Annotated in this window: 52 protein-coding genes; 30 read left to right on the forward strand and 22 right to left on the reverse strand. The window is 72.3% G+C overall.

What is annotated here, in order from left to right; translation table 11 throughout:
* The first annotated feature begins 297 nt into the window (after window positions 1-297).
* Entirely contained in the window at window positions 298-795 is a 498-nt protein-coding gene (locus QEZ54_RS06560; RefSeq protein ID WP_281303565.1) for a hypothetical protein, read from the forward strand.
* Here the strand turns inward: QEZ54_RS06560 and QEZ54_RS06565 are convergent.
* Window positions 774-1,997, reverse strand: coding sequence for an erythromycin esterase family protein (locus QEZ54_RS06565; RefSeq protein ID WP_281303566.1), 1,224 nt, complete (start codon window positions 1,995-1,997; stop codon window positions 774-776). The genes QEZ54_RS06560 and QEZ54_RS06565 overlap by 22 nt on opposite strands.
* 59 nt (window positions 1,998-2,056) lie before the next feature.
* On the opposite strand from QEZ54_RS06565, the gene QEZ54_RS06570 reads away from it, so the two are divergent.
* Window positions 2,057-2,815 (forward strand): TioE family transcriptional regulator, encoded by a 759-nt coding sequence (locus QEZ54_RS06570; RefSeq protein WP_281303567.1) that lies wholly within the window; start codon window positions 2,057-2,059, stop codon window positions 2,813-2,815.
* A gap of 97 nt (window positions 2,816-2,912) precedes the next feature.
* Here the strand turns inward: QEZ54_RS06570 and QEZ54_RS06575 are convergent, their stop codons facing one another.
* From QEZ54_RS06575 to QEZ54_RS06595, 5 genes are all read right to left on the reverse strand, one after another.
* Entirely contained in the window at window positions 2,913-3,761 is an 849-nt protein-coding gene (locus tag QEZ54_RS06575) for a biotin-dependent carboxyltransferase family protein (RefSeq protein WP_281303568.1), read from the reverse strand.
* Entirely contained in the window at window positions 3,758-4,381 is a 624-nt protein-coding gene (locus QEZ54_RS06580) for an allophanate hydrolase subunit 1 (protein WP_281303569.1), read from the reverse strand. Before QEZ54_RS06580 ends, QEZ54_RS06575 begins: the two co-directional genes overlap by 4 nt.
* A gap of 75 nt (window positions 4,382-4,456) precedes the next feature.
* Entirely contained in the window at window positions 4,457-5,035 is a 579-nt protein-coding gene (locus QEZ54_RS06585) for a transcriptional regulator (RefSeq protein WP_281303570.1), read from the reverse strand.
* Window positions 5,032-6,165: a PEP/pyruvate-binding domain-containing protein gene (locus QEZ54_RS06590; protein WP_281303571.1), complete on the reverse strand. Its 1,134-nt coding sequence runs from the start codon at window positions 6,163-6,165 to the stop codon at window positions 5,032-5,034. Before QEZ54_RS06590 ends, QEZ54_RS06585 begins: the two co-directional genes overlap by 4 nt.
* On the reverse strand, window positions 6,162-6,551 hold the full coding sequence (locus QEZ54_RS06595) for a DNA-binding protein (protein ID WP_281303572.1): 390 nt from the start codon (window positions 6,549-6,551) through the stop codon (window positions 6,162-6,164). Before QEZ54_RS06595 ends, QEZ54_RS06590 begins: the two co-directional genes overlap by 4 nt.
* Window positions 6,552-6,643: 92 nt before the next feature.
* On the opposite strand from QEZ54_RS06595, the gene QEZ54_RS06600 reads away from it, so the two are divergent.
* Entirely contained in the window at window positions 6,644-7,852 is a 1,209-nt protein-coding gene (locus QEZ54_RS06600; protein WP_281303573.1) for a HEAT repeat domain-containing protein, read from the forward strand.
* A 19-nt stretch (window positions 7,853-7,871) separates the two neighbouring features.
* Here QEZ54_RS06600 and QEZ54_RS06605 read toward each other — a convergent pair whose 3' ends face one another.
* Window positions 7,872-8,378: a GNAT family protein gene (locus QEZ54_RS06605; protein WP_281303574.1), complete on the reverse strand. Its 507-nt coding sequence runs from the start codon at window positions 8,376-8,378 to the stop codon at window positions 7,872-7,874.
* 122 nt (window positions 8,379-8,500) lie between these two features.
* Here QEZ54_RS06605 and QEZ54_RS06610 point away from each other — a divergent pair, with 122 nt between their 5' ends.
* The 10 genes from QEZ54_RS06610 to QEZ54_RS06655 all read left to right on the forward strand — a co-directional run bounded on the left by QEZ54_RS06610 (window position 8,501) and on the right by QEZ54_RS06655 (window position 17,946).
* The gene (locus QEZ54_RS06610; RefSeq protein WP_281303575.1) at window positions 8,501-9,343 is read left to right on the forward strand and encodes a hypothetical protein; all 843 of its coding nucleotides are present in this window, start codon (window positions 8,501-8,503) and stop codon (window positions 9,341-9,343) included.
* Window positions 9,344-9,503: 160 nt separating this feature from the next.
* Window positions 9,504-9,866: a DUF2089 domain-containing protein gene (locus QEZ54_RS06615; RefSeq protein ID WP_281303576.1), complete on the forward strand. Its 363-nt coding sequence runs from the start codon at window positions 9,504-9,506 to the stop codon at window positions 9,864-9,866.
* On the forward strand, window positions 9,863-10,123 hold the full coding sequence (locus tag QEZ54_RS06620; protein ID WP_281303577.1) for a hypothetical protein: 261 nt from the start codon (window positions 9,863-9,865) through the stop codon (window positions 10,121-10,123). The genes QEZ54_RS06615 and QEZ54_RS06620 overlap by 4 nt, the downstream gene beginning before the upstream one ends.
* Before the next feature lie 11 nt (window positions 10,124-10,134).
* The gene (locus QEZ54_RS06625) at window positions 10,135-10,557 is read left to right on the forward strand and encodes a hypothetical protein (RefSeq protein WP_281303578.1); all 423 of its coding nucleotides are present in this window, start codon (window positions 10,135-10,137) and stop codon (window positions 10,555-10,557) included.
* 369 nt (window positions 10,558-10,926) lie between these two features.
* Complete coding sequence (locus tag QEZ54_RS06630; protein ID WP_281303579.1) at window positions 10,927-11,697, forward strand: ATP-binding cassette domain-containing protein; 771 nt, start codon at window positions 10,927-10,929, stop codon at window positions 11,695-11,697.
* On the forward strand, window positions 11,694-12,455 hold the full coding sequence (locus QEZ54_RS06635; RefSeq protein ID WP_281303580.1) for an ABC transporter permease: 762 nt from the start codon (window positions 11,694-11,696) through the stop codon (window positions 12,453-12,455). The genes QEZ54_RS06630 and QEZ54_RS06635 overlap by 4 nt, the downstream gene beginning before the upstream one ends.
* 282 nt (window positions 12,456-12,737) lie before the next feature.
* Window positions 12,738-13,817 carry a glycoside hydrolase family 19 protein gene (locus tag QEZ54_RS06640; RefSeq protein WP_281303581.1) on the forward strand — a complete coding sequence of 360 codons (1,080 nt, stop codon included), beginning with the start codon at window positions 12,738-12,740 and terminating at the stop codon, window positions 13,815-13,817.
* 182 nt (window positions 13,818-13,999) lie between these two features.
* Window positions 14,000-14,971, forward strand: a complete 972-nt coding sequence (locus tag QEZ54_RS06645; RefSeq protein WP_281303582.1) for a cellulose binding domain-containing protein — start codon at window positions 14,000-14,002, stop codon at window positions 14,969-14,971.
* Window positions 14,972-15,282: 311 nt separating this feature from the next.
* Window positions 15,283-15,726, forward strand: a complete 444-nt coding sequence (locus tag QEZ54_RS06650; RefSeq protein WP_281303583.1) for a hypothetical protein — start codon at window positions 15,283-15,285, stop codon at window positions 15,724-15,726.
* Between the two features lie 129 nt (window positions 15,727-15,855).
* Window positions 15,856-17,946, forward strand: coding sequence for a protein kinase (locus QEZ54_RS06655; protein WP_281303584.1), 2,091 nt, complete (start codon window positions 15,856-15,858; stop codon window positions 17,944-17,946).
* 32 nt (window positions 17,947-17,978) lie between these two features.
* Here QEZ54_RS06655 and QEZ54_RS06660 read toward each other — a convergent pair whose 3' ends face one another.
* Complete coding sequence (locus tag QEZ54_RS06660; RefSeq protein WP_281303585.1) at window positions 17,979-19,622, reverse strand: serine/threonine-protein kinase; 1,644 nt, start codon at window positions 19,620-19,622, stop codon at window positions 17,979-17,981.
* A gap of 209 nt (window positions 19,623-19,831) precedes the next feature.
* On the opposite strand from QEZ54_RS06660, the gene QEZ54_RS06665 reads away from it, so the two are divergent.
* Window positions 19,832-24,250, forward strand: a complete 4,419-nt coding sequence (locus QEZ54_RS06665; RefSeq protein ID WP_281303586.1) for an FtsK/SpoIIIE domain-containing protein — start codon at window positions 19,832-19,834, stop codon at window positions 24,248-24,250.
* On the opposite strand, the gene QEZ54_RS06670 is transcribed toward QEZ54_RS06665, so the two are convergent.
* Genes QEZ54_RS06670 through QEZ54_RS06685 form a run of 4 tightly spaced genes read right to left on the reverse strand, consistent with a single transcriptional unit; the run spans window position 24,243 to window position 26,670 of the window.
* The gene (locus QEZ54_RS06670; RefSeq protein ID WP_281303587.1) at window positions 24,243-24,839 is read right to left on the reverse strand and encodes a hypothetical protein; all 597 of its coding nucleotides are present in this window, start codon (window positions 24,837-24,839) and stop codon (window positions 24,243-24,245) included. The two genes, QEZ54_RS06665 and QEZ54_RS06670, sit on opposite strands and share 8 nt — an antisense overlap.
* Window positions 24,836-26,092, reverse strand: coding sequence for a hypothetical protein (locus QEZ54_RS06675; protein ID WP_281303588.1), 1,257 nt, complete (start codon window positions 26,090-26,092; stop codon window positions 24,836-24,838). Before QEZ54_RS06675 ends, QEZ54_RS06670 begins: the two co-directional genes overlap by 4 nt.
* Window positions 26,089-26,373, reverse strand: a complete 285-nt coding sequence (locus QEZ54_RS06680; protein WP_281303589.1) for a hypothetical protein — start codon at window positions 26,371-26,373, stop codon at window positions 26,089-26,091. Before QEZ54_RS06680 ends, QEZ54_RS06675 begins: the two co-directional genes overlap by 4 nt.
* 6 nt (window positions 26,374-26,379) lie before the next feature.
* Window positions 26,380-26,670 (reverse strand): WXG100 family type VII secretion target, encoded by a 291-nt coding sequence (locus tag QEZ54_RS06685; RefSeq protein ID WP_281303590.1) that lies wholly within the window; start codon window positions 26,668-26,670, stop codon window positions 26,380-26,382.
* 288 nt (window positions 26,671-26,958) lie between these two features.
* On the opposite strand from QEZ54_RS06685, the gene QEZ54_RS06690 reads away from it, so the two are divergent.
* The 7 genes from QEZ54_RS06690 (at window position 26,959) to QEZ54_RS06720 (ending at window position 35,696) form a co-directional block, all read left to right on the forward strand.
* Window positions 26,959-28,650, forward strand: coding sequence for a protein kinase (locus QEZ54_RS06690; RefSeq protein WP_281303591.1), 1,692 nt, complete (start codon window positions 26,959-26,961; stop codon window positions 28,648-28,650).
* An 82-nt stretch (window positions 28,651-28,732) separates the two neighbouring features.
* On the forward strand, window positions 28,733-29,677 hold the full coding sequence (locus QEZ54_RS06695; RefSeq protein WP_281303592.1) for an inositol-3-phosphate synthase: 945 nt from the start codon (window positions 28,733-28,735) through the stop codon (window positions 29,675-29,677).
* Window positions 29,678-29,798: 121 nt separating this feature from the next.
* Window positions 29,799-31,307, forward strand: a complete 1,509-nt coding sequence (locus tag QEZ54_RS06700) for a ricin-type beta-trefoil lectin domain protein (protein WP_281303593.1) — start codon at window positions 29,799-29,801, stop codon at window positions 31,305-31,307.
* Window positions 31,308-31,462: 155 nt separating this feature from the next.
* Window positions 31,463-32,128: a hypothetical protein gene (locus tag QEZ54_RS06705; RefSeq protein ID WP_281303594.1), complete on the forward strand. Its 666-nt coding sequence runs from the start codon at window positions 31,463-31,465 to the stop codon at window positions 32,126-32,128.
* 151 nt (window positions 32,129-32,279) lie between these two features.
* Window positions 32,280-32,600, forward strand: coding sequence for a DUF3040 domain-containing protein (locus QEZ54_RS06710; protein ID WP_281303595.1), 321 nt, complete (start codon window positions 32,280-32,282; stop codon window positions 32,598-32,600).
* 59 nt (window positions 32,601-32,659) lie between these two features.
* Window positions 32,660-35,158: a DUF4132 domain-containing protein gene (locus tag QEZ54_RS06715; RefSeq protein ID WP_281303596.1), complete on the forward strand. Its 2,499-nt coding sequence runs from the start codon at window positions 32,660-32,662 to the stop codon at window positions 35,156-35,158.
* 55 nt (window positions 35,159-35,213) lie between these two features.
* Window positions 35,214-35,696, forward strand: a complete 483-nt coding sequence (locus QEZ54_RS06720) for a nucleoside deaminase (protein WP_281303597.1) — start codon at window positions 35,214-35,216, stop codon at window positions 35,694-35,696.
* Window positions 35,697-35,703: 7 nt separating this feature from the next.
* Here QEZ54_RS06720 and QEZ54_RS06725 read toward each other — a convergent pair whose 3' ends face one another.
* The 3 genes from QEZ54_RS06725 to QEZ54_RS06735 form a co-directional block, all read right to left on the reverse strand.
* Window positions 35,704-37,758 (reverse strand): diguanylate cyclase, encoded by a 2,055-nt coding sequence (locus QEZ54_RS06725; RefSeq protein WP_281303598.1) that lies wholly within the window; start codon window positions 37,756-37,758, stop codon window positions 35,704-35,706.
* 137 nt (window positions 37,759-37,895) lie between these two features.
* Window positions 37,896-38,561 carry a response regulator transcription factor gene (locus QEZ54_RS06730; RefSeq protein ID WP_281303599.1) on the reverse strand — a complete coding sequence of 222 codons (666 nt, stop codon included), beginning with the start codon at window positions 38,559-38,561 and terminating at the stop codon, window positions 37,896-37,898.
* Entirely contained in the window at window positions 38,558-39,850 is a 1,293-nt protein-coding gene (locus QEZ54_RS06735; protein ID WP_281303600.1) for a sensor histidine kinase, read from the reverse strand. Before QEZ54_RS06735 ends, QEZ54_RS06730 begins: the two co-directional genes overlap by 4 nt.
* Window positions 39,851-40,007: 157 nt before the next feature.
* On the opposite strand from QEZ54_RS06735, the gene QEZ54_RS06740 reads away from it, so the two are divergent.
* Both QEZ54_RS06740 and QEZ54_RS06745 read left to right on the forward strand, forming a co-directional pair.
* Complete coding sequence (locus QEZ54_RS06740) at window positions 40,008-40,802, forward strand: ABC transporter ATP-binding protein (protein WP_281303601.1); 795 nt, start codon at window positions 40,008-40,010, stop codon at window positions 40,800-40,802.
* Complete coding sequence (locus tag QEZ54_RS06745) at window positions 40,802-43,336, forward strand: ABC transporter permease (protein WP_281303602.1); 2,535 nt, start codon at window positions 40,802-40,804, stop codon at window positions 43,334-43,336. Before QEZ54_RS06740 ends, QEZ54_RS06745 begins: the two co-directional genes overlap by 1 nt.
* Window positions 43,337-43,364: 28 nt before the next feature.
* Here QEZ54_RS06745 and QEZ54_RS06750 read toward each other — a convergent pair whose 3' ends face one another.
* The 7 genes from QEZ54_RS06750 to QEZ54_RS06780 form a co-directional block, all read right to left on the reverse strand.
* The gene (locus tag QEZ54_RS06750; RefSeq protein ID WP_281303603.1) at window positions 43,365-43,559 is read right to left on the reverse strand and encodes a hypothetical protein; all 195 of its coding nucleotides are present in this window, start codon (window positions 43,557-43,559) and stop codon (window positions 43,365-43,367) included.
* Between the two features lie 54 nt (window positions 43,560-43,613).
* Window positions 43,614-44,378, reverse strand: a complete 765-nt coding sequence (locus QEZ54_RS06755) for an alpha/beta hydrolase (protein WP_281303604.1) — start codon at window positions 44,376-44,378, stop codon at window positions 43,614-43,616.
* 125 nt (window positions 44,379-44,503) lie between these two features.
* The gene (locus QEZ54_RS06760) at window positions 44,504-45,247 is read right to left on the reverse strand and encodes a class I SAM-dependent methyltransferase (RefSeq protein ID WP_281303605.1); all 744 of its coding nucleotides are present in this window, start codon (window positions 45,245-45,247) and stop codon (window positions 44,504-44,506) included.
* 70 nt (window positions 45,248-45,317) lie between these two features.
* Window positions 45,318-46,904 carry an NAD(P)/FAD-dependent oxidoreductase gene (locus QEZ54_RS06765; protein ID WP_281303606.1) on the reverse strand — a complete coding sequence of 529 codons (1,587 nt, stop codon included), beginning with the start codon at window positions 46,902-46,904 and terminating at the stop codon, window positions 45,318-45,320.
* Window positions 46,901-47,338 carry an SRPBCC family protein gene (locus QEZ54_RS06770; RefSeq protein WP_281303607.1) on the reverse strand — a complete coding sequence of 146 codons (438 nt, stop codon included), beginning with the start codon at window positions 47,336-47,338 and terminating at the stop codon, window positions 46,901-46,903. The genes QEZ54_RS06765 and QEZ54_RS06770 overlap by 4 nt, the downstream gene beginning before the upstream one ends.
* A 3-nt stretch (window positions 47,339-47,341) precedes the next feature.
* Window positions 47,342-48,301, reverse strand: coding sequence for an SDR family oxidoreductase (locus tag QEZ54_RS06775; protein WP_348650518.1), 960 nt, complete (start codon window positions 48,299-48,301; stop codon window positions 47,342-47,344).
* A gap of 30 nt (window positions 48,302-48,331) precedes the next feature.
* On the reverse strand, window positions 48,332-48,823 hold the full coding sequence (locus QEZ54_RS06780; RefSeq protein ID WP_281303609.1) for a DUF4383 domain-containing protein: 492 nt from the start codon (window positions 48,821-48,823) through the stop codon (window positions 48,332-48,334).
* Window positions 48,824-48,996: 173 nt separating this feature from the next.
* On the opposite strand from QEZ54_RS06780, the gene QEZ54_RS06785 reads away from it, so the two are divergent.
* From QEZ54_RS06785 to QEZ54_RS06815, 7 genes are all read left to right on the forward strand, one after another.
* On the forward strand, window positions 48,997-49,158 hold the full coding sequence (locus QEZ54_RS06785) for a hypothetical protein (RefSeq protein WP_281303610.1): 162 nt from the start codon (window positions 48,997-48,999) through the stop codon (window positions 49,156-49,158).
* A gap of 120 nt (window positions 49,159-49,278) precedes the next feature.
* On the forward strand, window positions 49,279-51,459 hold the full coding sequence (locus QEZ54_RS06790; RefSeq protein ID WP_281303611.1) for a catalase: 2,181 nt from the start codon (window positions 49,279-49,281) through the stop codon (window positions 51,457-51,459).
* Between the two features lie 79 nt (window positions 51,460-51,538).
* Window positions 51,539-52,387, forward strand: a complete 849-nt coding sequence (locus tag QEZ54_RS06795; RefSeq protein ID WP_281303612.1) for a WecB/TagA/CpsF family glycosyltransferase — start codon at window positions 51,539-51,541, stop codon at window positions 52,385-52,387.
* 69 nt (window positions 52,388-52,456) lie between these two features.
* Window positions 52,457-54,340 (forward strand): asparagine synthase (glutamine-hydrolyzing), encoded by a 1,884-nt coding sequence (gene asnB / locus QEZ54_RS06800; protein WP_281303613.1) that lies wholly within the window; start codon window positions 52,457-52,459, stop codon window positions 54,338-54,340.
* A gap of 11 nt (window positions 54,341-54,351) precedes the next feature.
* Complete coding sequence (locus QEZ54_RS06805; protein WP_281303614.1) at window positions 54,352-55,359, forward strand: sugar transferase; 1,008 nt, start codon at window positions 54,352-54,354, stop codon at window positions 55,357-55,359.
* 91 nt (window positions 55,360-55,450) lie between these two features.
* The gene (locus QEZ54_RS06810; RefSeq protein ID WP_281303615.1) at window positions 55,451-56,107 is read left to right on the forward strand and encodes an HAD family hydrolase; all 657 of its coding nucleotides are present in this window, start codon (window positions 55,451-55,453) and stop codon (window positions 56,105-56,107) included.
* A 67-nt stretch (window positions 56,108-56,174) separates the two neighbouring features.
* A complete protein-coding gene (locus tag QEZ54_RS06815; RefSeq protein ID WP_281303616.1) occupies window positions 56,175-56,834 on the forward strand; it encodes a hypothetical protein in 660 nt (219 codons plus the stop codon).
* Window positions 56,835-57,232 lie beyond the last annotated feature (398 nt).

A 57,232-nucleotide genomic window follows, 5' to 3' on the forward strand; every position in this document is an offset into this window, starting at 1 on the left:
ACAGCCACCCCGGCCGGTCGATCATGAACTTATGGGCGTGTTCGACGGCGTGTCCCCACCCCACCACCGTGATCGAAACCCGAGGCCACGCGTCCACCGGCGTGGCCCGGCCGACCGTCGGGGGCGATGATCGCCGTCTGCGGTCATAGGAGGCCGACTCAGCGCACCGAATGACCGGCGACAGCGATCAACCCGGCCAGAGCCCGTCAAGATCTGCTCGCGTGGTCATTCTCTGGCACGACATCGCCGTTGCCAGAGCCCGATCGAGCTGTCGGTCGGTGGTCCTATGATGCGGCGGTGTCGCGAAAGAGCTATTACGAACTCGCCTTCGGGGTGAGCCCGGGTGGGGCCCGCAAGTGCACGCACTACGTTCGCGGCACCCTCGCCGAGATCAAGTCCGACCTGGCCGCCGAACTCGCTGAGGAACTCAACCTCTACCTGCTGTGCTGGTACGGCGCGGACCTGACGCTCCAGGTGTATCAGCACGGCGAACCGGCCTGGTCGACCGACCTGCACCCGTTCGTCACCATCTCCGTCGAGGGCTATCCGACCATCACGTTCGCCGGCCCGCGCGAGCCGCTCGGCTACGACTTCGAGGCTGACGACGACGCCGAGGACGAGGAGGAGACCCTCTCGTACCGCATGTTCTGCGGCGAGCTCGGCGACACCGTCAGCGTCGCAGTGGCCTGGGACCGCATAGCCGTGCCACCGCTGGCCGGTGACGTCCTGACCGCCGACGACGAGTTGCCCGCCGACGCGCGCCACAGCTACGGCTACTCGGACTGCGAGATCTGAGCCCCGGCCGGGCAGTCCTTGACGAACACCATCGCGTCGACGCTGCCCAGCTGGGCCGGGTCCAGCGGGGCGTAGCCGTACCAGGGGGAGGTCCGCGGGGCGGGCGGCTGCTCGCCGAGGATGGCGGCGAGCAGCCGCGGGTCCACTGTGCAGCGGTCGTCGGGCAGCGTGTAGAGGAGGCCTTCGAGGGTGTCCGGGGGCGGGGTGTCGACCCCGTGGTGGCGGATCGTGCCGAGGGCGGTGGCGACGAAGGCGTACCCGGGACCCAGGTGGGAGGCGGTGATGGAGCCGGCGCTCCACCATTTCAGCGGCATGCTGCCCAGGCGCATGCTGCTTCGCTCCCGCTGCAGATGCGAGTTGTGCGCGTAGGCCAGTGCCGGGCCGTGCTCGGCTGCGGCGAGCAGGTTGGCGGCCATCATCGTCGCGCGTACCCCCAGCAGTTGCGCCAGGCGGCCGGGTGACGTGTCGGCCAGCCAGAAGTGGTATCGCAGCAGGCCGGTGGCGGTGCGCGCGTACAGTCGGGCCCGGTCGAGCTCGTCCGGGGAGGACACCGCGACCAGGTGCGGCAGCTGGGTGTCGAGCAGGGCGGCCAGGTCGTCGGCGAGCAGCCGCAGCTGTCTGGCCTCGGTGCTCTGCCCCACCGACCGCGCCGGGTCGCGCAGCGAGTCGGGGTGACTCCACGGATCATCGGCGCCGAGCAGGTGGTCGAGTGTCTCCGGTGTGCAGCAGAGCAGCTCGGCGTCGACCCGGGCGGCCAGGTACGCGTGGAGTGCGGTGAGCGCCTGCCGGGGGCTCGCGGCGCCGGTCATCTCCAGCGGGCCGTCGAAGCCGGCGAAGCGCAGCTGCTCGGTGCGGGGTCGGCCGTCGTTGTACGCGCGCATCCAGCGTACGAGTTCGCGGTTGGCGGCGGATGCGCCGAATCCGTGACTGAAGCCCTTCGCCATCACGTCGTCGAGGCTGCCGGTGCCCGTGGTCACGTAGTCGTCCACGAGCAGCCCCATCATGCAGTCGCTCTCGATGGCGACGGTCCGGTAGCCCTCCTGCTCGACGAGCTGCCGCAGAAGGTCGTTACGTGCTTCGAGCAGCACGTCTTCGCCGTGGGTGGGCTCGCCGAGGGCGAGCAGCCGGGGCCTGTCGGGCAGCAGCCCGAGCAGTATCCCGGCGTCGAGTGGACGGACAGCGTCTTTGATCGCGTCGTTCATTGCTTCAACGGTATCGTTGAACCGACGGTTGAAACTTCTCCGCTTCCCTGGGCTGGAAGATGCTGCGAAACCCTCAATCCGGTGGTCGTCTCAGGCCGGTCGACCTGGCGCGTGCGCATGCCCTGTCGACGCAGGCGGTCCGCAACTACGAAGACGCCGGGATCCTGCCGGCGGCGGAGCGCAGCGAGTTCGGCTACCGCGGCTACACGCCGTTGCACGCGTCGGCGCTGCGGGCGTTCCTCGCCCTGGTGCCAGGCCACGGCCACCAGGCGGCCACGTCGATCATGCAGGCGGTGAACCGGGACGCGGTCGAGGACGCGTTGGAGATCATCGACGCGAGCCATGCCCGGCTGCGGGAGGACCGCCGTACCCTGCGCTCGGTCGAGTCCGCGCTGGCCGAGCTGAGCCCCGTGCCGCAGGAGCGCGGTGACATGTTCGTCGGTCCGCTGGCGCGAAGGCTCAGCATCCGCCCGGCCACCCTGCGCAAGTGGGAGCGGGCCGGGCTGGTGCGACCGCGCCGCGACCGGCACACCGGCTACCGGGTCTACGGCGCTGCCGACGTACGCGACGCGCAGCTCGTCCACCAGCTCAGACGCGGCGGTTACCGGCTGGCGCAGATCGTTCCGCTGATCGGGCAGGTCCGGTCGGCCGGAGGCGTCGCGCCGCTGGGCTCGATGCTGCACGACTGGCACGCGCGCCTGTCCGCGCGGGGCCGGGCCATGCTCACGGGCGCGGCCGCGCTGGACGCGTACCTCGATCACCGTGTGGAGCGGGCTGGGTCAGCGGGCGTACCGGGCCCCGAGCTCCTGCCGCAGTAGCGGACCGGTCTGCTGCTCGGCGAGCCGGAGCAGGCGGTCGGCTTCGGCGGGGCTCATCGCGTACGCCCGGCGCCGGCCCACGGTGCTGTGTGGACGGTCACCTGCGGGCGGCGGCGAAGGTCAGCAGGGTGCCCGGGCGGGCCTGGGCGACCAGCCACAGATCGTCGGGGTGCACGACGCCGACGACCGGGTATCCGCCGGTGGTCGGGTGGTCGGCGAGCAGGATGACCGGCAGCCCGGACGGCGGCACCTGCACCGCTCCGGAGAGCATCCCTTCGCTGGGCAGCTCGTCGTGGCGGGTGCGCCGCAGGGCGGGGCCGTCCAGGCGTACGCCGACGCGGTTGCTCTCGCCGGTGACCGTGTAGGTCCGGCCGACCGGGCTGTCGGCGAACCAGTCCGCGCGCGGCCCGGGGAGCAGCCGCACGGTCGCGTGGTCGGGGATCGCCGCCGGCGGGGCCAGGTCGACGGGTGCGGGGCCGCCCTGCGGCACGCCCAGGGGCAGTTCGGCCCCGGCGGTGAGCGGGGCCGGTCCGAGCCCGGACATGACGTCGGTGGAGCGGCTGCCCAGCACCGGTGGCACGGCCACACCACCGGCCACCGCGAGGTAGGTCCGCAGCCCGCTGGCCGCCGGTCCGATCCGCAGCACCGAGCCGGCCCGGACGAACACCGGGGCGTACTGGGCGGCGGGCCGGTCGTCGACGAAGACCGGGCTCGGGGCGCCGGTGACGGCGAGCCATCGGTCGGTGCCGCAGGCGACGTCGACGCCGAGCAGGGTCGCTTCCAGGCCCGCCCGGTCCTCGCCGTTGCCGACGAGCCGGTTGGCCAGGCGGAGGCTGTGCCGGTCGGCCGCGCCCGACGGCGGGACGGCCAGGCTCGCCAGGCCGCGGCGGCCGAGGTCCTGGACGGTGGTCAGCAGGCCGGGGCGCACGATCACCAGGCCGGTCATACCGCGGTGAACCTGACTCGGGTGCCGGGTGGCAGCAGCGCGGGCGGGTCCCGTTCGACGTTCCACAGCTCGGCGTCGGTATGGCCGAGGATCCGCCATCCGCCTGGCGACCGGCGGGGGTACACGCTGGTGAAGCCGCCGGCTAAGGCCACGCTGCCGGCCGCGACCGAGGTGCGCGGCCGGTCGAGGCGGGGCAGGTGCAGGACGGGCGGCAGGCCGCTGATGTAGGCGAAGCCGGGTGCGAAGCCGCAGAAGGCCACCTGGAGTTCGGAGCCGGTGTGCGCCTGGACGACGGCGGTCTCGGTGATCCCTTTCATCGCGGCGATCTCGGCCAGGTCGGGGCCGTCGTAGCGGACCGGGACCTCGACGGTCTGGGCGCCGGTCGGGGCGGGTGGGGCGCCGGGCCGCCAGCCGGTGAGCAGCGCGGCCGCGTCGGCGTGGCTGATGCCCGGCCGGTCCACGTCGAGCAGGATGGTGCGGGCGCCGGGGACGAGGTCGGTGACCAGTGCCATCGGGCCGGTGGGGGCGAGGGCGCGCAGGTGGTCGTAGAGCGAGGTGGCCTCGGCGGTGGTGTCCACTTCGATCAGCCAGCCGGTCAGGCCGAACGGCAGGATCCGCATTCGGCAGTCTACCTCCGCGCCGCCGCGGAGGTGCGGCCGCTTCGCGCCGGGCGCGATGGCGGATCGACGGACCGCCTACCGGACGATGCCGAGGGTGGCGATCAGGTCCTCGTGCAGCTCGAACCAGATCCGGTGGCACGAGTCGACCTCGATGCCGGTGATCCAGGCCGGGTCCTGACCGGATCGGGCCAGCGCGGCCGCGAACCGGTCGTGGTAGCCGCCGAACCGGTCCAGGTGTGCCGTCAGGGCCTGTTCGAGTTCGCGCAGTTCGTCGGCGAGGTCGGCGAGGCGGCGCAGGATGTCGGCGGGTCGGCCGGAGTCGAGCTGCCACGCGGTGAACGCCTGGGTCGCCTCGGCGTTGAGCGGCACGAACCGGTCGTGCACCGCGGAGACGGTCTGCTCGGCGGCCGCGGAGCCCAACTCGTCGCGCAGCTGCGCCGTGTTGCGCTGGTAGCCGCTGCCGGTCAGCGACCAGCCGCTCAGGTCGGAGAAGGACGACCGGGTGACCCAGCCGTACGCCTGGGCGTCAAGCAGGTCCTCACCGGTCTGGGCGGGGTCGAGGCCGAACCGGGCCGCGACGGCGGCGGTGTCGGCGAAGCCGCGCAGCCGCACCGCGTGCAGCACCAGCAGGCCGGTGGGGGAGGAGTGGGTCATCGGGTGGGTCCTTCGGTGACGGTGCCGGCGGTGCCGTCGACGGTGACGGGGGCGCCGTCGGTGAGGGCGGTCGTCGCCTCGGCGGCGACGACGGCGGGGATGCCGAACTCCCGGGCGACGATGGCCGCGTGGGAGAGGACGCCGCCGGTCTCGGTGACGACGGCGCAGGCGAGCCGGAACAGCGGCGTCCAGGCCGGGTCGGTGGTACGGCACACCAGCACGTCGCCGGGCCGCATCCGGGCGAAGTCGTCGACCGACCGGATGATCCGGACCGGCCCCAGGGCCCGGCCGGGACTGCTCGGCACGCCGGTGACCAGCGGGGCGGCCGGGGTGTGGCCGTTGCGGGCGGCCGGGGCGCGCAGGGCCGTGATCGGGCGCGACTGCAGCAGCCAGATCCGGCCGTCGCGGATCGCCCACTCCACGTCCTGCGGCCGGCCGAACAGGTCCTCGCACCTGCGGCCGAGCCCGACCAGCCGCGCCACCTCGTCCGGTGCCAGGCAGGCGCGTTCGCGGTCGGGCCGGGGGACGGGCGAGCGCACCAGCCCCTGCTCGCCCAGGTCCAGGCGGGTGGCCTTGTCACCGACGGTGACCTGGATGTCGGCGGGGTCGGCCACGACGATCTCGTCGGGGACCACCGCGCCGGAGACGACGGATTCTCCCAGGCCCCATGATGCGTTGACGACCGTGGCGGCGGCGCCGGTGCGCGGGTCGCGGGTGAACAGCACGCCGGCTCGGTCGGCTTCGACCAGGCTCTGCACCAGCACGGGCACGCTCGTCTCGTCGTCGAGGCCCAGGTGCGCCCGGTAGCCGCGGGCGCGGTCCGTCCGCGCCGAGGCGGCGCAGTGGCGCAGCGCGGCGAGGACCTCGTCGCGGCCGCGTACGCCCAGGACGGTTTCGAGCTGTCCGGCGAACGACGCCGCCGCCGAGTCCTCGGCCAGGCCGGACGACCGGACCGCGACCGCGCGGCCGGGGAGCCGGTCCAGGTGCTCGGCGAGGAGCGCGGGGTCGGCGGCCGGGTCGGTGACGACGAATCCGGCGGGGACGGCGAGCCCGGCGCGCAGCAGCACGGCCAGTCCGTGCGCCTTGCGTCCGTGGCGGTCCGCCGCGTCGGCGAGGGGGACGACGTTCACGGACCCTCCTTCGCGTCGAGGCGGGCGGTCACCCGGTCGTGCCGCTGCTGGGCTGCCTGGGCGGTGCGCAGGCCGAGCGGGCGGGCGACCTGGGCCCAGGTCAGGCCCTCGGCGCGGGCGACGAACAGCAGGCCCGCTTCGAGCTGGTCGAGTTCGGCGCGGGCGGCGTCCAGCAGCGTGATCGCGGCCAGCAGGTCGTCGGGCAGGTCGAGCGCGTCCCGGTCGGTGTTGGCCCGCCACAGGGCCTGGCGGATGAGCGTGAACGCGTCGTGTGGCTGGCCGGCGGCCAGCCACGGCAGGCGGGGCAGGTCGTCGCGGGCGCTCAGCCGGTCGCGGGCCCGCTGCTCGGTGGCGCCGTCGGCCTGGTCGTCGGATGCGTGGTGCACTGCGCCAGCCTGACCTTCAACAATCTGTTTGTCAACAATCTGTTGAAGTTTCATCGCGAGACGTTGTCGGACATGGATGTGAGAATGCCGGGGTGCTGGAACGACTCGACGACATCGACTGGTCGCTGCTGTCCCACGCCTACGGCGCCGCCGACGACGTGCCCGGCTGGATCCGGGAGCTGGCCAGCGGCGACGACGAGGTGCGCATCGGCGCCTACCAGGGGCTGTACGCCAGCATCGTGCACCAGGGCTCGCGCTACGAGGCCACCGCCCACGCCGCGCCGTTCCTGCTGGAGCTGCTCGCCGACGAGTCCGTCCCGGACCGGGCCGTGCTGGTGGAGATGCTGGCGGTGATGGCCATCGGGGGCGACGAGGCCTGGCTGCCGGGCACGTTCCCGGTCGCGCTCGTCCGGGAGCAGGCCCGCGGCGGGGGCGCGGTGCGCGCTGCGGCACCGCGCGCGGACCACCCCGACTTCGACGAAGAGGAGGTGTACCGCTACGTCGAAGGGCTGTCCGAGCAGGACCGGACGCGCTACCACCGGCACATCGAGCTCGACGTCTACGACGCGGTCCGGGCCGGCGTGCCGCTGCTGCGCGAGCTGCTGCGCGACCCCGACCCGGCGGTGCGCATCCGGGCGGCGTACGCCCTGGCCTGGTTCCCCGAGGAGGCCGCCAGCAGCGGACCGGTGCTGCTGGCCGCGGCGACGGACGCGCGGGACACCTTCGAGCAGGTCCGGGTGTCGGCCACGGCCCTGGTCGCGGCGAGCCTGCTCGGCCACGGTCCGCCAGCGGACCTGCTGGCCGCGCCCGACCGGGTGACCCGCTGGGCGGCCGCCGTGGCCACGGCCCTGGTCGACGGCGAGGACGCGCCGGACGCCGCCGTCACCGAGCTGCTCGGCTGGGCGTCGGGCGCACCCCGCGACCAGATCCCGTTCCTCGACGGGAACCTGGCCGGGCTGGCCGGTCTCGTGCTGGAGCGGTCGGAGCGCCACGCCGCCAGGGTCTTCGCCGCGTGGCTGCGCGGCATCCCGACGGTGAGCGGCAGCGACGCCCTGACGATGGCCGGGTCGGCGCTGCGGATGGCGTTCCCGGAGCCGGTCCCGGCGGGCACGGCGTACGGGCACCTGACCCAGGACCAGCGCCGGCTGCTGGCCGTGCTGGCCCGCTCGCCGCGGGCGTGGATGCTCGGCGAGCGCCGGTTCGGCAACTTCAGCCTGATGATGTCGGACTACGGACTGTCCGGCAGCCGCGAGCAGCTGCGGGCGTACGTCAACGGCGAGGTGCGGTCGGCGCGGCCCTGACGGGCGCGGGCCGCACCGGTCAGCGGAGCTCCTCGGCGAGCAGGTCCATCAGCAGGCCGTCGTGCCAGGTGCCGTCGGGTCCGCGCTCGTAGCGGCGCAGCACGCCCACCGGCCGGAAGCCGACCTTGGCGTAGCAGGCGATGGCGGCGGTGTTGTCGGCCGCCGGGTCGATGACCAGCCGGTGGTGGCCGCGCTCGGCGATCAGGTGCCGGGCCAGCGTGCGTACCGCGTCGGAGCCCAGGCCCCGGCCGTGCACCTCGGGGTCGAGGTAGAGGTCCATGCCCGCGTGGCGGTACATGGCGTCGGTCTCCTCGTGCCACTGGATGGCGCCGACGACCCGGCCGCCGTGCTCGATCGCCAGCAGCTCCAGGTCGGGGTCGGCGAGGTCGTCCTCGATCTCGGCGGCCAGGTCGTCGCCCTGCCACCGGTCGCGGACCTGCGGGGTGGCGCGGATGGCGGCCAGCGCGCCGACGTCGTCGGGTCCGGCCGGCCGCAGTGTCACCCGGTCGCCGTGCAGCGTGGTCATGCCACCACGGTACGGCCCGATCGCCGACGGCACCCGGGTTCGCCGGCGGTGCGATTCGGTTTGCGGAGCCGTCCGGGGGTCGCCTAGCGTATCGGCACATCGACACACATGGAGGAATCTGCGTGACTCGCCGAGTGCTGGCGTTAGCCGCCGCCCTAGCCGTGCTCCTGCCCGCCGCGCCCGCGCACGCGGCGGTGGCGCCCGGCGGCTTCATCCGTACCACGGTGTCCTGTCCGGCCGGCAAGGTCGCCGTCGCGGGCGGCACCCAGGTGCTGGGGGAGGGCAGCCGGGACTTCCGTACCGTGCTGCAGGAGTCCGCGCCCAGCGGATCGCTGTGGCTGATCACCCTGCGCAACAACGACGCCGCCGCGCACAGCATCGGGCTGTTCGCCGTCTGCGCGACCGCCCCGGCCGGGTACGAGGTGGTCCGTCGCGACGCCGCGATCCCGGCGGGCGGATTCGCGCGCACCTACGGGCTGTGCCCGTCGGGCAAGGTCGCCCTGGGCGGCGGAGCCCAGGTCGTCGGCGAGGGCAGCCGCGACTTCCGGACGGTGATCCGGGAGACCGGCCCCGACTCGGTGCAGGGCGGCAGCCTGAAGCTGTGGCGTACCGCGGTCGGCAACAACGACACGGTGCCGCACACCGTCGGCTTCTTCGCCGTCTGCGCCGCCGCGCCCGCCGGTTACGAGGTGATCCGCCGGGACGTGGCCCTCGCGGCGGGCGGGTTCGTGCGCACCGCCGCCGAATGCTCGCCGGGCAAGGTCGTCTTCGGCGGCGGCGGGCAGATCATCGACTCCAGCGGCGCGGACTACCGCACCGTGACGCAGGAGAGCGTGCCCAGCGTGAACGCCGGGGTGTTCCTCACTGCGATGCGCAACAGCGGCACCGCCAGCCGCACGCTGGCCCTGTACGCCGTCTGCGGCACCTCGCTGAGCGGCTACCAGATAGTCCAGCTCACCCTCTGAGCACCGCGATCCCGCCCCGGCGGAGCCTGGCGCACGACGCCGGCCTCCGCCGGGGCGGTCTGCTGGGTGCCGGGCGTATGGGCACGATTAAGAAAATTAAGATCGAACTCTTGAAAGTTAAGTCGCACCGCGATACAACTTACATATGAAGGAGCATGCGATGGACTGGCGGGAACTGACGAACCTGACGCAGGGTCGGCCGTTCATCGTGGAGCGGGTGCGGTTGACCGACAACGACGTGGCGGTCGAGGGCCGGTTCGAACTGCCGCAGCTGGCTCAGCTCAGCGCCGAGGACCAGATCTTCGTCACCGCGTTCGTGCGCAGCCACGGCTCCATCAAGGAGATGGAGCGGATCTTCGGGGTGAGCTATCCGACGGTCAAGGCGCGGCTGAACCGGATCGCACAGGCGCTGGACTTCGTCGAGACCGACCCGGCGCCGTCGCGCACCGACGTCGTCGAGCGGCTGCGCCGCGGCGAGATCACCGCGGCGCAGGCGCTGTCCGAACTGGAGGCGCAGCCGTGATACCCCAGCTGGTGACCGTCCGGTTCACCCGCCCGCGCGGGCGCCCCGTCCGGATCTGGATCCCGGTGCTGCTCGTGGTGCTCGTCGGCGCCCCGATCCTGATCCTGGCCGTCCTCGCCGGCATCGTCGCCTGCCTGGTGTACGGCATCGCCGTGGCACGGGCGCTCGCCGGTGCCTGGCGCCTGGCCTGCGCACTGCGCGGCACCCGTTTCGACCTCGCGCACGGCAGCACCTCCGTGCTCGTCAGCATCCGATAGGAGCCTCTCTCGTGAACGAAGACCGCAAGAGCATCCTCAGCCTCCTCGCCGAGGGCAAGATCACCGCTGACGAGGCGGAGCGGCTGATCACGGCACTGGAACGCGGCCGTCCGGCGGCGGCGCCGAGCGCCGAGACCCTGCCGAAGGGCAAGGCGAAGTACCTGCGCGTCATGGTCGACGCCCGCGAGGACGGCGAACCGTCGCGGGTCAACGTGCGGGTGCCGCTGCAGCTGCTGCGGGCCGGGGTGAAACTGGCGGCCCTGCTCCCGCCCCCGGCGCTGAACCGGGCCAACGCCGAGCTCGCGAAGTCCGGCTGGCCGATCGACCTGACCCAGCTCAAGCCCGAGCAGCTCGAAGAACTCATCGACCACCTCCACGACGTGACCGTGGAGGTCGACGATCCGGCCGGCACCGTCCGGGTCTTCTGCGAGTAGCCGCCATGCGCACACGCGGCCCGAGACCCGAAGGAGGGCGCAGACCGCCGACGACCGCAGCGGCACGCTGAGCGAACGCCTTTGCGCCGTCGCCCACCGCTGAACGCGAACTTGCCGCCACGCCTCACCGAGCAGCCCGTGACGCCAGATCAGGCGACCCGGCACAGCTGCGGCACGCCGGCTTCGAGCCGGGCGCGCCATTCACGCAGGCACCGCCGACCCTCGACGGTCGACGCGGTCCGCCCCGATTCTCTCTGAGAGATCTCCTCGCAGCGCGCGACTCTGCGCGCCTGCTCCTTTCGCGCTGCCCCGTGCCCCTCCCTAGGGCCCGGCCGTGATCCGACTGTCTAAAAAGGAGTAAGCACCGCCATGGAAACCCCACCACCCCCTGCCGTCGACGTCAGCGGACTGCGCAAGTCGTACGGAGCACTGGAGGTGCTCCAGGGCGTCGACCTCACCGTCGCCGCGGGGAGCATCTTCGCGCTGCTCGGATCCAACGGCGCGGGCAAGACCACCGTCGTGCGGATTCTGTCCACGCTGCTCAAGCCCGATGGCGGCACGGCGGCCGTGGCCGGGTTCGACGTCGTGGCACAGGCGCGGCAGGTCCGCGAGTCGATCAGCCTGACCGGCCAGTTCGCCGCGGTCGACCAGATCCTCACCGGCCGGGAGAACCTCGTCATGGTGGCCCGGCTGCGCCGGGTGGCCGGCCCCGGCCGGGTCGCGGACGACCTGCTGCGGCGGTTCGGCCTCACCGAGGCGGGCGGCCGCCGGGTGGCGACCTACTCCGGCGGTATGCGCCGCCGCCTCGACATCGCCATGAGCCTCATCGGCGACCCGAAGGTCATCTTCCTCGACGAGCCGACCACCGGCCTGGACCCGCAGGCGCGCATCGAGGTCTGGCAGGAGATCCAGAGCCTCGCCGACAGCGGCACCACGGTGCTGCTCACCACCCAGTATCTGGAGGAGGCCGAGAAGCTCGCCGACCGGATCGCGATCCTGCACCAGGGCCGGATCATCGTCTCGGGCACCCTCGCCGAGCTGCGCGGGCTGCTGCCCGCCGCCAAGGCCGAACTCGTCGAACGCCAGCCCACCCTCGAGGAGATCTTCCTCGCCGTCGTCGGAAGCAAGGAGCAGCAGTGAGCGCGCACGTCCTCAGCGACACCGGGGTCATGCTCGGGCGGTCCATCCGGCACGTCACCCGCAGCATGGACACCATCATCACCGTCACCATCATGCCGATCGCGTTCATGCTGCTGTTCCGGTACGTGTTCGGCGGCGCCATCCAGGCCGGCACGACCAACTACACCAACTACCTGATGCCGGGCATCCTGCTCATCGCGATCGCCAGCGGCATCTCCTACACCGGCTTCCGGCTGTTCAACGACATGCAGAGCGGCATCTTCGAACGGTTCCACTCGATGCCGATCGCCCGCTCGTCGGTCCTGTGGGGGCATGTGCTGACCTCGGTGGTGTCCAACGGCATCTCCATGGTCGTCATCATCGCGGTCGGGCTGCTCATGGGCTTCCGGACCTCCGCCGGAGTGCTGGCCTGGCTGGCCGTGGTCGGGATCCTGGCGCTGTTCACCCTGTGCCTGACCTGGGTCGCGATGATCGCGGGGCTGGCGGCGTCCTCGACCGACGGGGCCACCGCGTTCTCGTACCCGCTGGTCTTCCTGCCCTTCCTCAGCTCGGCCTTCGTGCCCACCGGCACCATGCCCGGCCCGGTGCGGGCCTTCGCCGAGCACCAGCCGGTCACCGCCATCGTCGACACGATCCGGGCGCTGTTCGACCAGCAGCCGGTCGGCGACCAGATCTGGAGCGCCCTGGCGTGGTGCGCCGCCATCCTCGTCGTCGCCTACGCGTTCGCCATGCGGGTCTACCGCCGCAAGATCGCCTGACCCGGTACGGCCGCACCGCCGCCCGTCTTCATCGCGGCGGCGGTGCGGCCCATGGTCGTACGCGCTGCGGTCAGCCTGGACAGAGCGCCCGCTCGCGGCGCTGCGGCCATCACACCGGTTGGCCCAGCAGCGACTTGGCCCGCCCTGCCGCCTCGTCGGCCAGTGACCGCGCCGTCCTGGCTCGAGAATTATTAGGAAAGTTTCCATATAGATGTTACGCTCACGCGCATCGATGGACGGCCGAACCGTCCCGGCCGTCCTCTCCCCGAGAGGAGTGAGCACATGCGAAGAATGCGCGCCCTGCTGGCAGCCCTGGCCCTGACGGTCGCGGGTGGACTCATGGCGGTCATCCCCACGACCGCCGCGTCCGCCGCCGCCTGCGCGACCCCGTGGCAGTCCGGCGCCGTCTACACCGGCGGCATGCAGGTGTCGTACAGCAGCCGCAACTACCAGGCCAAGTGGTGGACGCAGAACGAGGCGCCGCCCGGCACCTCCGGCGTCTGGCAGGACCTCGGTTCCTGCGGCGGCGGCACGCCGCCCTCGCAGCCGCCCACCTGCAACTACCCCAACTGGGTCGCGGGCACCTGGTACACCACCGGCAGCGTCGTGCGCTACACCAACGGCCTGTACTACATCGCCGAGCACGACAACCCGGGCTACGACCCCATCATCAGCACCTGGTACTGGGACCCGTACACCTGCGGCGGCCAGCCGCCGACCAGCCCCCCGCCCACCAACCCCGGCGGGTTCGTGGTCAGCGAGGCCCAGTTCAACCAGATGTTCCCAGGGCGCAACTCGTTCTACACGTACTCCGGCCTGGTCGCCGCGCTCAGCGCGTACCCGGCGTTCGCCGGCACCGGCAGCGACACCGTGCGCAAGCAGGAGGCGGCGGCGTTCCTGGCCAACGTGAACCACGAGACCGGCGGACTGGTCCACATCGTCGAGCAGAACACGGCCAACTACCCGCACTACTGCGACTACACCCAGTCCTACGGCTGCCCGGCCGGCCAGGCCGCCTACTACGGCCGCGGCCCGATCCAGCTGAGCTGGAACTTCAACTACAACGCCGCGGGCAACGCCCTGGGCCTGCCGCTGCTGACCAACCCCTGGCTGGTCCAGAACGACGCCTCGGTGGCCTGGAAGACCGGCATCTGGTACTGGATGACGCAGAACGGCCCCGGCACCATGACCCCGCACAACGCGATGGTCAACGGCGCGGGCTTCGGCGAGACGATCCGCAGCATCAACGGCTCGCTGGAGTGCAACGGCGGCAACCCCGCCCAGGTCCAGAGCCGCGTCACCGCCTACCAGCAGTTCGTCGGCATCCTCGGCGTGCCGGCCGGCAACAGCCTGTACTGCTGATCCGCACCGGCCGCGACCCCGCCGCACGCTCGGGCGGGGTCGCGGTTTCGGCCAGGTCACGGGCGTGTTGACAGGCCGGTGCGGGTTGGCGAGACTGGGAGCGCTTCCATCGAACGAGTCGAATGTAAAGATGCCGTCGGCGGAAGCGTCCGCTCCCCTCGATCCTTCCCGGAGGATTCTCCATGCGTACCCGAAGACTGGCCCCGCTCGCGGTCATGCTCGCCGCGCCGGCACACGCCGCCGACACGGTCCGGCCCACCGCGCCCGGCACGCCCGTCGCGTCCGACCTCACCGAGACCAGTGTGGTGCTCACCTGGGCCCCGTCCACCGACGACACCGGCGTGCACCACTACGAGGTCTGGCGCCAGCACACCGACTACATCCAGCAGGTCGCCGCGCCGACCGTCCCCACCGCCACGGTGACCGGCCTGCCGCGCGGCTCGGTGAACCAGTTCTACGTGGTCGCCGTGGACGCGGCGGGCAACCGGTCGACGCCCTCCGGGGCGGTCCCGGTGACCACCCTGCCGGGCGACCTCGAGGCCCCCGGCCCGGTCTACTCGCTCGCGGCCTCCGAGATCACCGACACCTCGGTCCGGCTCACCTGGCAGGGTCCGTTCTGGGGCGACTTCGCGCTGTTCCGGGTGTACCGCGCGCAGAGCGGCGGACCGCTGACCCCGGTCGCGACCACGACCGTCCGCAGCTTCGTGAGCACCGGGCTCAGCCCCGCGACCGCCTACAGCTTCGCGGTGACGGCGGTGGACGCGGTGGGCAACGAGTCCCCGACGATCTACCCGCCGCTGGCGGTCACCACCACCGGCGTCGTGACGCCGCCGACCTGCACGGTGACCTACCGGGTCAACAGCCAGTGGGGCGGCGCGTTCAACACGCAGGTGCAGATCACCAACACCGGCCCGTCCGCGATCACGGGCTGGACCCTGCGCTGGATGTTCGCCGGCGGCCAGCAGATCTCCAGCCTGTGGAACGGCAGCGTGACCCAGACCGGCGCCGCCGTGGCGGTGGCGAGCCTGCCGTACAACGCCGGGCTCGGTGCGGGCGGCGGGTCGCAGTCCTTCGGCTTCCAGGCGACCTGGAGCGGAAGCAACGCCAGCCCGACCGCTTTCACGCTCAACGGCTCGCCCTGCGAGTCGGCGTAGCGGTCGATCGCGTACCCGCCGGTCAGGGTCAGTCCGACCGGCGGGTACGCAACCGTCCACGAGCGGGACATGCCGATGGTCAGGGCGTGCGCCGGCTCTGGGCCGGCCTGGCGCCGAGTGCGCGTGAATGCGGCGAGGGTGACCCGAGATACCAATGCGGAACAAGATCCGGAATCGCCGTACTCGAGACGGCGAAGTCGGCGCCGTCGGGCTGCGGCATCAGCCGCGGCGCTGTCTTCCGATAGGGACCGGGCGGCGCTATTGTCCTGATCGACGATCCATTTCGGGCGATCGGTGAGGCGGACGGTGCGATGGTGAATAGAAAGGGTCCAAAAGGTCACAGGGCAGTTCAGATCCGCGCGGCTCTACTGCTTGGTCTGGCGGCCGCACTCGGGCTTCCGATCGGCACCGCGGCCATAACCGGAGGCACGCAGCCCGCCGTTGTCGCGGCCACCGAGCAGGTCGGCGCCATCACGGCTGCGGCCTTGGCGGAGGAGCTCCGGAAGCGGTTCTTCAAGCGAGAGTCGACGGAGCGTGGCGCCTCTGGCGCTCCGCCGACGCGTCAGGAGATCGTGGCCGGCCTGTGTGAGCTCATGCACCGAGAACTCGCGGACGTCGAGTTCGGCGCCCGGACGGCGGAGGCCATCGAAGCGGCCGCTTCAGCCCTGGCCAGGAACAGTCTCCAAGCCTCCGATCTCGAACGACTCGCCCAGATCGCCATTGAATTCGATGCGGCCAGGCATGTCGACGACTGAGGCGCGAGGCGGTGGAGACCGCAGGATCGATGTACCGTTATGGGCCAGTGCACCATAGCCGTTTGGTGACTTTTACCGTCTCCATCGCCGCACGGCCGGTTGGTAGAGTCGCGCCGGGAGTGTGGACACGTGACAGGTTTCGAAAACGAGATGCCGCCCGGCTATATGGAGCCGATTAACATCGGTCACGGCGGGTGGGCGGATGTCTATCGCTGTACCGATCGGACAGGCAACCGGGTAGCGTTGAAACTGTTCCGGGATCGTCTCGCGGATCCGACCGATGATCGCGATTTTCGGCGGGAGTTTGCGGTCGCTGCGGCTCTGAGCGCGCATCCGGGGACGATCGGCCTCCACGAGGGCGGCGTGACCGTCGCCCAGCGGCCCTGGCTGGCACTGGAGTTCGCCAGCAGGGGCAGTGTGGCTGGTCTCATCGCCTCGGTCGGCAGTCTTCCCCTCGACATCGCAATGTGCTACGCGGTGAGCATCGCCGACACGCTGGCCTGGGCGCATTCGCTGGCGACGCCCGTCATCCACGGCGACATCAAGCCCGCCAACATCCTGATCGACGCCGCGGACCGGCCGCGCCTGACCGACTTCGGGGCAGCCAGGTTCACCCGGGGCAGTCGCTCGGTCACCGTCCACCAGCTCGCCCAGACCCATGCCGCGCCAGAGGTGCTGGTCGAGGGCAGGGCCACCCCCGTCGCGGACGTCTGGTCCCTGGCGGCGACGCTGTTCGAGATGCTGACCGGCAATCCGCCGTTCATGCTCCGCGAGGCCGAGGGTGTCGTCGCGTTCGCGAACCGGGTTCAGGCCGGGCTGCCGGCCGACGCGATACCCGCGTCTGTGCCGGAGCAGGTCGCGGATGTCCTCAGGGGTGGGTTGACGGCCGACCGTGCCGCACGCACGTCGAGCATGGCCGAGTTCGCGTGGATGCTGCGGAGTGCGCAGGAGGCGCTGTCGCTGCCGGTCACGCCAGGGTGGCCCGCCCCGGCTTCCCGCCCGGCCGATCCGCGGTTCATCACTTACGCCGAGGCGCTGGCGGTCACGACTCACGCCCCGCTCAAGCTCGACAGGCCCGCGCCCGCAGCCCCGAGGCCTCCGCGCAGCCGTCGACCGGTGCTCGTTGTCGCCTCCATAGCCGCCGTCGGCCTGCTTCTAGCCGGTGCCGGGTTCGCCTTTGCGGTCGGCGGCGATGAGGCTGAGCCCCCACGGAGCCTCGGCGCGACCGCGACACCGGCGACCAGCGCGACCGCTACGGCCACCGCACCGCCCCAGCCAAGCGCGACGGTGCCGAGCATCGCACCTTCGACCGGTGGCGTACCGACCACGCCGACCGTCGCCCGTACGAGTGCCGGGCCGGCCGCGAACGTGCCGCCGCCCGCACCGGCGGTCCCGGGGGTGATCTCGACGTTCTCGATCGCGGACTCCAGCGGAGTCGCCGGATTGAACGGCAAGCTCGCGTTCTCCATCACCCCGCCGGCGAGCACGGCGGCGATTCAGCGCTACGAACTCGAGTACACCGGCGACGCCACGCCCGACCTGACTTCCACCGCGACCTCGGGCCAGATACAGGGCCTGACCAACGGAACGACGTACTCGGTCCGAGTACGGGCCTGCGCCAGCCAATGCGCCGCCTGGTCCGGTTCCCGCGCAGGTCAACCGTATGGGCCGGTGCCCAACCCGGGCAGCGGCGCGTCCAAGTCGGGTGACCGCCAGATCCAGCTGTCGTGGAGTGCGCCGGGAACCAATGGGCGGCCGCTGTCGAGGTTGGAGATCAGGGTCGACGGCGGTGGGTGGGAGAACGTCGGGGTGGGCAACGGAAGCCGGATCGTGGGCAACGGACCCAACCAGGGTCACTCCATCCAGGTGCGCGCCTTCGATCAGGCGGGCCAGGAGAGCGGCACCACCTCGGCGAACGCCACCACCTCCGGTTCGTGGGTGAACGTCAGTCCGGGCAGCAGCGCGCAGGGGCAGCCGGGCTGCTCATCGTCCGCCTGCCGCTACATCACGGTGGAACTGCGCAACTTCGCGTCCAACACGTCGTATTCATGCTCGTTCAACTCCAGCCTGGGCAGTGACGGGTTCATCACCCGGAACTTCACCACGGACGGCAACGGCAACGCCGGTCCGAGCCAGACGCCCAACTACTTCGGCGTGGCGAGCGGATGGGTCACGGCGACCTGCGGAGGTGTCGCCGGCACACGCAGCCCCTGGCTCTGACTCCTGGAGCGCTCAGATCACGGGAGGTCAGGTCAGCACTGCGGTGCATTCCGCTGAGACCACCACGTCGTTCGCAGCGACCGGAGTGCTTCCAGGGCCGAAGTCACGTCAACCGACGGGTTGAGGCTCTGGAAGCTGTACTGGTTGCCTGGATCAGTGGCGGAGATCTCCTGCCAATTGACGTCGTCACCCGGCGGCAGCCCCTGTACGTAGGTCATCGCCGAGTAAGGCGGACTGATGCTGCCGGTCGGGCTGTCGCTGTGGCGATTGGTACGGAGGAACAGGCCACCAGGTGTGCGGAAATTCGGGTAGTCCGCGTCGGCGGGCCAACCGAGTTCGAAGGTCCAGGACTTCGCCCCGGAGGCGTAGTAGCGTCGAACCGTTCCGAGCACGCCGTCCACGGTGTCACGCGCGCACCATGGCGGTGGCGGTTCGACGACGACGACTCGTGGGCTGGGGCTGGTGTTCGCCTGCGGATTCGACGGACCGGTTGGACTGGCCGCACTGGACGGGGCGGTCGAGGTGCCGCTGCGCTTCGGCACCGACTGGGTGGGCGCCGCAACCCGCGCGGCATCTATGCCCTGGCCGGCGGGTACAGCTGTGTTGTCGGAGGCGTAGTTCGCGAAGGCCATGCCGGCGCCCGCGACGACGGCGATCGCGGTGACAGCGCCGATCTTGATCGTCAGCGAGCGTGACCCGCGCCGTGGCGCATCAGGTTTGCCAGCAGGATCCAGATTGAGCGGCCGTGCCGTGGTCCGTGCCAGCGCCTCGGTGTAGGTGGTGAAGGGCAGCTCCCTACCGGCCTTCAGCTGCTGCTCCTGGCGCGTGGGTGCGTGTCCGAGGGCCGACTGGGCTGCTCTGAGCTCCGTTGCCATCGCGGACATGGTGGCCGTCCGCCCGGCGCGGTCCACAACGAGCCCGGCCCGGATGACGGCGGCGAGAGCGTCAGGGACGCTCGCAGGGATGGCGTCTGCGGGCAGTCCGCTGCAGACCCGGTCGATGAAGGCGCCCGGTCCCTCACCGGGCTTGGGGACGAACGGCGAAACCCCGGCGAGCATTTCGAAGAGCATGGCGGCCAGCGCCCAGATGTCGGAGGAGGGGGACGCACGACCGTCACGGAGCACCTCCGGGGCCGCGTGAGTCTGCGTGAACTGGGCGAGGGTGATCGACTGGCGGCTCCCGAGCTGGCCGGATACCCCGAAGTCGCTTACCAAGGGTCTACCGCTGTCGTCGAGCAGCACGTTCGCGGGTTTGAGGTCGCCGTGGACCACCGGAGACGGCAGGGAATGCGCCCACGCCATCGTGTCGGCAAGGCGTACGGTGAGGTCGATGGCGTGCTTCACACCGAGCGCACCACCTGAGTGTTTGATCAGGTCCGCCAAGGTGCCGCCGGCGGCCAGCTCCATCGCGAGCCAGGGCCGTGCTGAGGCGGTCACTCCGGCGGCTCGCACTCCGATCACTCCGGGATGCCTGCTGAGCATGGCGGCAGTGCGGCACTCCTGCCGGAAGCCCTCGGCGCCGGCTGCCGGGTCGCTGAGGCGCTGGTGGAACAGCTTGACCGCGACAAGGCTGCCGTCGGACTGGTCGACGCAGCGGTAGACCTCGGCCCATCCACCTGAACCGATGTGCTCGGGCTGGCGGTAGCCTGGCGGTAGATCGTTGATGTCACCCGTCACGGCTTGCATCCTCCGACGTCGGCGGCTTCCGGTGCGAGGTGGCGCGGCCTGCCCCGATCGGCGCCCGTCCATGGCGCAATCTATCAATCGTTGCGACGCCGTGAAGGTAGAAAACACTGGCGTAACGGCGGAGGCGGATCCTGCCGCACGCGGCCAATGTCGACGGTGAGGATCGATCTGTCGTGCTGGCCGGAGTGAAGTTGGGCGCTATGTGGATTCCGCTGACCGTCGCCGTCGGCGGTGACAGCCGTGACCTGCATATGCAGGCGACACCCGAGTCCAGGGTCAGTGATCTCGAGGACGCCGTCGCCAGGCACGTCGGGCTGCGCGGGGCGGTGCGTCTCGCTACGGCGCGAGGCATGCTCGACTCCTCGTCGGATCTGATCGCGGCCGGAATCCGCCCGGGCGTGGTCGTCCAGGTGGTCGGTGAGGACGCCCCGACCGGCCGACCCCGCGCGACCGCACGCAGGCAGCTGCGGGTCACCGGAGGAATCGACGCAGGTTCGATCATTCCCCTTCCGCAGGAGGGCACGCTGTCGATCGGCCGCGGCCCGGAATGCGACATCCGGCTGAGTGGGACGGCGGTCAGCCGTCGCCATGCCGAACTCTTGTGCGGGCCGAGCGGAGTCCGACTCAGCGATGTGGGCTCCGCCAACGGGACGGCGGTCGACGGGCAGAAGATCGTCGGCCCGGTCGACCTGGCACCTGGGCTCAGGGTGCAGATCGGCGACCACCGGCTTGTCCTGCACGACGCCGCCCTGAACAGTCATCCGGCCGCACGGCTGGTAGACCTGCGGGACGGCACGCTCCGGCTGGACCGCCAGCCCCGATTCCCGGAGCCCGCGGTGACGACCGTCCTGTCGGCGCCGAAGCCGTTCGACGGTTCGGCGCGAACCCCGATGGCGATCGGCGCCATGGCTGTGACCGGCCTGCTCGGTGGTTTCGCCGCATACCTCGTCTACGACAACGCCGCGTTCCTGTTGCTGTCCGGGATCAGCATCGCCGGAGGTGCGCTGGGCGGCTTGTACACCCGGGTCAAGCACGGGAGAGGACTGCGCCGAGCGCAGCGGGATCACGCCGCCGCGGTCGTCGCGCACCAGGCGGAGGTGCTGACGACGGCGCAGCAGGAGCGGTCACGGCGCCTGCGGGAGGCCAGCGACCCGGCGGAGGTCGTGTCCGTCGCCGCGACGCCCGCAGCGCCGCTGTGGCAGCGGCAACTCGCCGACCCTGACTTTCTGCGCGTACGGATCGGCCTGGCCGACCTCCCCAGCGACCTCACGATTCATCAGCCCGACGGAAGCCGGGTCCACCACCCGCTGTCCGACGTGCCGCTGACAGTCGACCTGGCTGCCGTCGGCACAGTGGGCATCACCGGCTCCCGGGCGGCCGCCAGGGCACTGGCCAGGTGGCTGGTCACACAGGCCGTAGTACAGAGCGGGCCGTCGGATCTCCGCGTGGCGGTGCTCAGCCGCCCGGGCGATCCCGATGCGGCAGCGGGGTGGGACTGGACCCGCTGGCTGCCGCACCTGCGGGTCGGCTCGGCGGCCCTCGCCGATGTGGGCGCCGACGAAGCAAGTCTCACCGTGCTGGTCGACCGGATCGCCGACCTGGTGGCGCAGCGGGCGATGTCCGGGGCGCGCCCGGGTGGGTCGACTGACCCGCGACCGCACCGGCCGCAGTGGTTGGTGGTCGTGGACGATCTGTCATCGCACGACTCGGTGAAGCTCAGCGAAATCGTATCCAAGGGACCGGACCTGGGCGTTGCCGTCATCGCGGTCGGACAGCTGCCGAGCCGATGCCCGGTGGAGGTGTCGTTCGCCGATGATGCGCTCGCCATCGTCCGCCGTGCCGGTCAGGCGGAGCTGCACGGTGTTCTCGTCGACCAGATCAGCCCGGCCGTGGCGACGCGCGTCGCACGTGACCTGGCCCCCCTGCACGATCCGCAGTTGGCCACCGGCGCCTCGGGCCTGCCCACCCGCGTGTCGCTGATCGACCAGCTGACCCCGGCCGCGCTGGAGCCCGCTGCCCTCGAACGCAACTGGCAGCGCACCCCCCGGCAGACCCGGGTGGTGGTGGGGCAGACGGCCGCCGGGCCGCTGCACGTCGATCTGCTGAGCAACGGCCCGCACGCCCTGGTCGCGGGCGCCACCGGCTCCGGCAAGTCGGCGATGCTGCAGACGATCGTGGCGAGTCTGGCCATCGCCAACCGACCCGACGAACTCGGCTTCATCCTCGTCGACTTCAAAGGCGGAGCCGCATTCGCGCCGTTCGACGGCCTGCCGCACATCCTCGGCAGCATCAGCAATCTGGACGGCCACGCCGTCATGCGGGCTCTCGACTCGCTTCGGGGCGACCTCCAGCGTCGCCAGCGCTACCTGGCCGCCGCAGGAGCGGCTTCGCTCACCCGATACCACGAGCTCGCAGATCGGGGTGACCTGCCCGCCGGCAGCCCTACCCGGCTGCCGCGGATGTTCGTCGTCATCGACGAGTTCGCGATGCTCAAGGAGGGCGTGGCCAGTGAAGTCCTGGACGGGCTCGTGAACATCGCCACCGTCGGCAGGTCGCTGGGGGTGCACCTGGTCATCGGCACCCAGGCTCCACGCGGGGTCATCCCGCCGCAGATGCGTCCCAACGTCAACCTCAAGGTCGCCTTCCGTCTCGACGCCGACCATTCTCAGGACGTCATCGGCGTCGGTGACGCCCAGCACCTGGCTGGCAGCGGACGTGGCTATCTGCGCCGGGGCGATGACGGAGACCTGGTGCCGTTCCAGGCCGCGTTCGTCGGCGGAGCCACCCGTCGGCGACCGGGAGCCGGGGTGTCCCTGCTGGAGGTGCCGTTCGTCCGCTTGGGGCATCCGCCGTCGGAGGTCGGGACCGCGAGTGTCGCAGACATCGAGGTCATCGTCCGCGCGGTCCAGGAGGCGGCGAAGTCCGGCGGAGTACGTCCCGTCCCGCCGCCCTGGCTGCCGGATCTGCCGACGCTGGTGCCGTTGGCGCAGTTGCCGGACACGTCCGAGCCGACCGACGACCTGATCCTCTGCTACGGCCAGGAGGACCAGCCGGAGCTGCGGGCGCAGCCGGCGGCATCCTGGAACATCAGCACAGGCACGCATCTGCTCGCCGCCGGACGCCCGAGATCCGGCCGCAGCACTCTGCTGCGCACCCTCGCCGCGTCGGCTGCCCGATACGGCACACACCGGATCAGCCTCTACGTCATGGACTGCGGCGGCACATTGGGTGATCTGGCCTCGCTGCCGCACTGCGGCGCGGTGGTCACCCAGCATGAGATCGAACGCGGTGCCCGACTACTCGACCAGTTGGACCGTCTGGTGACAGACCAGGGCAGGAGCCCGGCCGGAACGCCGGTGGGCCGCCGTGTTCTGCTGCTGATCGACGACTGGGAGACCTGGGCGCAGACCTACGGCGAGGTCGACAACGGCGCCCTGCTCGGCCGACTGGTCAATCTCTTCCGGCGGGGACCGGCGGCAGGCGTCCACATCGCGGTGACGGGCGGGTCGTCGCTGCTGACTTCGACCCAGACCCGCGCGTTCGCCGAATCGGCACAGGATCGGCTGGCCCTACCGTTCGAACCGGACGACTACCGCTGGCTCGGCATGCCGGCGACGGCGATTCCCAGTGAGGCAGGCCCCGGCCGAGCGGTGTACCTAAACGCGCCGTACCGTGCTGTCCAGGTCGCGGTCGTGGGCGTCGATGCACACCCGGCCGCGCAAGCGGCCTCACTGCGCGCGCTTGCGGCCACCGCAACGGCCGTGCCCGGCCACACGCCGTGGCGGGTGGATCCGCTGCCGCACAGCATCAGCGTGGCTGAGGCCCGACGGCTCCCGCGAACGACGGCAGCCAGCGAACGCTGGCTGCCGTTGGGGGTCGGCGGGGACCACCTGGCGCTGCTCGGCGTCGACATCGAAGCTGAAGGGCCTGCCGTCTACGTCACGGGGGAGCGGCGCAGCGGACGCAGCAACGCCCTGTTGGCAATGGGTATCGACCTGGTCGAACGCGGCATTCCGGTCGTGGCCATCACACCGAACCGTGCCTCGCCACTGCGCGCGCTCAAGGACGTCGCGGTGGTGCTGTCCCCCCAGCCGCCGACCCGGCGGATGATCCAACTCGCCCTGGCCGCGGTCGAGCCGCCGTATGTCGTGCTCGTGGACGACGCCGAGCAACTCGCCCGCACCGAGGCGGAGGCGCCCCTGCGGGAGGTGCTCGTCCACGGACAGGAGCCGTGGTCGGCGATCGTGGTCGCCGCCGCCATCGACGACCTTGCCCACCCAGCGCCCGGGACACTGCTCGGCGAGGTCGGGCGCAGCGGCGCCGGAATGGTCCTGGCACCCAGGACCGCTCGGCCGCAGTTGTTCGGTTCGATCCTACGGATCCCGCCGGCCTATGTCGGCAGTACGGCGCCGGGACGCGCGGTCGTGGTCAGCCGGTCCGGAACGGCACCGGTCCAGGTGCCGCTGGCCGACGCTGCCGATGTGACCGGTCTGCGCCGAATCGCGCCTGGGCTGGGCCAGCTGCTCGAACAGGCGAACGCGATCGCCGGGGAGGCTCCGGCGACCGTGGAGCGGTTGCGCGACATCATCGGCCAGGTGCGAGCTTCGACGGTCAGCTGAACGCCCCGGCGACGTCAGCGGCGGCCCGGTGCATCCGCACCCCGGCGGCGATCGCGTCGAACACCTGGACCAGGTGGGCCCTCTGGTCCAGGGCCGGTGTGTCGAAGCTGAGCACCCAGGAGGGGTGCAGATCGGCCGCGAGGACGTAATCGGCTGACAGCAGCACGATCCGCCCGATCGCGATGACGGGCGCACTGAGCCACAGGTATCGCAGCGCCGTGCCGGTGGTCAGGTTCAACTCCACCACCGGTCCGGCCTCGTGGTCGCTGCGGTCGACTGCGGCATATGACGCGTAGGGCAGCAGTGAGAGCGACGCCGTCACGAACTTCGAAGACCGTGGATCGTAAGCGGCCCCGCCGGCCAGCAGCAGTGCTCCCGCGGTCGCCGATACCCGGGCGAGTCGGCCGAGTTCGGCTTCCAACTCCGCTGCGGCCTGGCTGCCAGCGGGCAGGTCGCCCGCGGCGCCGACAGCGGCGGCCAGGTCATCCTGGTAGTGCGCTGGGCGGATCGACCACCAGCCCGGGGGCAGGGCGAGCTCGAAGGCCAGTTCCTGACCACTGGCGACGGTGACGCGGGTCCAGTCGTTCACGGCTTCGCCTGCCGATCCTCGCCGGTCACGGTCTCAGGAATATCGAGGGACTGGTCGACCGTATGGTATTTGTCCAAAGCGGTGACGCCGTCTCCGACGAGGACGCGCGTTTCGTCGCCGGGAGGCAGCCAGCGGTCGATCGTAGGCAGCTTGTCATACCGCTGGGCGTGATCGATCACTTCGTCCAAGTGCTTCTGCTCGGCGTGGGCCTGCCTGGGGTGCAGAAGATCGTCTACGGCTTTGCGCGTGGCCTGCGGCACATGTTTGTCGGCGTCGGCCGCCGCCGCGTTCTTGGCGAACTCGCGGGCGTTGTGGGCGTCTGTGCCCGCTGCCTGTGTGAAGGTGCGGGCCGCCGCCGAGTCCGCGGGCATCGCACCGGCGATTCTCGTCGCCTCGACCGCACCTCCGCGTGCGGCCTTCGAACCGGCGTTGAGCGCCGACGCGGCGCGGGCGCTTCCACTTATGACCTTGGCACCGGGCGCGGCGAGCGTGATCGCGTTCCAGAAGGTGTCGGTCGCGAACTCGCCCAGAGTCTCCCGGCCGTCGATCAGCAACACGACCGAGCAGATCTCACTGACGATCGCGACTCCGATGGTGACCGCGGCCAGGACCGGTCCGATCACTTCGCCTACCACGGGTATCGCGAGAGCGATGAGGGTGGCGCCGGCCAGCCAGGGCTCGATCTTCTGAATGATCTCTTTGAGCTCGGCGATATGGTCTACCAGGTGGTGCCACATGCTGTGCTCGTACTTCTTGACCGCTGCGATCGACTCGGCAAGCCGGTCGGCGCACTCGCGGGCGTCCCGGGTGGCCTGCTGGGCGATGACATCACGCCGGTGCTGCAGCGGAACCAGTCCGGGTGCGGTGGTGCCGAGCGCATGCATGACCGCTTGCTCCTGCGGCAGCTGCGCACCCGCGTCGTCGGCGGCGGCCGCGACCCGCACCGCATCGTCCTGACTGTGCTGGAGTCTGCGCAGCCAGCCGTGGAGCGCGTCGGCCGCGCCTTCGTAGGCGAGCTGCGCGGCGACCAGGCGGGGCCGTAGTTCACCGACAGTGGTCCGGAAGGCGTCAGCCGATCTGCCGGTCCACAGCGCCACGTCGTGCCCGATGGCGTCCAGCACCGCCAGCGCGTCACCGACCTCGTCGGTGGTCGTGCGCAGTACGCCGATCACCGCACCGATCTGGGCGACATCGCCAGGGGCTGGATCTCCACCGTGCAGGTACGCCGAGACCCGCCTGACTCTGAGGTTCACTCTGCCACCCGGAAAGACGCGACTATCGAGTTCTCCACGTCGGCATAGCAGCCCGACACTTCACGCATCCTGGCGGCGAGTGCCGCAGCCTGGCCGCCGATGTCCTTGATCATGTCGCGGCCGTGGGACTTGAGACTGCCCAGGCGATCGTCGACTGGATGCGGCATCGCACCGTGCGGCAGCGACCCCAGCCGAGCGGTCAGGTCCTCCAGGCCGGCCGCCGCATCGGTCAGTCGCGTCGCGGCATCGCCGATTAGTTGCGGATCGAAGCTGCCGCGCACGCCCGCTCAGCCGCCGAACGACTTGGTGATGGACCCCTCGGCCGACTCGTAGGCCCTGGCGGCACCGCCCAGTGCGGCGCTCATCGCGGCCAGGCTCTCCTGCAACGGCACCACCGATCGCTCCCACTGCTCGCGAGTGGTCTGGAACGACGACGCCGCAGGTCCCGTCCACGCGTTGGCGAGCTGGTTGGCGGCCGCGCGCAGCGCGGTGATCGCCTGCTGGAGTTCGTCGGCTCGCTGGCGCGTCGCTGACGCGTGATTTTCGATCTCGGCAGTGTCGAACACAGTGCCCGGCATACTGGCTCCTCACGATCGGGTGCGACTTGGTCACCCCAGGTTATGCGTCAGTCGGCGGGCCAGCGTCCCCCAACCGTCCGATCCGGTGTCGGAGGTGGGTCTGGAGTGTCGGCCACGATCGGCTGTCGCTCTTCAGTGGACCGGAAGCTGCCCGGACATTCACCAGCGGCGATCATGCCAGCTCCCATCGGCCGTCGCGCCAGGGTTTTCTGGCCCCCCGGCGCGGACACTCCTTGGTAGGTTGCACCAGCAGCATCGAGGTCACCGACTCCGGGGGACGCAGAAGCCATGACGGTGCACGATTTCCCTCAGGGTTACAGCAACCCGGAATTCATCCGTGCAGGCGGTTGGGCCCGGGTGTTCCGCTGTGTTGAAGACGCCACCGGGCTCGAGGTGGCCGTCAAGCTCTTCCTTCACCCTCTTGAGGATCCGACCCGGGGCGCCGAGCCCTTCCGGGGCGAGAGCCGCGTGGCCGCGATGCTCAGTGCGCATCCGGGTGTCGTGGCGCTACGGGCCGCCGGAATCACCGCAGCCGGCCAGCCATGGCTGGCCATGGATTTGGCGCACGGCACGGTCGGGGATCTGATCAAGGAACGTGCGGCAGGCGGTCTCGGCACGGAACGGGCACTGGACCTGGCCGTCACGGTCGCCGACACTCTGGCATGGGCACATTCGCTGCCCTCACCGGTGCTGCACGGTGACATCAAGCCCTCCAACATCCTCCTCGACGACACCGGTCGGCCGATGTTGAGCGACTTCGGTGTCTCCACCCACCTCGATACCCGCCGCTCGGTCACGGTGGCTCAGTTCACGCAGCCCTATGCCGCACCCGAGGTGCTCAGCGACGGCCGTGCCTCGGTCGCCTCGGACGTCTGGTCGCTCACGGCGGCCCTCTTCGAGATGCTGACCGGCGCACCGCCGTTCGCCGTACAGCCTGGCGAGGGGCTGATGGCGTTCGTCAAGCGAGTCGGTTCAGGACTGGGGCCGGACTCCATTCCGCCGGCTGTTCCAGTCCCAGTCCAGGACGTGCTGCGGGCGGGTATGGCGGTCGACCGAACTCTGCGCCTGGCCACGATGAATGACCTGGCGCGGCACCTGCGCGCGGCGCAGCGGTCGCTGGGCCTGCCGGTCACGCCACCGCCCGGTCCGGTGACAGCGGCGCCGGACATCCCTTTCACCACATACGCTGACGCCGTCGCGTTGACCACCGCCCGGCCGCTGCGGCTGGCTGAACCGATGTCCGCGCCGCCGCCCGCACGACCCCGGCGCAAGGGTGTTCTCGTCGCATCGCTCAGCGCGGTGATCGCGCTCGCGGGCGCTGGTGTCGCCATCGGTGCTGCCGCGGGCGGCGACACTCCGGTCGCCGGGCCATCCGCCATCGGGTCGCCCGCGTCGGCGGCTCCGGTCCTGCCTGAGATGTCACCGCAGGCCGGCCAGGGCTCGTCGGTGGCGGATCCGAGCGGGAGCACCACCGCGCCTCCGGCCACCACGACCACCGTCGTCATCACCGTGCCCGGCAGCGGAACAGTTCCGACGGCGGGCACTCCGTCCAGGGCGGCCTCCGCCAAACCGGCCACCCAGCAGACACCCGGCCCGGTGACCACCACAGCCGCGCCACCGCCGCCGCCACCACCCCCGCCGCCGTCATTCCAACTGCAATCAGGCGAGCGGCTGTCGCCAGGAGAGAAGCTCCTGTCGACCAACGGCAGATACACATTGATCATGCAGTACGACGGCAACCTCGTGCTCTACCAGTGGCCGACCCCGATCTGGTCATCCTGCACTGCCGGGCACGACGGTGCCTTCGCCATCATGCAGAGCGACGGCAACTTCGTCGTCCGCGACTCACAGCCCTACTACGCCACGGGCACGGCCGGACATCCGTACTCGGTGCTCCAGGTGCAGGATGACGGCAACATGGTCGTCTACGCCGCGGGACATGTCGCGGTATGGGCGTCCAAGCAGCATCCCGGATGCTGACGGCTTCGATGTATTGCGGCGAGCCGGTGCGGGCGGGGTCTGGCAGCGAGCCGCCTGATTGGGCTCACGTACCCTCCAGTTCATGATCGAACGGGTGCGGGTCGCGGTCGCGGGAGTCGGGAACAACACGTCGGCGCTGGTGCAGGGGATCGCCCTGTACCGCCAGACCGGCAACCTGGTCGGCATCCGCAAGCCGGTGATCGACGGCCTGGGGGTCGGTGACATCGACTTCGTGGCGGCCTTCGCGACGTCCGAGGAGAAGCTCGGCAAGGACCTGACCGAGGCCGTCTTCCTGCCGCCCAACAACTTCCCGCGCCTGGACTGCGACCTCCCGCCGGCAGGTGTCCCGGTTACGAGGGGGCTCGTGGACGAGTCCGAGGTGGATCGGGTGGCGGCGGCGCTGGCGGGTGCGGAGGTGCTGCTGTACGCGGCTCCGAGCGGTCGGCCGCGGACGGCTCTGGCCTACGCCGAGGCGGCCCGCAGGGCCGGGGTCGCGTTCATCAACACCACGGCCGACCCCGTCGCCCGCGATCCCGAGTCGCTGGCCCGCTTCGAGGCGGCCGGGCTGCCGCTGGTCGGTGACGACCTGGCGAGCCAGTTCGGCACCTCGGTGGTGCACGACGCGCTGCTGCGGCTGCTCGCCGAGCGCGGTATGACCCTGGTCAGCTCGTACCAGGTCAACCTGGGCGGCACTGAGGACTTCCGGAACCTGGTCGAGAACCCGAACACCAAGAAGCAGTCCAAACTGAACGCGCTGTCGGGGGCGGGCCGGGTGGAGCTGGCGCCGCTGGGGTACCTGCCGCACCTGGGTTCGCACAAGGTGGCCCATCTCAACATCGAGGCGCAGGGCTGGGGCGGGACGGCGGTGAGCCTGGACGTGAAGCTCAAGGTGCACGATCCGAGCGGGGCCGCCGGAGTGAACATCGATCTGATCCGGCTGGCGGCGAGCGCCCTGCGCGGCGGGCGCGGCGGTTACCTCACTGAGGCGTCGCCGCTGCTCAAGTCGGTTCCTGGCAGCGCTGTCTGACTCGTCGCACAGTCACGGCGCTGCCAGTTAATCGAAATCTATTGACTTCATATCGGGTAACTGTAAAGTCTCTTCAGAGAGCGCTCTCACGCATCGTTCCCGTCCCTGAAAGAGGATCGACGTGAGACTCCCCGCCCTGACCGGCGCCGCGGTGCTCGCCGCTGCGCTGGCCATTCCCGCCCCCGCGGCGGCCGTCCCTGTGCCCGTACCCCCGTCGTCTGCGACCGCGACCACCATGGACCAGGCGCTGCGCCGCGACCTCGCGCTGACCGAGACCCAGGCGCGCCTGCGCCTGGCCCACGAAGCCGCGGCCGCCAGCACCGAGCAGCGGCTGCGGGTGGGCCTCGGCGACCGCTTCGCCGGAGCCTGGTACTCCACCGCCGACAGCCGCCTCACCGTCGGCGTGCTGTCCAGCCGCGACGCGGACCTGGTCCGGGCCGCAGGTGCCGTCCCCGCGGTCGTCGCGCGCAGCGAGAAGCAGCTGACCGAAGCCAAGAACGCGCTGGACCGCGCGGCCCTGGCCCGCACCGGCGCCTACGGCTGGTACGTCGACGCCGTCACCAACAGCGTCGTGGTCTCCGCACCCGACACCGCCACCGCCGCCAAGCTGATCGGCGCGAGCAAGGTCGACCCGTCGGCCGTGCGCGTGGTCACCGGGGCGCAGGCACCTCGGCCGCTGTACGACATCCGCGGCGGCGACCAGTACGTCATCAACGGCAACACTCTGTGCTCGATCGGCTTCTCGGTCAACAACGGCGGCTTCGTCACCGCCGGGCACTGCGGTGGCGCGGGCAGCCCGACCCTCGGCTACAACAACGTCAGCCAGGGCACCTTCGCGGGTTCGTCCTTCCCCGGCAACGACTACGCCTGGGTGCGCACCAACGCCAACTGGACCCCGCGCCCGTGGGTCAACAACTACGCCGGTGGCAGCGTCACCGTCGCCGGGTCCGCCGAGGCGGCGGTCGGCAGCTCGATCTGCCGCTCCGGCCGTACCACCGGCTGGCGCTGCGGCACGATCCAGGCCAAGAACGTGACGGTCAACTACTCCGGCTCGCTGGTGTACGGCCTGACCCAGACCACGGCCTGCGCCGAGGGCGGCGACTCCGGCGGCGCCTGGATGAGCGGCAACCAGGCGCAGGGCGTGACCTCGGGCGGCTCGGGCAACTGCTCGACCGGCGGGACCACGTTCTTCCAGCCGGTCAACGAGATCCTGGGCGCCTACGGGCTGACGCTGACCACCGCCGGCGGGGGCAGCAGCCGCATCATCGGCTACCAGAACAAGTGCATCGACGTGCCGAACTCGAACTTCGTCGACGGCCAGCGGCTGCAGCTGTGGGACTGCAACGGCACCAACGCGCAGAACTGGACCTTCCCCGGCGACGGCACGATCCGGACCGTCAACAACCTGTGCATGGACGTGGCCTGGGGGTCGACCGCCAACGGTGCCGCGATCCAGATCGTCGGCTGCAGCGGCAACCCGGCCCAGCAGTTCGTCCTCAGCGGCGCCGGTGACCTGGTGAACCCGCAGGCCAACAAGTGTGTCGACGTCACCGGCTGGGGCGGCACCGGCACGCCCCTGTCGCTGTGGGAGTGCACCGGCGGCGCCAACCAGAAGTGGTGGCGCGGCTGATCGGCCCACCGTCATGACGCTCTGCCCCGTGCGCCGTTCCGGGCGCGCGGGGCAGAGCGGCGACGTATGTACCGCGTCGACTGTTCGGCCGGCGCTTCTCGGCCCGGTAATGTGTGCGGCACATCAATCGATGTACTGGCATACATGGAGGTCTTGTGAACGCAGTCCCTCTGGTCCGTCGGGCGGTGGTCGCGGGCGTCGCGGTGGCCGTGGCGGTCGCCGCGACGGTGGTCCAAGCCGCGCCCGCGTCGGCCGCGCTGCCCGGCCCGGCAGGCATCCCCTGCAAGGCCGCCAATCACGGCCAGATCGAGGCCACCGTCAGCTCGGCCGAGGTCAGCCCGACGCTCACCCACTTCATCAGCGTCAACATCACCGCGGGTACGACCGGCGAACGCACCGAGACCCTGTCGGTCATGAACACCGTGACGACCACGGTGGGCGCCAGCACGAACATCACCGCGGCGTTCAGCATCGGTCTCGTGAAGGTCAGCACGACGCTCGGCTTCTCGGTGCAGACCTCGACATCGAGCACGACGACCGAGACCACCAGCATGAGGTGGACATTCAACCAGCCCGGCTACTACGGCCTGTACAAGGGCACCCGCAAGGTGACCGGCAGTTTCCAGCTGTGGCGGTGCTTCGCGCCACCGGGATCACGCGGAGGCTGGGTGGAGGCTTTCCCGTCCAGCCCGATCGACTTCATCAACGATCCGTTCCCGTACACGACCTTCGCCAACTTCGAAGCGGGCACGATCGCCTGCGGTGACTCGGTGCCGGTGGGGTCGCTGCGGTTCATGGCCCGCCAGCAGCTGGGCTGCTGAACCTCCGGCTACGACGGATCCCACCAGGCCGAGGCCGCCGCCAGGACCGGCGGTGGCCTCGGCCGATCACGTTTGGGGTGGTTCGGGGCGGGTAGGTCCGAACCGAGGCGGCGCCGTCGGCGCCGCGCGGGTCGGCGATGGGACGGGCGCCATGACGCTGAGCGAGTACGAGAGCAGGCGGCTGCGGGCGATCGAGGAGGCCACGATCCGCGAGGATCCGCGGTTCGCGCGCAGGATGGCCCGCGTCGGACGGACACGGCGCGCCGGGGGCGACGGGTTCGGCAGCCTGGCCCTGGCGGCCGTGGTGGCGGTGACCGTACTGGCGGCGGGCCTGCTCACGGGGCACGGCGTGCTGGCGGTGGTGGCGCTGGTGTGCTTCCTGTCGCTGGTGGGCGTCCTGTTCATGCGGGCCGGTGCGCGGCTGGCCACGGCCGACGACGCCCGCGGCCGGTCACCGGAGCCCTGGCACTGATCACCGGACCCGAGTCGCCCGTACGGCGGCTGTCGCAGGCGTCCTCTAGGGTCGGTCCGTTGATCACGGACGGCTGGGAGGACGTCATGGACGGTCAGGCGGTCGGCACGCTGGCGATGATGGCGCTGATCCGGCTGGCGCGCAAAGCCGCCCAGGCCGACGACCTGCCCGCCATGCGGCGCACGGCGGGGGAGATGCTGCGCCAGCTGCGCGGCGGCACCGCGGCGAGCAGCCTGCTGAGAGCCGACGAGGCGGAACTCGACCGGCTGTACGACGTGGCGTTCCCGCTCACCGACCCGACCGACGCGGCCGACGTCCTCGACGCCCCCTGGCCCACCGTGACGCGCCAGCAGGCGCTGCAGCGCCTGCTGGGCGAGGAGACCTCCTACGAGGCGCGGCTGGATCCGCTCGTCGGGCCTGCCGCGGACGCCGGCGATGTCAGGCTGCTGCGCGTCATCGCGTTCACCCCGCTCGGCCGGATCCGCGACGGGTCGCGGGCGCTGCTGCTGGACGCGCTGCAGGCGGCGGACGCGCTCGACGACGAGCTGGTCACGCACACCACCGGGTTCGCGAACCTGACCCGCGACCTGGTCGGCTACGGCCAGCCCATCGTCGCCGCGGCGACCGGCGAGCGGTTCCGGCCGTTCTGGGACGACCGGTTGTGGCAGCTGATCTCCGTACGTGATGTGGACTGGGACCGGGTGCCGATGGCGCCTACGCCGCGAGGGCTGCGGTTCGTGCTGCGCGGGCTGGACGGCACCGGCAACTGGCGGATGGACCGGCATCTCGGCGCGGCCGGACTGACCCCGGCCGAGCGGGCCGAGCTGGTCGGGCTGCTGGGCCGGGAGCCGGTGCAGCGGCAGGAGCGGGCACTGACGCTGCGCCTGGCGGCCGGTGACGCGCGGGCGCTGCTGCCGCTGCTGGGCATGGCGGGCGCCGAGCGCCTGCTGGACCTGATCCAGCATGGCCAGGCGGTGGGCAGGCTGGTGCGCAACGACCGCGCGGCCATCCTGGCGGCGGCGGCCGAGGCCGGGGACGCCAACGCGCGCCGGCTGCTGAAGCTGGTGCCGAACGACGTGGTGGCGGCGGCGCTGGGCCTGCGCCGGGGACCGGTCATGACCAGGGTGGGCAAGGATTCACCGACCGGCATCGCGGCGTACGGGATGCTGCCGCCGACCGACGGCGAGTCGGTGCTGGACCGCTGGGCGGCGCTGCGTGAGCTGCACCGGCGCGGCATGGCGTTCGGTGCGCCCGACCGGCGCCGCCAGCACGCGTCGGCGATCGACGTGGCACTGGAGCACCTGGCACAGGTCGGCGGCTACGCCGACGCCGCCGCGCTGGACGCCGCAGGCGAGGCGTACTCGCCCACGCCGGTGCTGCCGCCGCTGGTCGTCGGGGCGTACACCGCGGCGGTCGGGTTCGACGGCGCCGAACCGGCGATCGTCGCGACGAAGAACACGCGGGTGCTGAAGACGGTGCCCAAGGCCGTCCGCGAGGATCCGGGTTACGAGGCGCTGCAGGGGGAGCACGAGCTGCTGCGCGGCCACACCGCGCGGCTGCGCGGCAGGCTGCGCGGCCTGATCGCGTCGGGGGCGCCGCTGCCGCCGGCCGAGCTGGCGCGCCTGCGCGCCACCGGGCCCGGTGCCGCGCTGCTGCCCCGGCTGGTGTGGCAGGACGCGGGCGGCCGGTTCGGACTGCTCGACGAGGTGGACGTCGCCGGGCCGGTCGCGGTGGCGCACCCGGCCGCGCTGGCGGCCGCCGGACTGCTGGGCCGCTGGCAGGCCGAAGCGGTCCGGCAGCGGCTGCGCCAACCCGTGCCGCAGCTGTTCCGGGAGTGGTACGCGCCGACGCCGCCGGAGGCGGCCGGGCAGTCGACCCGGTTCACCGGCCGGGTCATCGGCGGCGGTGCGGCGGCCCGGCACCTGGCCACGCGCGGCTGGTCGCTGCACGACGGCGCGCGGCCGTACGCGAGCAAGGCGTTCGGTGGCGGCACCGCCGTGCTGCACGCCGCCACGTCCGGCTACTGGGCCGCCGGCGACCTCGGGTTCCTGCGGCTGGAGTTCCGCGACGGCGACACGGCCGTGCCCGCCGACCGGGTGCCGCCGCGGCTGTTCTCCGAGGCGATGCGTGAGCTGGACCTGGCCGCGTGGGCGGGCCGCCGCAGCGTCGGCGACTACGCGCAGGGCCGGGCGCGGGCCCGGGGCGACCTGCTGGACGCCGTGCTCGGCGGCCGGGCGGACCGCATCACCCGGCACGGCGACACCGTCGTGGTGGCGGGGTCGCGGGCGGTCTACCGGGTGCACCTGGGCACCGACACGGTGATGATCGGGGACAGTGGGCTGCCCAGCGACGTGTCGTACCTGTTCGGCGACGCGCCGCATCCGGCGCTGTACGACACCGTCGACGGCGGCGACCGCCCGACCACGCACCTGCTGACCAGGATCCTGCTGCTGGCCGACGACGAGAGGATCACCGACCCGTGGACGCTCACCCAGCTCGGCCTGCCCAGCGGGCCGCCGCAGCCGTGTGCCAGGTGCGGACAGGTGCATTCCCGGTGAGAGCCGCTGACCGCGGTACGCTCAGGCCCGGGCCGATGATCTGCGGGGGGCGGTCGTGATCAGCGAACTGGACCTGGTGCACCTGCGACGCTGCGTGGAGTTGGCGGAGCTGGCGCTGTCGGTCGGCGACGAGCCGTTCGGCTCGGTGCTGGTGGCCGCGGACGGCACCGTCCTGTTCGAGGACCACAACCATGTCGCCTCCGGTGACGACACCCGGCATCCGGAGTTCGAGATCGCCCGCTGGGCCGCCGAGCACCTGACGCCCGCCGCACGGGCGGCCGCGACCGTCTACACCTCCGGCGAGCACTGCCCGATGTGCTCGGCCGCGCACGCCTGGGTGGGTCTGGGCCGGATCGTCTACGCCAGCTCGTCGGCGCAGCTGACCGCCTGGCGCGAGGAGATGGGGCTGCCGCCGGGGCCGGTGCGGCCGCTGCCGATCCAGCAGGTCGCGCCGGGCGTCGCCGTCGACGGACCGGCGCCCGAGCTGTCCGAGACGATCCGCGCGCTGCACCGCCGCCTGCACGGCCGCCGGCCCTGAGCTGATCTCACGAGACCGCGCCCGCGTCGAGCAGGGCCAGGAAAGCGTCCACGACCTCGGGGTCCAGTCGGGTGCCCCGGTCGGCGGACAGGGCCAGCCGGGCTGCGGCCAGGCCCGGCGCCGACGGCGAGCCGCCGGGCCGCACCGCCGACCAGGCGTCGCAGACGGCGATGATACGGGCGCCGACGGGGATGTCGGGTCCGGCCAGTCCGCGCGGGTGCCCGGTGCCGTCGAAGCGCTCGTGACACGCGGCGATCAGCGGGGCGAGGTCCGGCCGCTGCGCCAGGTCGGCGAGCAGGCGGGCACCGCGTGCGGGTCGGCCGCAGGCGGAGTCGGCCCGATCCGGCCCCGCCGGTACGCAGTCGAGGCAGATGCCGCCGAGACCCTGCACCCGGGCCGCGGCGGCGGTGGCCAGCCGGACCGCCTGGTCCAGGTCGAGGCGGGCGGCGGTCTGCCACGCCCACCGGCTCACGGCCGCACCGCGCGTGCCCAGCCCGTTCACCCGGTCCGCCTGGTCGGCCAGCCAGAGCAGGCCCTGGGGGAGGTCGTACGGCGGGTCGGCCTCGATCTGGTCCGACGGGCCGTATTCGAGCACCCGGTCCCGGCCCAGGGCCTTGGCCCGGTACAGCGCCCGGTCGGCCTCGGCGACCAGGTCCTCGCCCCGGCGCTTCGGCTCGCCGTCGCCTGCTTCGGCGCTGGCCACCCCGAGCGAGGCGGTGAGCGTCAGCGGTTCGGCGACCCCGGCGACGGTCACCGGGGCCGAGCGCACGGCGGTGCGGATGCGCTCGGCCAGGTCCAGGGCGGTGGGTGCGTCGGTGCGGGGCAGCAGGCAGACGAACTCCTCCCCGCCGTACCGGCAGGCCAGGTCCGTGGCCCGCAGGCAGCGCCGGATCCGGCTCGCGACCTCGGCCAGCACCGCGTCGCCGACCAGGTGGCCGTGGGTGTCGTTGACGGCCTTGAAGTGGTCCAGGTCCAGCAGGATGAGGCTCAGCGCGTCGCCGTCGCGGTGCTCGGCCGTCTCGGCGGCGAGCGTCTCCTCGAAGAAGCGCCGGTTGTGCAGGCCGGTCAGGGAGTCGGTGATCGCGGCGGTCCGCAGCTGCTCGGTGAGCCTGACCCGCTCGCGGGCGGCGGCGATCTGGCGGATCAGCAGGCCGACCAGCAGCAGCATGGCCAGCGACAGGGTCACCCGGCTGACCTGCCCGACCAGGATCAGGTCGCCCAGGGCCAGGCATCCGACGATCAGCACGGCGACCAGCGCGGGCAGGAACGACACCTCGGCGACCGGCGGCCGCTCCTCGCCGACGTGGCGTACGGCCGCGAGCGCCGCCACGCACAGCAGCAGCACCTCGACCTGCCACCCGACGTTCAGCCAGGTGGAGCTGGTGTACGGGTTCAGCACGGTGGTGTACGCGTAGACCGCGTCCAGCACCGCGGCGACCCCGAACGCGGCCCCGACCAGCACCATCGAGAAGGGCACCCGGCTCGGTCCGGCCAGCATCAGGGCGGCCAGCATGCTGACGATGATCACCGAGCAGACCGGGTACAGGAAGGTGACGAAGTCGCTGGCGTTCCAGGTCTGCGGCACCAGCGGCGCGATGATGAGCTGCCAGCCGATCGCCGCCGCAGCGGCCGCCACCAGCAGCGCGTCGAGCAGCTTGCGCACCTTGAGGCCGACGCCGAGCACGATGGCGGTGATCGTCAGCGTGTAGCGCAGCAGGTAGCAGGCGTCGGCCGGGGACGGGATCGGCGGGCCTTCGGGCACCGTGTAGACCAGGACGGCCCAGATGACGTCGCCGACCAGCCACAGCAGGTTCGCCGCGAACAGCAGCCGCCACGCGGTCCGCAGCCGGCCGGTCGCCGATCTGGCAGCCCACAGGCTCAGCCCGACCAGGACGACCATCGGGACCAGGTACACGATCTCGCCGACGAACCTGGCCAGGTTCGGTGAGTCCGCGGCGGCGTAGGTGAGGGTGGCGAAGGCCGCCAGCCACGCGACGCAGCCGAGCGCGAAGCCGGCCAGGACGCGGTCGCCCCCGGCCGGCGATACCCAGCTCCGCCTCACGACCGCATCCGCCCCCATGGTGGCCCCGGGCGTGTGGCGCCGCGAAGTGCCTGCCAGATCATCTTGGCACGGCCGGCGCGTGGCACCGCGGACAACGCGGGATGCCGAGCGGCTCCGCGCTGGCCGCGGGGCGGGGATCAGCGCTGGTCGGGGCCAGGGTCCAGGCGGGCGTCGTGGACGAGGATGGCGGCCTGGACCCGGTTGGCGAGGCCGAGTTTGGCCAGTGCCCGGCTGACGTGGGCCTTGACGGTGGCCTCGGCCATGTCCAGCTCGCGGGCGATCTCCGCGTTGGACAGGCCGCGCGCCACCGCCCGTACCACGTCGCGTTCGCGGTCGGTGAGCACCGCCAGCCGCGCGCGGGCCTGGTCGGTCACGGACGGGCCGCGCTGCGCGAACGAACTGATCAACCGGCGGGTGACCGTGGGTGACAGCATCGCGTTGCCCGCCGCGACGGTGCGCACCGCCTCGGCCAGGTCGCGGGGCGGGGTGTCCTTGAGCAGGAACCCGACCGCGCCCGCGCGCAGCGCCGCGTGCACGTACTCGTCGAGGTCGAACGTGGTCAGCATGATGACGCGGGGCGGGTCGGGCAGCCGGCCGACGGCGGCGGCCCCGGCCAGGCCGTCGGTGCCGGGCATGCGTACGTCCATCAGCACCACGTCGGGGCGGTGCCGCCGGGCCGCGTCCACCGCCTCGGCGCCGTCGCGGGCCTCGGCGACCACGGCGATGTCGCCGGCGGCCTCCAGGATCAGCCGCAGCCCGGACCGGACCAGCGCCTCGTCGTCGACCACCAGCACCCGGATCATGCCGTCGCCCCGGCTGCCGCGCCCGGCTCCGGCGGGTCGGCGGGGATGCGGGCGCACAGCACGAACCCGCCGTCCAGCCGGGGGCGCGCCTGCACGCTGCCGCCGGCCAGGGCCACCCGCTCGGCGAGTCCGACCAGCCCCAGCCCGCTGTCGGGCTGGGCCGGGGCGGGGTGCGCCGGGGCGGCGTTCTCGACCGTGACCACCAGTTCCTGCGGCTCATGGCGCAGCGTCACGGTGGTCGGCACCGAGCCGGCGTGCTTGGCCACGTTGGTCAGGCCCTCCTGCACCACCCGGTAGGCGGTGCGCTGGGCCGACGGCGACACCCGCTGCGGGTACCCGGCGTCGACGCGGCGCACCGGCAGGCCCGCTGTGCGGCTGGACTCCAGCAGGCGGTCCAGGTCGGCCAGCGTCGGCTGCGGCGCCAGCTCCAGCGAGCCGCTCTCGCCGCCGGGGGCGCGCAGCATGCCGAGGACCTCGCGCAGCTCCTGCATCGCCTCCCGGCCGGTGGTGCGGATCAGCCCGGCCTCCTCGGCGGTACGGGCGTCGCCGGTGCTCACCTCCAGCGCTCCGGCGTGCAGCACCATCAGCGCGACCCGGTGCGCGACCACGTCGTGCATCTCGCGGGCGATGCGGCGGCGCTCCTCGGCGCGGGCGTGCTCGGCGCGCTCGTGCTGCTCGCGTTCGAGCCGTTCGGCCCGCTCCCGCAGCTGCGCCAGCACCTGGCGGCGGGCCCGGACCCACAGCCCGAACAGGAACGGCAGCACCACGCACATGGAGACCCCGAACAGGCCGGTGAGGGTGGCCCCGAAGATCACGCCGCCGGTCATGCCCTGGTAGAGCAGGTCGCTGTGCACCGCGCTCCAGCCGATCGACAGGCCGACCACCGGGAACGCGACGAGGAAGTAGGGCCAGGCCCGGCCCGGGTGCAGCGGGCGCCCCGGCCGGCCCGCGCCCGCGTAGTACGCGGCGACGAACACCGCCGCGCCCATCGCCATGACCAGCCAGGCCGCCAGCGAGCTGACGAACAGCGGCCAGCGCCAGCGCCGGACCAGGGTGGCGCTCGCGGCGCAGGCCAGCGCGCACGCCGCGACCAGCCAGGCGGAGTCGGTCTCGTAGCGGCCGTCGAAGAGGAACGGCGCCGGCCGGAACGGCGAGACGAAGGAGCCCAGCAACACGGCGAACCCGAGCGCGGGCGGGAACAGCCAGTGCCCGATCCGGCGCGGCAGCCTGCCGGGTTGCAGCCACGACGGCAGACCCGGCACCGCCGCCTCTGCCCTGACCCGTTCCATGTCCCCGCTTCCGTCCGAGCCCTGTCGTGTCGAGCGTAGGCGCGCCCGCCGCCGGGCCGGGCGCTACTTCCGTCGCCGCGACCCGCTACTTAAGTAGTAGCCGGTGATCGACTCTCGTCCGACGGCGGGACGGCGTCGGGGCGGCAGCGTGTGCGCCATGACGAGTTTCGAGGCCGCGGTGAGCGCGGAGGACCTGACCAAACGGTACGGGACAGGAGACGCGCAGGTCACGGCGCTGGACGCGGTGACGGTGGCGTTCGGTCGCGGCGAACTGACCGCGATCATGGGCCCGTCCGGGTCGGGCAAGTCGACGCTGATGCACTGCCTGGCCGGGTTGGACACGCCGACCTCGGGCCGGGTGTGGCTGCACGGCGCCCGCCACGGCAGCGCCGACCGGGTCGAGCTGAGCGGCCTGCGCGACGACGCGCTGACCGCGCTGCGCCGCGACCGGATGGGCTTCGTGTTCCAGGCGTTCAACCTGCTGCCGACCCTGACCGCGTGGGAGAACATCACGCTGCCGCTGGACCTGGCCGGCCGCAAGCCCGACCTGGGCTTCGCCGACACGGTCGTGGACGCGGTGGGCCTGCGCGACCGGCTGCACCACCGGCCCTCGCAGCTGTCGGGGGGCCAGCAGCAGCGCGTCGCCTGCGCCCGCGCGCTGGTCAGCCGCCCGGATGTGGTCTTCGCCGACGAACCCACCGGCGCGCTGGACTCCCGGGCCGGGGCGGAGGTGCTGGGCTTCCTGCGCCGCAGTGTCGACGAGCTGGGCCAGACCGTGGTCATGGTCACCCACGACCCGGTCGCGGCCGGGTACGCCGACCGCGTGCTGTTCCTCGCCGACGGCGCGATCGTCGACGAGCTGCGCGACCCCTCGGCCGACCGGGTGCTGGACCGCGTCCGGGGCCTGGAGTCGGCCGCGCGCGGCCGCGCCGGTGTCGGGGCGGGTGCCTGATGCTGCGGGCGATGCTGCGCGACCTGCGCGCACACCTGGGCCGGGTGGCGATGACCCTGGCCGCGATCGTGCTCGGGGTGGGGTTCGTGGTCGCCACCTGGGTGGTGTCGGACTCGGCCGCGGCGACCGTGCGCGGCGGCGGTCAGCGCACCGACGTCTCCGCGCTGGTACAGCTGGAGCGCCGGGCCGCCGACCCGCGGCGGCCCGGGATCGCGCCGGAGGTCGTCACCCGGCTGGCGGCCCTGCCCGGGGTGAGCCGGGTCGAGGGCGTACGCAGCGGCTACGCCGCGCTGGTGGGCGCCGACGGCAAGCTCGGCACGACGTACTGGCCGGGCACGGCGGGCACCGACTGGGACGGCTCGCAGCGGTTCGAACTCACCGCCGGTCGCGGACCGCAGCGCGCCGGCGAGGTCGCGCTGGAGTACCAGGCGGCGGCCGAGGCGGGGATCAGCGTCGGCGGCCGGGCCAGGATCCTGCTGACCGAGGGCCGCGACGACACCGCGACCGTGGTCGGCCTGTTCGCCTACCACCCGTCGGGCCGGGAGTTCGACCCGGCGGTCGCCTACGACGGCGACACCGCCGCCCGGCTGCTGCGCTCCCAGGACGACGACCCGGCCGCGGTGCCCGGCTTCGACCGGGTGGAGGTGTCCGGCGCGGCCGAGGACGCCCTCGTCGCCGCCGTACGCGGGCAGCTGGGTGCCGACTACGAGGTCCGGTCCGGTGGCGAGCTGCGGGAGGAGCTGGCCCGGTCCGCCGACAGCGACGCCGACGTCATCCGCAAGGCGCTGCTCACCTTCGCGGCGGTGGCCCTGATGGCCGGGGTGTTCGTCATCGCCAACACCTTCACCATGCTCGTCACCCAGCGCACCCGCCAGTTCGCGCTGCTGCGGGCGGTCGGGGCGCGACGGGCCCAGGTGCGCCGGGCGGTGCTGGCCGAGGCGGTCGTGCTGGGCGTGGTCGGCGCCACCGTCGGCGTCGCCCTCGGGGTCGGGCTGGGCCTGCTCGGGATGCGGGTGCTGCCGATCGTGGGGACGGTTCGGTACGCGGTGTCGCCGTGGGCGATCCTGCTCGGCTACGCGGTCGGCATCGTGGTGACGGTAGTGGCGGCGTACGGGTCGGCGCGCCGGGCGGCCCGGGTGTCGCCGATGGCGGCGCTGCGTACCGACGCCGCGGTGCCGCGCCGGTCGCTGGTGCTGCGTACGGTGCTGGGCGTGGTCGCCGTGGCCGGGGGCGTCGCCATGATCGCGCTGACCAGGGCGGCGGAGCTGGACGAGCCGGCCCGCATCCAGGCGATGGCCGGTGCCGTGCTGGCCTGGGTCGGCGTGCTGCTGATGGCGCCGGTGCTGGTCGCGGGCGTGCTGCGGCCGCTGGCGCGGGTGCTGGGCGCCCGGGGCGGGCCGGTCACCCGGATCGCGCTGCGCAACGCCGTACGCGATCCGCGCCGCACCGCCGCGACTGCGTCGGCGCTGATGATCGGCCTGTCGCTGGTCTGCGCGTTCGCGACCGTCGGGCAGACCCTCACGGCGAGCCTGACCGACGAGATCCGCACGGCGGTGCCGCCGGACGCGGTGGTGGTGCGGGCCGCGGCGTTCGGGCAGCTCGACGACGCGGCGCGGGCGACCGCGGCGGCGGTGCCGGGGGTCGGGGCGCTGGCCGTGCCCCGGCTCGGCGGTGCGGAGCTGCTGCCCGCGTCCGGGAAGGGGGTTGAGGTGCAGTTCACCGCGCTGGACCCGGCCGCGCTGGGCACGGCGCTGCGGCCGCGCGTGACGGCGGGCGGATCGGACCTGCGCGGGGGTGTGCTGCTGGACGAGCAGCGCGCGGCCGAGGCGGGGCTGAAGGTGGGCGACGAGGTCCGGCTCAGGTTCGGCGCCGCCGACGCGGCGGGCGGCAGCACCGGGGCCGAGGTCCGGGCCCGGGTGGCGGGCCTGCACCGCAGCAGCGAGCTGCTGCGTGGAGTGGTGCTGGACCAGGCGCTGCTGCCGGCGGGCGTCGACTCGTACAACGACAGCATGTATGTCCTCGGCGGCGATCCGGGCGCGCTGCGGGCCGGGGTGGAGCGGGTGTTCGCCGCCCGTCCGGACGTGGTGGTGCTGGACCGCGAGGAGCTGCTCGACGAGCTGCTGGCGCCGTTCCAGCTGGTGCTGGGGCTGGTGTACGTGCTGCTGGGCGCGGCGGTGGTGATCGCGGTGTTCGGGGTGGTGAACACGCTGGCGCTGTCGGTGCTGGAACGTACCCGCGAGCTGGGCGTGTTCCGGGCGCTGGGCGCGTCGCGGCCGCTGGTGCGGCGCACGGTCCGCCGGGAGAGCGTGGTGATCTCGCTGTACGGCGGCCTGCTCGGCATCGGGGTGGGTGTGCTGCTGGGCGGGGTGATGCAGTACGTCATCCTGGCCAACCCGGTGTTCGACATGTCGGTGCCCTGGTCGACGGCCGGGGTGGCGCTGGCGGGCATGGCGCTGGTCGGGGTGCTGGCCGCGCTGTGGCCCGCGCGCCGGGCGGCCCGTGCCGACATCCTGGCGGCGATCGCCACCGAGTGATCCGTCCTGCCGGTCCCGCCGGGGCGATTCACGCCTGGGCGGGACCGGTTTCGTCGGATCCGGCGGCGTCGCGCCGGGCGTCCTGGGCGGCAAGCAGCGGTATGGCCAGAGCCGGGACGATGCCGAACGCGGCCAGGCGCTGCCGCGCCTCGCGGCGGGTGATCCGGCCACCGGCGTAGTCGGCGACGACCTCGTCCAGCAGTTGCTGCGTCAGCTCGGGCATCTCGGTAATCTAACTCATTTAGGACATTGAATCGATCACCTCCCGCTCAGCCGGTCAGTCTCGAAGAAACCTCTCGATCGTGGCGACGAGGGCCAGGGGCGTCTCGTCGGCCGGGTAGTGCCCGGCGTCGGCCAGCACGCTCAGCTGCGCGTTCGGGTACCACTGCAGCCAGGTCGCCCGCATCACGTCGGCCGACAGCGCGGGATCCTGCCCACCGGCGACGACCAGGACCGGCGTGGTGTTGCCGACGACCTCGCCGTGGAAGTCGGTGTGGGCCCAGGCGGGCAGGTAGGCGCGGAACGCCTCGACGTTGGAGTTGGCCAGCGACCCGGCCACCATCTCATCCAGCCACGCGGCGGGCAGCCTGCTGCCCGTGGTGAAGTCGATGATCGCGCGGCGGTTGCCGGGCTCGTCGGCGGCGCCGGAGAACAGCGCCCAGCTCTGCTCGTCGAACGGCACCCCGGAGGCGGGCACCGGGCAGACGCCGACCAGCTTGCGGACCCGGCCGGGCGCGTCCAGCAGCACCCGCTGGATCACGCTGCCGCCCATCGAGTGCCCGACCAGCGAGAACTCGTCCCAGCCCAGCTTGTCGGCCAGGGCGACCACGTCGCCCGCGATCTCGGCGATGCTGTACTCCCCGACCAGGTCGCGGGCCTGGCCGTAGCCCCGGTAGTCCGGGAACGCGTAGGTGAACGCCGCGCCGTCCAGGTAGGGCGCGGCCTTCGCGAAGGCCCTGCGGTCGCCGAACCAGCCGTGCAGGACGATGACGCGGTGCGGGCCGGATCCGTGTACGTCGTGCGGGAGTGCGACAGCTGACATGAGATCTCCAGGCTGGTCAGGTGTGGTGTCCGGACATCGGGCGGGCCAGTTTAGAGGGTGGCGGCGCGGTGGCGGAAACACCTCGCGGTCGCGTCGCGGGAGTGTCTTCCAGCGACCGGCTCAGTTCACGGGGCGAGCGAGGTCACCAGGCGGTAGCCGACGTCGGCCGATCCGGGCTCGTCCGGGCGGCCGTGGCGCTCCTGCCAGCGTCCGCTGTCGAGGTCGGCGGCCAGTCGTCGCATCGCCTGCTCGACCCGGTCCGGGTCCAGCTTGGCCAGCGACGAGATCGAGGCCCGCACCGCCGGGTCGAGATAGGCGTACGGCCGATTCCAGTACGCGGCGAGGAAGCCGTCGGTGCAGTCGTGCGGTACCGGCAGCGGCCTGACCTCGGCCGGTCCGAGCTGCTGGGCGATGTAGTCGCAGGTGGGCAGGGACCGCTCGGCCTCGGCGATTTCCGGCAGGTAGTCGGCGACCAGCCAGAACCGGGACACCACCGACTGGTCCCAGGTGAGGACCACCTGGCGGCGGGCCACCCGGCGCAGCTCGGCCAGCCCGCGCGCGGGATCGGTCCAGTGATGCACGGTCAGGACGGCCAGCGCGGCGTCGAAGGAGCCGTCCGGCAGGGGAAGGTGCTCGGCCACCGCCCGTACCACCGGGGCACTGCCGGGCGGCCGCTGCGCGATCATCACCGGGGACGGCTCCACCGCCAGCACCCTGCGGTCGGTCGGCTCGTACGAGCCGGTCCCGGCGCCGACGTTGACCACCGACCGGGCCTCGCCCAGCGCTTCGTCGATGATCGCGGCCACGCGCGGATCCGGCCGGCGGCGGCCGGCATAGCCGGGGCCGAGGGTCCGGTAGGGATCGGTCACGGCAACTGTCTATCACGCTCGCATCGCGGTAGGGCGCACCCGGTCGGGGTCCTCCGCGAGCGGTGTGGGCTCAGTAGATCAGCCGGTTGGCCGCAGTAATGGCGGCGCGGTACAGGGCTCCGGTGACCAGGCGGTCGCGGTGCAGGGCGGCGCGGGCGGCGTTGGCGCCGGGTCCGCCGTGTACGCCCGGACCCGGATGCGCCGAGGCGCTGGCCAGGTACAGCCGGTCGATGACGGTGTCGCTGCGGCCCAGGCCGGGCGTGGGGCGCAGGAGCAGCTGCTGGCTGAGCGCGGCGGTGCCGCCGCCGAGCGCCCCGCCGATCATGTTGGCGTTCTCCTGCACCAGGTCCGCCGGACCCTGCACCTGGCGGGCGATGACCAGCTCCCGGAACCCGGGCGCCAGTTTGTCGACCATGTCCTCGATGCGCTCGACGTAGCCGGCGAGGTCGTCGCGGCGGCGGGCGGCGTACCGGTAGGGCAGGTGGGTGTAGGCCCAGGCGGTCTCGGTGCCCGCTGGCGAGCGGGTCGGGTCCACCCGGCTCATCTGTCCCATCAGCACGAACGGCACCGGCGGGTCGCCGCCCCCGGCCAGCTCCGCCGCCGTACGCGACAGTTGCGCGGTGTCGCCGCCCAGGTGCACCGTGCCCGCGTGCCGGATCTGCGGGTTGGTCCACGGCAGCGGCTCGCGCAGGGCCCAGTCGAGCTTCAGGGTGGGTCGGTCGTAGCGGAAGCCGCGCAGGTCGGCCAGCAGCCGGGCAGGCAGGTGGTCGGCCCCGACCAGGTTGCGGTACAGGTACGGGGCGTCGACGTCGGCGAGCACGGCCCGGCGGGCCCGCCACGCCCGCCCGTCGGCGCAGACCACGCCCAGCGCCCGCCCGCCGCCCACGACGATCCGCTCGGCGTTGGCGTCGCAGTACAGGGTGCCGCCGTGCGCGCGCAGGCGCCGGACCAGGGTGTCGGTGAGCTCCTGCGCCCCGCCCTGCGGGGCGGGGAAGCCGTGGTGCTGCCCGAGCATCGCCAGCAGCCAGCCGTACGCCCCCGAGCCGGTGCTCTCCGGCCCCAGGTCGGTGTGCAGGGCGCAGCCGTACAGCAGCAGCCGGGCGCCTTCGCCGCCGAAGAACTCCTCGGCCAGGTCGCGGATGGACATGGCCAGCAGCCGCGACGCCCGCACACTGCCGCCGACGCCGCGCCGGGCCAGCAGGCGGGTTCCGGCCCGGACCGGCGGGAACGGCGCGAACATGGCCGCGGTGAGGTCGTCCTCGATGCGGCACCAGTGCCGGTACGCCGCCAGCCAGCGCTCGCCGTCGCCGTGGTGGAACACGTCGACCGCCCCGGCGGTGCGCTCGGGATCGTTCCACAGCACCGCGGCCCGCCCGTCGGGCAGCGCATGGGCCAGCGCCGCCTCGGCCCGGCGCCACCGCAGGCCGTAGTCGGGCAGGCGCAGGCCCCGGATGACGGGCGAGCAGGCCGCGAACGGGTAGAACGCGCTGCACAGATCGGACCGGAAACCCGGCGCGGTGATCTCCGCGCTGCGTACGCCGCCGCCCGGCGTCGGTGCCGCCTCCAGCAGTGCCACGTCCCAGCCCGCGTCGGCGAGCAGGTTCGCGGCGACCAGGCCGTTGGGTCCGGCACCGATGACGACGGCGTCGACGATCATCGGCGGTTCTCCGCCAGGTCCGCCAGGCGGCGCAGTGCTTCGCGGTTGCGGGCGTGCAGCAGCAGGTCGTTGACCTTGTTGCGGGCCGCCCGCATGGGCCCGTCGGTGATCTCCTCCACCAGCGCGACCCTGGTCGTGCCCGCCGACTGGGCCACCAGGGTCAGCACGACGACCAGTTCACCGAGCGGCCACAGTTTCGGCTTGAGGGCCAGGCGCACCGGCGGCTCGCACTCGAGCACCTCGGTCTCGTGGCTGCGGGTCAGCGGCCAGGCGCCGACGGTGTGGTGCAGTTTGCTGCCCGCTTCGGGCCACCGGGCGTCGACGTCGCGGATGTGGGCGGTGCCGACGACCCAGTTGGAGTAGGTCCAGCCGTCGGCGAGGACTTCGAACACCTGCTCGACGGGTGCGTTGATGGTCTGTTCGGTGCGTGACATCGTTCAGCCCCTTCCGGCCAGGGTCGCGGGCGCGCCCGCTCGGGTGGCGTCTCGACCGCGCCAGCCGCCGGTGACGCGGCGGCCGCCGGGCACCGGCTCGAACAGGTTGCCGGTGCTGGGCGGGGCGGTGCGGTCGGGCACGAAGTGGGCGTCGCGGCCGTACCAGGCGCAGACGCGCTCGACCAGGCCGGGTGCCAGCCGCCACTGCAGCGCGGCCAGGGCGGCGGCCTGTCCGACGTGCACCTGGCGGCGCGGCGACTCCAGCAGCCGCGCGATCCGCCAGGCGACCCGGCCGGGCGAGACCACCGGACCGGCCGGGCGGACGGCGCGGCCGGTGCGGTTGGCGGCCCAGCCGAACAGCGGCGTGTCGACCGAGCCGGGCAGCACGGCGCAGACGGAGATCCGGTCGCCGCGCAGCTCCTGGCGCAGCGCGTCGGACAGGCCCAGCACCGCGTGCTTGGCCACGGCGTACGCGCCGATGTGGGGCATGGACAGCTCCGACAGCAGCGAGCCGACCATGACCAGCACCCCGCCGCCCGCCTCGCGCAGGTGCGGGGCGGCGGCGCGGGCGCCGTGCAGGTAGCCGTAGAGGTCGACGTCGAAGGTGCGGCGGATCTCGTCCAGCGGAGTGTCGAGCAGGCTGCCGTACAGGGCGACGGCGGCGTTGTTGATCCACGCGTCGAGGCGGCCGTGGCGGTGCCGGGCGGTGGCCGCGAGCCGGGTCACCGCGTCCGGGTCGGTGACGTCCAGCGGGACGGCTGCGACCAGGGCGCCCACGCGGCGGCAGGCATCGGTGATCTCGGCCAGGCCGTGCGGGTCGCGGGCGGTCAGGGTCAGCCGGGCGCCCCGGCGGGCCAGCAGCAGCGCGGTGGCGGCGCCGATACCGCTCGAGGCACCGGTCACCACCACCGAGGACTGCGGTAATGATCTGGTCAGTGGCACCGAGGGTCCGTACCCGGTCACGGTCTGTGCTAATCGTGACCGGCGGCCCGGTCAGCGCCGGTAGGCGACCTCGTCGTCGCGAGTGCGGGCGAGGTCGTCACGGCGGTTGCGGGTCAGGCCCACGCCCAGCGCGATCATGCCGATGGCGAGCAGCAGGTGCAGCCAGTTGTCCGCGCTGTTGACCGGCACGATGTTGGCGGGACTGGTCTGGTCGATGATCAGCCCGTACAACCACAGGATGCCGTAGATGACACCACCGGCGATGAGGTACGTCCGCGCGGCCGGGATGGTGCGCGACATCGCCAGGCCGGCGATGCCGAACAGCAGGTGGACGATGTTGTGCAGCACCGAGACCTGGAAGACGCCCAGCAGCATCGCACCCGACTGGTGGCCGGCCGCGTGCATGGTGTCGTAGTGGGTGGTGATGCCCGGAATGAAACCCAGGATCCCCACCAGCAGGAACACCCCGCCCACGATGGCGGCCGCGGTCCGTACCGGCGCCCGCGCGGCGGTCCGCGCCGTGGTGCCGTATCGACTGGTCATGATTGACCTCCCCCGATCGGTGCGCCGGACGGTGATCCGGCGCGCCGGGGCTGTACCCGCCTGGTCCTGGGGCAAACGGCGGCTGCGGCCACAGGCCTGTGCCGAGAAGGTTTTGCCTGGTGGATGCCGGGTACTACGCCGCGCGACGGCACAGGCGCAGAGGGGGCTGCGAGATGACCAGCGAGCCGGAGATCACCGAGGCGGAGGCTGCGGAGGCCGATGAGGTCACCGAGGCCGAGCCGGGCGAAGAGGACGAGTTCTCCGAGGACGACGCGCTGGAGGCCACCCGCCGGGTGACCGAGGGCGACGAGATGTCCGAGGCGGACGAGGCCTAGACGGCGGGCTTGCCGAGCAGCGATGACGGCGATACCGACGGGGACGCGCTCGACCAGCTGGTTCGGCTGGTCGAGCGCCTATGGAGCAGCCGCTTCGCGAAGCGGTGAGAGGGGGCAGCCATGGCTGTCGAGGAGCGCTCGGCGCAGCAGACGGTACCTGCCGGAACGGCCCCGGCGGCCGACGCGAAGCAGGAGCAGCTGGCGCCGTACCGGATGGACAAGACCGACACCCGGCTCACCACCGACCAGGGGATCCCGGTCGACGACACGGACAACTCCCTCAAGGCCGGGCCGCGGGGGCCGAGCCTGCTGGAGGACTTCCACCTGCGTGAGAAGATCATGCGGTTCGACCATGAGCGCATACCGGAGCGGGTGGTGCACGCGCGCGGGTCGGGCGCCCACGGCTACTTCCAGCCGTACGGCGACGGACTGGCGCCGTACACGGCGGCCCGGTTCCTGACCGATCCGGACGTGCGCACGCCGGTGTTCGTGCGCTTCTCGACGGTGCAGGGTTCGCGCGGCTCGACCGACACCCCGCGCGACGTGCGCGGGTTCGCGACGAAGTTCTACACCGAAGAGGGCAACTTCGACCTGGTCGGCAACAACATGCCGGTCTTCTTCATCCAGGACGGCATCAAGTTCCCCGACCTGGTGCACGCGGTCAAGCCGGAGCCGCACCACGAGATGCCGCAGGCATCCTCGGCCCACGACACGTTCTGGGACTTCGTGTCGCTGCAGCCGGAGACGATGCACCACGTCATCTGGCTGATGTCCGACCGGGCCCTGCCGCGCAGCTTCCGCACCATGCAGGGCTTCGGCGTGCACACGTTCCGGCTGGTCGACGCCGAGGGCAGGTCGACGTTCGTGAAGTTCCACTGGACGCCGCTCGCGGGGGTGCACTCGCTGATCTTCGACGAGGCGCAGAAGATCTCCGGCAAGGACCCCGACTTCAACCGCCGCGACCTGTGGGAGTCCATCGAGGCTGGCGTCTACCCGGAGTACGAGCTGGGCGTGCAGCTGATCCCCGAACAGGACGAGTTCGCGTTCGCCGACTTCGACCTGCTGGACGCCACGAAGATCGTCCCGGAGGAGCTGGTGCCGGTGTCGCCGGTCGGGCGGATGGTGCTCGACCGCAACCCGGACAACTTCTTCGCCGAGACCGAGCAGGTGGCCTTCTGCGTCGGCAACGTCGTGCCCGGCATCGACTTCACCGACGACCCGCTGCTGCAGGCGCGGCTGTTCTCGTACCTGGACACGCAGTTGACCAGGCTCGGCGGGCCGAACTTCGCCCAGATCCCGATCAACCGGCCGGTGGCGCCGGTGCGCCACCACCAGCAGGACGGCTTCCACCAGGACGACATCCCGCTGGGGCAGGCCAACTACCATCCGAACTCGACCGGGGGCGGCTGCCCGTTCGTGCCCGGCGCCGGGACCTTCCCGGAGGCGTTCACGCACCGGCCGGAGCTGGTCGACGGGCACAAGATGCGCAAGCGCGCCGAGACCTTCGCCGACCACTACTCGCAGGCGACGCTGTTCTGGAACAGCATGAGCGCCTGGGAGCGGGAGCACATCGTCGCGGCGTACCGGTTCGAGCTGGGCAAGGTCGCCTACCCGCACATCCGCGAACGGGTCGTGGCGCACCTGAACCGGATCGACAACACGCTGGCCACGGCCGTGGCGGCGGGTATCGGCGTGGCGGCCCCCGAAGCGGTGTCGGTCAACCACGGCGGCAGCTCCCCGGCGCTGAGCCAGGCCGGCCAGCCGCTCGCGACGATCGCCGGTCGGCGGGTGGCGGTGCTGGCGGCCGACGGGGTGGCCGCGGCCGGCATCGCGGGGCTGAAGGAGTTCCTGGAGGCCAACGACGCGGTGCTGGACGTGCTGGGGCTGGTGGACGGGGTGGTCCGCACCGCCGAGGGCGGCACCCTGCCGGTCACCCGCGCGATGGTCACGGCCGCCTCCGTGCTGTACGACGCGGTGGTGGTGCCCGACGGCGACGAGGCCGTGTCGCAGCTGATCGGGGACGGGCTCGCGCTGCAGTTCGTGGCCGAGGCGTACAAGCACGCCAAGCCGCTGATCGTGCTCGGGCTGGGTGACCGCATGGTCGAGGCGGCCCGGCTGCCGGTGTACGCCACGTCCGACCGGGTCGAGGGCGAGTCCAGCAAGCCGATCGCCGCCGCGCTCGACGGAGTGGTGTTCCTGGCACCCGGGGCGCAGGTCGACGACCGCTTCACCAAGGACGTCTTCGAGGCGATCGCGGCGCACCGGCACTACGACCGGCCGGTGGACGGCATCGCGGCCTGACGGCGGGAGGCTCGCCACGTGCGACGCTCGCAAGGTTAAACACCGGCTTTAGCCGTGAATGTCGGTATTGTCACGACACGTGACCCTCACGCGCCAGCCAGCGCACCCTTCGACCCCGGCCGGCACCGACGGCGGCAAGCACAACGTCCTCGGCGTGCTGGTCGACCGCATCGACTACGACGGCGCCGTCGACCGGGTGCTCGCGGCGGCCCGGCAGCGCCGACCGCTAAGCCTCACCGCCCTGGCGGTGCACGGGGTGATGACCGGCGTACGCGACCCGCAGCACCGGGCCAGGCTCAACGCGTTCGACATCGTCGCGCCCGACGGGCAGCCGGTGCGCTGGGCACTGAACCTGCTGCACAGCGCGGAGCTGTCCGAGTGGGTGAGCGGCCCGGAGCTCACCGGCCGGGTGCTGCGCCGGATGGCCGAAGAGGACCTGCCGGTGTACCTGTACGGCTCCACCCCGCAGGTCGTCGCCGAGCTGGGCACGGCCCTGGCCCGCGCGTACCCGGCGCTCAGACTGGCGGGTGCCGAGCCGTCGGGGTTCCGCGAGACGTCCCCGGACGAGCTCGCCGCCATCGCGGCGCGCATCAACGCGTCCGGGGCGCGGCTGCTGCTGGTGGGGCTGGGCTGCCCCCGGCAGGAGATCTTCGTGCACGCGATGCGGCCGCTGCTGGACCTGCCCGCGATGGCGGTCGGCGCGGCCTTCGACTACCACGCCGGGCGGCTGGCCCCGGCGCCGCGGTGGATGCAGCGCAACGGCCTCGCCTGGCTGTGGCGGCTGGCCAGCGAGCCGCGCCGGCTGTGGCGGCGCTACCTCGTGTTCAACACCGAGTACCTGGGCCGCCTGGGCGCCCAGAAGCTGCGCTGCTGGCGGCCGCAGGTTACCGAGCCGACGAGCGTGCCCGCGCCGAGGGTGCCGGTCTGAAACGGCCGTAGTCGGCGACCGGTCTTTCGTGAGAAGTCCTCCTTCAGTGAACGTGTGGTGAGTGGATACATGTGCGGTATCACCGGGATCGTCGAGGCCACCGGTCAGCCGGTGGACCGGGAGCGGCTGCTGGCCATGTGCCGCACGCTGCACCACCGCGGTCCTGACGGTGAGGGCGTCTTCCTCGACGGCAGCGTCGGGCTGGCCATGCGCCGGCTGGCGGTCGTGGACGTGGCCGGCGGGCACCAGCCGGTGCGCAACGAGGCGGGCACCGTGCACGCCGTGGTCAACGGCGAGATCTACAACCACCGGAGCCTGCGCCAGGAGCTGCGGCAGCTCGGCCACACCTTCACCTCCGACAGCGACTGCGAGGTCGTGCCGCACCTCTACGAGGAGTACGGCAAGGACTTCGTCTCCCGGCTGGAGGGCATGTTCGCGATCGCGCTGTGGGACACCGAGCACCAGCGGCTGCTGCTGAGCCGGGACCGGGCGGGCGTCAAACCGCTCTACTACTTCCTCGACAACCGCCGCGTCGTCTTCGGCTCCGAGATCCGGGCCGTGCTGGCCGGGCTGGACGGCGCGGCGCTGGACCCGCAGGCGCTGTCGGACTACCTGTCGCTGATGTACATCCCGGGTCCCCGCTCGATCTACAGCGACGTCCGCAAGCTCGAACCCGGCCGGACCCTGGTGTGGCAGGACGGCACGCACACCGTCCGGCGCTACTGGGACCTGGCCGCCGACACCGCCCAGCGCCGGGTCTCGGCGGACAGGGCCATGCGCAGCGTCCGGGAGCTGCTGTCGGCCAGCGTGGAGGAGCAGCTCATGGGCGATGTGCCGCTGGGGTTCTTCCTCAGTGGCGGCCTCGACTCCGGCTCCGTGGTGGCCACGGCGCGCCGGCTGCACCCCGACGCGGAGCTCAAGACGTTCACCATCGGCTTCGCCGACCGGTCCTACGACGAGCGGCAGCAGGCCGCCCTGGTGGCACGCCACCTGCGCACCACGCACACGGAGCTGGTGGTGGAGCCGACCGCCGAGGACGTGGTCGACCGGATCGCGCCGACCTTCGACGAGCCCTTCGCCGACCCGTCGATGATCCCCACGTACTACCTCTGCGAACTGGCCCGGAGCCAGGTCACCGTGGCGCTGAGCGGCGACGGCGGCGACGAGCTGTTCGCCGGGTACCGCTCCTACCAGGCCGACAAGATCGCCCGGTACTACCGGCACCTGCCGCGTGGGCTCACCACCCGGCTCGCCCCGTCCATGCTGCGGTTCCTGCCCGTGTCCCACAACCGGGCGAGCCTGGAGTTCAAGGCCCGGCGGTTCGTCGACAACGTGCTGCACGACCCGGCGCGCAGCCACTACCTGTGGCGGGTGGTGTTCCACGAGGAGCACAAGGCCCGGCTGCTGCACCCGGACCTGTACGCGGGGCTGCTCGACACCTACGACACCCACGCCCGACACGACCTGGCCGGGCGGTCGTTCGACCGGCTCACCGGCCACCAGTACACCGACGCCAACGTGTACCTGGCCGAGGACGTGCTGGCCAAGACGGACCGGACCAGCATGGCGCACTCGCTGGAGGTACGCGTCCCGCTGCTGTCGACCCCGCTGATGGAGTACGCGTTCTCGCTGCGCGGGTCGGTCAAGATGCCCGGATACCAGCCCAAGCGGCTGCTGCGCGAGGCGATGCGGCACGCGCTGCCGCCCAGCGTGCTGACCATGGGCAAGAAGGGCTTCAACGCGCCCATGCCCCGGTGGCTCACCGGCCCGCTGCGCCCGCTGCTCGACGAGTACCTCAGCCGGGACGTGCTGCGGCGGCAGGGCTACCTCCAGCCCGACGAGGTGGCCCGCTGGGTGGGGCGGCACCTGGACGGCACCGCCGAGCACGGCCGCGAGCTGTGGATCCTGCTGATGTTCAGCATGTGGGTCGAAGAGCACAAGGCGCACCGCTGATGGAACGGGCGATGAGCGTCAACGTGATCCTCGCGTCCCTGCTGCCGGGGCTGTGCATGGCCCTGTCCGTGGGCTCGCGGCTGGGCGGCCGGGTCCCGCACTGGCTGGCCCGGTTCGTCTTCTTCGTGACCGTCGTGGTCGCCTCGACGATCGTCTGCTGGACGTACGCGCACCTGCACCAGCGCACCACCGCGCTGCTGGTCACCAGCCTGTTCGTGTACAGCCTGGTCTTCACGATCACCCTGCGCGGCCTGGCCGAGGACAACGCGCCGCCCAGCGCGGCGGTCCGCCGGCAGATCCTGGCCCGCCACGCGCACCTGCTCTACCCGCGCGAACCGCGCGGCAAGCGGGCGTTCGACATCGCCGCCGCCGCCGTGGGCATCCTGCTCACGCTGCCGCTGTGGTTCGTGCTGGCGCTGTGGATCTGGCTGGAGGAGCCGGGGCCGATCTTCTTCGTCAAGAACTCGGTCGGCCGGGGCGGCGTCGTCTTCCGCGAGGTGAAGTTCCGCAGCATGCGGCACGGCGCCGAGCACACCACCGGACCGGTGGTGGCCAGCCACAACGATTCGCGCACGCTGCTGGTCGGCCGGGTGATGCGGCCGTGGCACCTCGACGAGCTGCCCGAGCTGCTCAACGTGCTCACCGGTGCGATGAGCGTGGTGGGACCGCGCCCGCTGCGCGCGGTGGTCGTCCGCCACGACCTCGACCAGGTGCCGGGCTTCGCGGTGCGGCACACCGTGCGGCCGGGCATCGCCTGCACCGCCCAGATCGAGAAGTGCCACGTCCCGGCGGCCGAGCGGCTGAGCAAGGACCTCGGCTACATCCAGCAGATGAGCCTCGGCGTCGACCTGCGGATGCTGGTGCGGGCCGTGGTGAGTACGGCGCGCGGCGAGCGGGAGGCCGCACCGCAGGCGGTGACCCCGGCGATGAGCGCCATCACGACCGCGCCGCCGCCGCGGCACGCCACCGCGCCGATCACACCGCCACGCCAGGTCGTGGGGGTGGCCACGGACCGGTGAGCGACCGGCCGTCGCCGCCCCGTGACGGGCAGCGGGGATGGCCGAACCCGTCTATCCTCCGCTGGTAGCGCGCCGGGGCGGAGGAGCGAAAATGATCAGAGCCGTCTTCTTCGACGTCGGCGGGACGGTCGTCGACGAGTCCCGCGAGTTCGAGACCTGGGCGGACTGGCTCGGTGTGCCCCGGCACACCCTGTCGGCGGTGCACGGCTCGGTCATCGCCCGGGGCCTGGACTGGCGGCAGACGTTCGAGGTGTTCCGGCCGGGTTTCGACATCGAGGCCGAGCGCGGGCTGCGCGCGGCGGCCGGGCGGCCGGAGTCGTTCGGCGAGCGGGACCTGTACCCCGACGCGCGCTCGTGCCTGGCCGCCATGCGGGAGCAGGGCCTGCTCGTCGGCCTGGCCGGCAACCAGCCGGGGTGGGCGGAGGCGGTCCTGCGCGAGCTCGAGCTGCCGGTGGACGTGATCGGCACGTCCGAGGGCTGGGGCGTGGCGAAGCCGTCCGCGGGCTTCTTCGAGCGGGTCGTCCGCGAGGGCGGCGGCGACGCGTCCGCCATCCTTTATGTCGGTGATCGGCCCGACAACGACGTACGCCCGGCTCTCGCGGCCGGGATGAAGGCGTGCTTGATCAGGCGCGGCGCCTGGGGCCACATCCTGGACCCCGCGCCGGTGGCCGACCGGTGCCTGTTCCGTATCGACTCCCTCGACGAACTTCCAGCGCTGGTGGCCGGGTACAACGCGGCGCACGGTTAGCCCCGTTTGCGCGCGGCCCGCGGCGGATACGTTGTCGGATCCTCGGTCAGGCCGGGGGAGTCGCAGCGTGGAGGCCGTGATGCAGGTGGACGCGAGGGACAGGGCCCGGTTCGTACGACCCCAGGAGCCGCAGTCGCGGCTGCGCGCGCTGGGCGTGCGGGTCGCGGGGCGGCCGGAGCGGGTGCTCGTCGGCGACGGCGTGGTGGCGGTGCACGCGGTCTATCCGCGTACGGGCAGACCCAGCCACGTCGGCTTCGAGGTGTTCGACCTGCGGGACGGGGCGTCCGAGGGCTGGCGGTTGATGCAGCCGCTCAGCCGCCACGCCGTGGACGCCCGCTCGCAGGTCGACGGGATGCGCTTCTCCGCCCGGCCGCCCCGCCAGACCGGTTTCAACCGGCGGCTGGTCGCGTCGTTCACCGACCGGGTGCTGCTGGAGGGCCGGTTCGAGCTGCTGTCCGGGTTCGTCGTGCCGGAGCTGATCCAGCACGATCCCGAGCTCGGCGCCGGTCGGGCGGGTCTGGGCGCGACGCTGGCCCGGGCGCAGCTGGTCTACCGCAGCCGCCTGCTGATCGTCGCCGACGGGGCGTTCGTGCTGACCGTCTGCGCCGGCACGTCAGGCGGCCGGGAGGCGACGCTGTGCGACCTGTACCGGGTCCAGCAGTCGATGATCGCCGAGCACTGGGACGTGATCGCCCCGCCCGCGGCCGACCCGGTCGCGGTGGCGTGACCCAGGCCGCGATCTTCGCATCCGTTTCGCCTGATGATCGGAGTGCGCGGTCAAAAGTTCGCGCCCGCGGCCGAGGTAGTGCCTGCGAACGGCGATCACGTGGCTCACCAGCGGGTCGGCCGGCCGAGCCGGGGCAGGCGCTGGTCGGCGAACGGCGCGACCCTGGCGCCGGTCGATCTCCGGCAGGCGGGAAATCGCAGGTCGCCACCGTTTCGATCCGCCGCAGCGGGGAACGTTGCTCCCGTTGCCGAGGAGGCGGTCATGAAAGCGACGATGGTTCTCGAACGAATCGAGCAGAGGCAGGATCTCGGCCAAGCCACCCTGGTGCCGGACCGGCATGACTGCCCCGTCCTGTCCAGGCGGACGGCTCTAGGCCTGACCCGGCGCTACCCGACCCG

The organism is Catellatospora sp. KI3, from assembly GCF_029948125.1.
In the GTDB taxonomy this organism is placed as follows: Bacteria; Actinomycetota; Actinomycetes; order Mycobacteriales; family Micromonosporaceae; genus Catellatospora.

What these genes read in the sequence shown, in the direction of transcription:
- QEZ54_RS06580 (WP_281303569.1), bottom strand. Translation starts at nt 4,381, where the DNA reads ATGCGGATCCTGCCGTTCGGCCTGACCGGCTGGCTGATCGAAGTGGAC.
- QEZ54_RS06740 (WP_281303601.1), top strand. Translation starts at nt 40,008, where the DNA reads ATGACGAGTTTCGAGGCCGCGGTGAGCGCGGAGGACCTGACCAAACGG.
- QEZ54_RS06685 (WP_281303590.1), bottom strand. Translation starts at nt 26,670, where the DNA reads ATGCCGGGCACTGTGTTCGACACTGCCGAGATCGAAAATCACGCGTCA.
- QEZ54_RS06645 (WP_281303582.1), top strand. Translation starts at nt 14,000, where the DNA reads ATGCGTACCCGAAGACTGGCCCCGCTCGCGGTCATGCTCGCCGCGCCG.
- QEZ54_RS06690 (WP_281303591.1), top strand. Translation starts at nt 26,959, where the DNA reads ATGACGGTGCACGATTTCCCTCAGGGTTACAGCAACCCGGAATTCATC.
- QEZ54_RS06730 (WP_281303599.1), bottom strand. Translation starts at nt 38,561, where the DNA reads ATGATCCGGGTGCTGGTGGTCGACGACGAGGCGCTGGTCCGGTCCGGG.
- QEZ54_RS06615 (WP_281303576.1), top strand. Translation starts at nt 9,504, where the DNA reads ATGGACTGGCGGGAACTGACGAACCTGACGCAGGGTCGGCCGTTCATC.
- QEZ54_RS06640 (WP_281303581.1), top strand. Translation starts at nt 12,738, where the DNA reads ATGCGAAGAATGCGCGCCCTGCTGGCAGCCCTGGCCCTGACGGTCGCG.
- QEZ54_RS06570 (WP_281303567.1), top strand. Translation starts at nt 2,057, where the DNA reads ATGCTGCGAAACCCTCAATCCGGTGGTCGTCTCAGGCCGGTCGACCTG.
- QEZ54_RS06790 (WP_281303611.1), top strand. Translation starts at nt 49,279, where the DNA reads ATGGCTGTCGAGGAGCGCTCGGCGCAGCAGACGGTACCTGCCGGAACG.
- QEZ54_RS06710 (WP_281303595.1), top strand. Translation starts at nt 32,280, where the DNA reads ATGACGCTGAGCGAGTACGAGAGCAGGCGGCTGCGGGCGATCGAGGAG.
- QEZ54_RS06650 (WP_281303583.1), top strand. Translation starts at nt 15,283, where the DNA reads ATGGTGAATAGAAAGGGTCCAAAAGGTCACAGGGCAGTTCAGATCCGC.
- QEZ54_RS06785 (WP_281303610.1), top strand. Translation starts at nt 48,997, where the DNA reads ATGACCAGCGAGCCGGAGATCACCGAGGCGGAGGCTGCGGAGGCCGAT.
- QEZ54_RS06745 (WP_281303602.1), top strand. Translation starts at nt 40,802, where the DNA reads ATGCTGCGGGCGATGCTGCGCGACCTGCGCGCACACCTGGGCCGGGTG.
- QEZ54_RS06810 (WP_281303615.1), top strand. Translation starts at nt 55,451, where the DNA reads ATGATCAGAGCCGTCTTCTTCGACGTCGGCGGGACGGTCGTCGACGAG.
- QEZ54_RS06695 (WP_281303592.1), top strand. Translation starts at nt 28,733, where the DNA reads ATGATCGAACGGGTGCGGGTCGCGGTCGCGGGAGTCGGGAACAACACG.
- QEZ54_RS06770 (WP_281303607.1), bottom strand. Translation starts at nt 47,338, where the DNA reads ATGTCACGCACCGAACAGACCATCAACGCACCCGTCGAGCAGGTGTTC.
- QEZ54_RS06755 (WP_281303604.1), bottom strand. Translation starts at nt 44,378, where the DNA reads ATGTCAGCTGTCGCACTCCCGCACGACGTACACGGATCCGGCCCGCAC.
- asnB (WP_281303613.1), top strand. Translation starts at nt 52,457, where the DNA reads ATGTGCGGTATCACCGGGATCGTCGAGGCCACCGGTCAGCCGGTGGAC.
- QEZ54_RS06630 (WP_281303579.1), top strand. Translation starts at nt 10,927, where the DNA reads ATGGAAACCCCACCACCCCCTGCCGTCGACGTCAGCGGACTGCGCAAG.
- QEZ54_RS06575 (WP_281303568.1), bottom strand. Translation starts at nt 3,761, where the DNA reads ATGACCGGCCTGGTGATCGTGCGCCCCGGCCTGCTGACCACCGTCCAG.
- QEZ54_RS06565 (WP_281303566.1), bottom strand. Translation starts at nt 1,997, where the DNA reads ATGAACGACGCGATCAAAGACGCTGTCCGTCCACTCGACGCCGGGATA.
- QEZ54_RS06780 (WP_281303609.1), bottom strand. Translation starts at nt 48,823, where the DNA reads ATGACCAGTCGATACGGCACCACGGCGCGGACCGCCGCGCGGGCGCCG.
- QEZ54_RS06750 (WP_281303603.1), bottom strand. Translation starts at nt 43,559, where the DNA reads ATGCCCGAGCTGACGCAGCAACTGCTGGACGAGGTCGTCGCCGACTAC.
- QEZ54_RS06765 (WP_281303606.1), bottom strand. Translation starts at nt 46,904, where the DNA reads ATGATCGTCGACGCCGTCGTCATCGGTGCCGGACCCAACGGCCTGGTC.
- QEZ54_RS06605 (WP_281303574.1), bottom strand. Translation starts at nt 8,378, where the DNA reads ATGACCACGCTGCACGGCGACCGGGTGACACTGCGGCCGGCCGGACCC.
- QEZ54_RS06665 (WP_281303586.1), top strand. Translation starts at nt 19,832, where the DNA reads ATGTGGATTCCGCTGACCGTCGCCGTCGGCGGTGACAGCCGTGACCTG.
- QEZ54_RS06585 (WP_281303570.1), bottom strand. Translation starts at nt 5,035, where the DNA reads ATGACCCACTCCTCCCCCACCGGCCTGCTGGTGCTGCACGCGGTGCGG.
- QEZ54_RS06805 (WP_281303614.1), top strand. Translation starts at nt 54,352, where the DNA reads ATGAGCGTCAACGTGATCCTCGCGTCCCTGCTGCCGGGGCTGTGCATG.
- QEZ54_RS06735 (WP_281303600.1), bottom strand. Translation starts at nt 39,850, where the DNA reads ATGGAACGGGTCAGGGCAGAGGCGGCGGTGCCGGGTCTGCCGTCGTGG.